Origin of the sequence: Nocardioides alcanivorans (assembly GCF_021555175.1) — a bacterium.
Taxonomy (GTDB): Bacteria; Actinomycetota; Actinomycetes; order Propionibacteriales; family Nocardioidaceae; genus Nocardioides; species Nocardioides alcanivorans.
Genome location: NZ_JAKGRW010000002.1, coordinates 171539 through 228536, shown reverse-complemented (window position 1 = coordinate 228536; position 56998 = coordinate 171539). Strand labels below are relative to the sequence as shown.

The window sequence follows — 56998 nt, the reverse complement described above, 5'->3', positions numbered from 1 at the left end:
CGCTCGGAGCCGAGCATCAACCTGCACACACTCAAGCTCCAGGGGTCACTCGCCGAGATTCGCGGCCCAGACCTGGCCTTCACGGAGAACGAGGCCGAAGCACTGTTTGCCCAGGTGACGAGCCGCGTCGCCCCGTCCGATGTGTCCCGCTTGGTGATCCGGACCGAGGGCTGGGCCGTTGGGCTACGCCTGGCGGCCATCTCCGTGAGGGCAACACCAGACCCCGCCAGCTTCATCTCGGCCTTCGAGGGCGACCAGCGTGCCGTCGCGGACTACCTCTTCACGGAGGTGATCAACTATCTGCCCCCAGACGTCTTCGACTTCCTGCTCTCCACCTGTGTCCCGAAACAGTTGTCGGTGGAGCTGGCTGCGCACCTCTCGGGCAGGAAGGACGCCGGTGAGCTCCTGAACCTGTTGTGCCGGGCCAACGCTCTCGTGGTTCAGACGCAGGACGCCTCATGGCATCGCTATCACAGCATGCTGCGCAGCTTCTTGATGGCGACCTTGGAGGACAACGATGCCCAGGCGACCCGTCGGCAGCATGTTCGGGCGGCGCTGTGGTTCGACGAGCACGGCGACCCTGCCTCCGCCCTGGAACACGCCGCGCTCGGCGGTGATGACGACCTGCTCCACGAACTGGTGCGGGACAACGGCCTGCACATGATCCTCCAGGGACAGGGCGGCAAGGTCCACCCGCTCGTCGGTCCTGCCTCTCGGAAGACGGATCTGCGAGTTGCGACCATCGCCGCCCTCGACGCGCTCGACGTCTCCGACCTGGATGCCGCCGACGGCTTCCTCCGGCTGCTGTCGGCCAACTCGCACTTTCCCACAGACAGCAGGTTCACGGCGATGCGTGCAGCAGCCGTCGTGCAGCGGGCGATCCTCGGTGGTGACGTCCCACGCGCTCTCGCCGAGAGCGCGATCCTCGAGTTGCCCGCCACCGGTGATCCCGACGTCGACCTCCTCGTCCTCAGTTGCCGTCCGCCCTCGCGGATGCGCAGTGGCGACTATCGGGGGCGATCCGCGACCTCGAGCAAGCCCTCGGTCTCGCCCGCGCCGGGCGTTACGACCAGTGGGTGCTGGAGACCTTGGCACAACTGTCTGGTCTGCACGGTGCAGCGTGCGAGTGGGCGGACTCGCTCTACTGGGCGCAGCGGGCCATCGACTTCGCCGACCGGCGTGGTTGGGCCGACTCCCCCGACTCGCCTACGCCTATCTGCTCGCCGCATGGACCGCGTTCCAGACCGGCGACGTCCCCGCGCAGGCCGCTTATGCCGAGCGTGGGATGCAAGCCCTGGGTGGGGTGAACAACGTAGAGGTCGAGACCGGTGTGCGCAGCATGTATGCACTCGCCTCCTTCGAGCGGGCGTCAGGGTCCGACCGCGTGCACGCCGTTTCGGACTTCCATCAGATCTGGCAGGACACGGATGCCGCCGAAGAGGTGTCGCCGGCGCTCATCAGCCAGGCAACTCCGCAGGAGGTCCGCATCTGTCTGCTCACCGGGCACACCTGGTGGGCCGAGGAGGCTGCGGACCGCGTCCAGCGTCAACTGCCCGACAGCTCGGAGGCAGCCACGGTGTGGGCCCAGATCCTGGCTGCTCGCGGAAGCACCCGTGAGGCACTCAAGATCCTGCGTCCTGCCCTGGATGGAGAACTCAGCTCCCATGCGCCGACCACCGAGGTCACGGCCCACGTCCTTGCAGCAACGCTGGAGGCAAGTCTCGACAACCCGCATCGGGCCTTCAACGCCCTCGAGACCGCGTTGGAGTGGGCGGCTCCGAACGCATTCCGCCGCGCCTTCCTCGATGCCTGGGAGGATCTCGAGCCCATCCTGCGAGCCAACCGGGGGCGTTTCGGGGCCGCTGAGGAGTTCGTTTCGGACCTGTTCGGATCCCAGCACCATCAGGGGCGACGGCCCCGCGCGGTCCTCAACAACACCCTCACGGAGAAGGAGTTCGCCGTGCTGCGCGATCTCCCGGCGATGTTGACCCTGAGCGAGATTGCCGAGGCCCGCGGCGTCAGTGAGAACACCGTGAAGACACACGTGCGGTCGATCTACCAGAAGCTGGGCGCGAACAGTCGGGCAGCGGCGGTGCGGGAAGCGCGTGAGCGCGGCATCATCTGACCTCCCCTTCACCGGTTTCGGGGGAAGCGCTTCGTTGATCGCCTGAGCACGCTGGTTCCGTCCCGGTCCGCCAAGTGCAGGAGCGCCATGTCAGGTCTGATCCTCATCCTGGTGGGTGCCTTGCTGTGCTTCGCGGGCTCCAAGTCCGTCCGGTTGGCCGTCCTCACCGCGGGCTTCGGAACCGGCTGGCTGCTCGCCGAACTCTTCGATGCCTCGACCACGGTTGCACTGGTCATCGCCCTGGCAGCGGCGTTCGCCACCTTGGTGACGGCCTTGCTCGTGTCCAAGTCGCTCTTCTTCGTCGCCGGCGTGGTCGTGGGAAGCGTGGTGGGCGCGAAGATCTTCGTGATCATCGCCGACCAACCCCGTGACTGGCTCGCTGCGATCGTGGTCGTGCCCGCGGTGGCGCTGCTCTGCGGCTGGCTCACCGCACGCTGGGAGAAGACCTTCCTCCGCTGGGGCACGGCTGCGGCAGGAGCTGCGCTGATCCTTTCCGGCGTGGGCCGGACCGGGGTCGACGGGACCGACCACCTGTGGCGGCCCGAGTCCACCGTGGGTGCCGTCCTCCTGGCGGGGCTGTGGATCGCTGTCACCGTGGTGGGCCAGAGAGTCCAAGCGGGCGACGCCAAGGGAGCCGAGGACCAGAAGAAGCCAGCTCACTGATGCATGCCGGGTCGACCGCAGGACAAGGCGCTCGGGCGCCGGAGAGGGAACTTCATGTCACAGACCACCGAATCCACCCCGGGGACGCAGCACGTCCACCCACAGCGCCGCACGCTCCTGCTCGGCGCCCGCGTCCTGGGCTACGGCGTGTATCTCTACCTCGTCGTGACCGAGATCGTGCTCACCCTTGGCTTCTTCCTATTGCTCTTCGGAGCCAATCCAGGGCCGCCCTTCGTCCAGTGGGCATACCGATCTCTGGATCGGGCGATGGAACCGTTCCGCGGAATCTTCACCTCCATCGAACTCGGGCAGACCGGAAATCAGGTCGAGGCCGTTCTGGACACCTCGATCATCTTCGCGATGATCGTCTACGGCATCATCGCCTGGTCGGTTCACGCCGGAATCGACTGGCTGGCTGATCGGATCGCGCACCTCGACCGGCTGGACGAGCAGGCACGACGCGACCGAGCTCAAGCACAGGCAACCCAGCAAGCACAGGCTCAGTGGGCTCAAGCGTCCCAGGCAACGCCCGAACAGACACGGCAGTACCCGCCGGCTGACCCCGATCGCGCCTGAGCGCGCGTCGGGCTCAACCTCGAACGGCCTCTTCGACCGTCGGCTTCACGTGGCCGTCGGCCTCGAGTCCGGCGAACCAGGGCGAACGACGTGCCACGTCGAGAAGCTCCGGTGCAAGAGCGGCGACGACGAGTTCGACGCCGTCGCTATCCAAGTCCGCGTGCAACGCCTCAAGCGTGTCCAGGAGCGGGACCGTCACCCGCCGAACGGCAACGCAGTCCAACACAACGGTTCGGAGCCCCGGCTCGCTGAGCGCACGCGCCAGCACGTCGTCCTGGGTCGGGCGGGCGTTCCCGGCATACACGGTCCCCTGGAGTCGGAGCGCCATCACTTCGTTCCCGACGTCGTTCCCTTCCCAGGGCTGGGCTTGGCTGCGGCTGACCTCACGAAGCACCAACACCAGCGTGAGGCCGACGCCGACGGCCACCGCGGTGATCAGCCCTGCGGTGAGGCCGGCCGCAGCGGTGATGACTGCCACCCAGAACTCAGCCCGATCGATCCGAAGCAGGGTCGTGAATTCGTCGGGACGGATCAGCCCGACGACCGCGACCAGCACCATCGACGCGAGGACAGCAGCGGGAAGGTCAGCCAGGACGGGACCGAGGAAGAGCGCAACGAGCACGGCAAGCGCCGCCGTGGTGATGCCGGCCAACTGGGACGCCGCGCCGGCCCTCTGGTTGACAGCGCTCTGGGAGAGTCCGCCCGCAGGCGGAAGGCTCTGGGAGAACCCGCCCGCGAGTGCTGCGATGCCATTGGCGAGGAGTTCGCGCTGCGGATCGATGGGCGGGTCGGCACGCCGCCTCTGGGCCCGGGCCACGATCACCGTCTCCATGAACGCCATCACAGCGATGGCCAGCGCCCCCGGCAGCAGGGTCAGCACATCCGACCACAGGGGAACCGACGGCGTCGGCAGGCCCGTGGGCACCCGGCCGACCAGGTCGAGTCCGTGCTCTTCGATCGGGGTGCACGCGACCACCAGGATCGCCACGGTCACGACGACCAGCGGGCCAGGTATCCGTGGCAGGAACCTGCGCAGAAGCAGGAGGGAGGCCACCGCGGTGACGGAGATCGCGACAGTGCCGACGTCGGCGCTCTCCACCTTCCGCGCCACATCTGCGACGGTCCGGAAGAAGCCCGCATCAGCCGCCCCGCTGGACACTCCGAGGAGCGCCGGGAGCTGGGTGGCCACGACGGTGAGCCCCACCCCCGTCTTCACCCCGGTCATCGTCGCCGGACTGACCTGTTCCACGACGGAACCGAGACGGAACAGCCGCATCAGGAGGAGGCATGTGCCCACGAGAACCGTCAGCGTGAAGACCGCCCGCAGCAACTGCGCGTCCGTCCGGTCAGGCAGTGAGCCGACCGTGGTCGCCGTCAGGATCGCGATCGTCGAGGTGGTGGACATGCTCAACGTCCGTGAGCCGCCCATCAGCGCATACACGAGCATGGGGAGCATGCACGTGTAGAGGCCGATCTCGACGGGCAGCCCGGCGATCGTGGCGTAGGCCATGGCCTGGGGGATGACGACGGCACCGGTCACGAGTCCGGCGAGGAGATCGCGCCACACCGACGCCGGCGCCTGAGGCCACAGGCTGGGCCCCAGCCATCGGCCCGGACTCACGGACTCGGATCGCTCATGCGCTGCTGCGCCCGCATCCTCAGGGCCTCGGCAGACGCGAGGATCCCGACGGCGATCAACCACAGGCACAGCACACCGACCATGACCTTCAACGACAGCTCAGGATTGACCAGGAGGAAGCCTCCCATGAGGGAGCTGATCAGGGCCATCGCCAACCCCAGGCCACGGTGGGCAGCCTTGGGGGCGGCAGCAATCCTGACGATGTCCACGATCCCCGAGATCAGCCACCAAGCACCGAGGATGATGCTGAGCGCGAGCAGGGTCTGCAACGGGGCGCGCAGGCACAGGAGCCCAACGATCATGGCGAGGGCACCTGTCAGGGCAAGCAGCACTCGGTCACCACTGGGCAGCCTGCCGGGTGCAATCGCCAGCACGACGCGCATCACCGCGGTGAGGATCAGCTGAATCGCGATGATGACGCCGCACACACGTAACGTCTCACCCGGCCAAACTGCCAGGACGACTCCGAGCCCCAAGGTCACCAGACCGTAGGTGAGGACGAGCCCCCAGTGATCGGCGAAACGCATCCACCGAACGGCGCTCTCCCACTGCGTATCCTCGCCGACAGCATCCGACATGCCCGCAGCCTCCTAGCGCTCGACAGTGACACAGCCATGCTGAGGCCGGCCAGTGGCTTGGACATCGCCCGAATCAGGTGGTCCGCATCGGCCGTTCAGAGCAGGTCCATCGTCCTGGCCACGGCGAGGGCATCACTACGTCTGGAGACCGCGAGCTTGCCGTAGAGGCTGGAGACATGGGTCTTCACCGTGTTCTCGGAGACGAAGAGGTTGGCGGCGATGTCGGAGTAGGTCGCGCCACGAGCCAACTGGTTGAGGACGTCGCGCTCACGTGGGCTGAGCGAGGGCTGCACCAGCAGCGCAGTGCCTGCGGACCGCTCTCGTGGCGTGGCCGTCGTCGGCGCGTAGTGGGCTGATGCGTCCGGGCTGCCCGCGATGGCCGAGGTGAGTTCGTCGAGCCACCCGTTTCGCCTGCCGCGCTGAGCGAGCCGCCTCAGGAGGAAACCGACCGGGCTTCCCTGCCGGATCCAGCCGCGGAAGGGGACGGCGCTGCCGCGAACCTCCGTCGCCCGCACCGCCTCGGCCAGTCGATCCAGAGCAGCATCGTGTTTTCCGTCGGCGTCCAGGAGCTGGGCCTGGCAGACGAGTCCGAAGACTCGGACCGAAGGGTGAACCGGATCCTCTGCGTCCGCAGCGAGGCCGAATGCCTCGGTCGCTCCTACGCGGTCCCCGGCGAGGTCGCTGGACAGCCCACGCGCCAGCGACGCCTCTGCCTCGCGATGCCGCGTGAGGAGGCGCATCTCGACGTGTCGAAGAGTGTCTCGGTCCGAGGCCAGAGCCGCTAGTAGGGCGTGCTCGACCATGACCTCCGCGAAGAGGTGATCGGGAAGACTTGCTTCCGGCAGTGGCCCGGCGAGCGGTGTCGTCAGGACCCGCTCCGCGTCTGCTGGCGATCCGTTCACGAGCGCGATGCGAGCGCTGGCCAGCCAGGCCCAGAATCGACCACACGGATCCGAAGCCGGCAACTCAGGCACCGTCGTTCGCGAGCCGGAAGCACGCATCGGTGGAGTGAGACCGGCCATCTCGCTCAACATCAGCACCAACGACGCCCGGGCATCCACGAAGTGCGGCTGCGTCCCCGACGTGGCGTCGAGCAGTCGCAGTGCCTCTGTCGCCACCTGGTGCGCGGCCCGTTCCCGTCCGGCCATCAGTTGGGTGAGCGCGAGATGAGAAGTCGCTGACGCCGCGGCAGCCAGGTGACCGCGTTGTCGACTCCACTCGACGGCCCTGGACAGATGGGCGCTGGCACCGGACAGGTCGCCGGTCCAGTTCTGGGTGCTGCCCAACTCGATGAGCAACTGCGGGACAGCGGCGTCATGAACATGGTCGGCCGCACCGAGGACGTGGCTCCCACGGTCGATGGCGGCGCTCGATGACTCGAGACCGAGACGCGCCCTCATCAAACGCACGCAGGCACGGGCGAGCGAGCCCACTTGCGGTGCTGAATCCTCGTCTTCGTGATCCATGAGGTCCATCCACACCAGGGCACCCTCGAAGTCGTCGTCGAGCCAGCGCTCGAGGGCGACCGGGAACCAGGTCGCCGGGCGATCCTGGACCAGCTCAGGATGCTGGCGGACGAAGGTCGCGATCTGCGGCCCTTCTCCACGCATCACCATCGCGACTCCCTCGACCGCCAACAACTCCGCTGCCTGCTCGGCCTCGTTGACCGCGACGAGTCTCTCGAACGCACGTGCCCCGTCGCCGCGGGCGATGTCGATGCGAACCGCTCTCGCCACAGTCGCCCGAGCGCGCGCCACGTCGACTCCACCGCGGAGGAGCCGGCGTCGCACCACTTCCTTCAACAACGGGTGGATCCGGAACCGGGTCGCCCCCTCGCTCTCGGCGTCGTCGACGGTCTCGTTCGTGCGCATGACGAGCAGGCCGGTGATCTCCAGCCGCGCCAGGATCTCCCCGGCCGCCGAGTCGTGCGAGAGGTGGGCGGCAGTGGCCACGCTCACCGTCTCCTCGGCCGCGAGGCAGAGGAGAAGATGACGCTCCTCCGGATGCAAGGTCGAGAACACCTCACTGACCACTTGGTCCGCAACCCGCCCGTCAGCACGCGCATAACGCCGTACGGCCATGGCGTTCGGCGGCGCGGCGGCCAGGACGCGGGTGGTGAGTACGGCGGGAGCGCACCAACCCTGTGCGTAGGAGCTCACTGCCTCGACCACCTCCGGAGTCGCGGTCGGGAGGTGGGCGATCACCAACGCCTTCGTCTCCTCCTCGTCCATCCGCAGTACGTCCCCCGGAGGCTCGTGTAGTGGCCGAGCAGCTCTGGGACCAGTCGCGTCAGCGGCAGGTCCCACCTGCTGATCAGGAGCAACCTGAGGGTCTCGGGGGCGTTGTTGAGCCGATCGTCGAGGTGACGGAGCGCCTCTGCCGAGAGCAGGTGCGCGTCATCCACCACGACGTACGGGGGGACTCCTCCCGCGTCGGGCGCGGCCGTTGCCTCGACGAACTCCCGCGCGCCGCCCGAGGAGGCAGCGTCGACCCAGTGGTGCCGCGTAGGTTCCCGCTGGCCGAGCCAGCCGGCCACACCCAGCGTCTTGCCAGCACCGGAAGGGGCCACGACGACCGTGACGGCCTGCTCCGCGGTCCGTTCCAGTTGATTCCAGAGCCGGGGCCGCGGCACATAGGTCCGTGGCAGGCGCGGAGTCCCCGAGAAGGTCGTGCCGATCCTCACGGCGATCGCCGCCCTTGACCATTCCGCCTCCCGGCGAACGGGCGACGCCGTCGAGTGAGCCGATCGGGCCTGGTTGCCCTCGGGACCGAGGGCCGAGGGGAAACGCACGTGCAGGTGGCGCTCATCTGAAGCCTCCGTGTGTTTTGACCGTACAACGGAGGCTAGGGAGCAGGACGCCCCCTCGCCTCACCCGTGGCAGGTGAGGCGGGCTACTGGCAAGTAGCCACCGGGGGTCTGGCCCACGTCACCGGTCCTTCACACCGGTGCCCGTCCTCACTCCTCGGCGAACACGTGACGCAGCGCGGCCTCCTGGTCGTCGCTGAGGTTGGTGAAGATCAGGTCCTCCGGCTCGTGTCCGGCGAACGCGTCCCGAACCTTGTCGACCACCGCATCGGAGGACATCACGAAGAGCGCGGAGGTCCCAGGCGTGATCTGGTCGCGGACCTTGTTGATGAAGGAGTCGTCGATGCCGACGTCGGTGAGCGATCCAGCGAGGGCACCTGTCGCCGCACCGAGTGCAGCACCGAGGAGCGGGACGAAGAAGATCAGGCCGAACAGCATGCCCCAGAAGGTGCCTCCGAGGGCGCCGGCGCCCGTCATGGAGCTGAGCTGGCGCGTCTTGGGCTTCTTCTTGCCTTCCTCCCACGACACCCGTGCGGCGTCGTGGACGGTGATCAGCCCCTGCTTGGCGAGCTGCTCCAACTTCTCGGAAGCATCAGCGGCGCCTCCTGCCGTGCCGAACTTCCAAACCGTCAAGGTTGCCTGTGCCATGGTGCGCTCCTCTAGTCATTGGGATGAGTCCGAAGGAAACCGTCATCAGACTTCCCCGTCCGGAGTGCCGCTGGCCTCCCCGTTCCCGGTGAACCCTGCTCGAGGGACGCCAGCGCCCGCTCGATGCTCGAGAAGATCCGGATCCCATCTGTCTCGCCTGCCTCCGCCAGGACATCCCGCACTTGGCCGATGTTTCCTGCCAGGACCAGATCCGCGCCCATGCGCTGAAGATCGACGCTGAGTTGATCGAGCATGCCTGCCGCCGTCACGTCCACGGAGGGCGTCGTCGCACCGTCCATGACCACTAGCCGCAGGTCCGGCACCGAGGCGGCCATCTCTCGAATTGCGGAGCGCACGTAGTCCGCGTTCGCATAGACGAGGGGCGCCTCCACCCGGACCACGAGCACCTGCGGGGGCATCTCCTCCTCGCTGTGCCTGGCACTGTCCACCCACACCCGTTGGCCGACGGTGCCGACGGGAACCAGCCGCGCCGTGTGGGGGCGAGATGTCCTGGCGATCAGAAGCACCAAGGAGACCGCGATGCCAATGGCGAGGCCGGGCAACGTCTCGAAGACAAGGACGCCGAGGAGCGCCGCGAGCGCTCCCACGAAGTCGGAGCGCGCCGTGACCGGGTACAGCGTCGCCAAACGACCGGTCTGCACACGCCACAGCCGGCGAAGCGACGGAAGATCCACGAGTTCGATCACCGCTGCGATCACGATGGCGCCGAGGGTTGCTTCCGGCAGCTTCTCGAAGAGGCCGGTGAGGAAGAGGATCGTGACCAGGGTCAGGGCCGCGGCCACCACCGTGGAGAGCTGCGAACGTGCCCCGGCGGAACCATTGACGGCGGTCTTCGACAGGCTGCCGTTGACGACCATTCCAGAAGTCAGCCCGGCGCCGATGTTCGCGGCACCGAGTCCCATCAGCTCCCGATTCGCGTCGATGTCGTAACCAGAGCGGGCGGCATAGGTCTTTGCGGCACCGAGACCTTCGGCGAAGCCGACCAGCATCACCCCGACCGAAGCTCCGAGGAGCGCGACGAACTCCGACCCTCCGACCCCGGGGAGCCCGAGATCAGGCAGACCAGAGTCGATGTTGCCGACGATCTCAAGGCCACGGTCGTCCAGGTCGAGCAGTACCACTGCACCGATGCTCACCAAGGCCACCACCAGGGATCCGGGAACCAGGGGCAGGAAGCGACGCACCACCAGGAGCGCGGCAAGGCTGAGGCCTCCCACCGTGATGGCGAGCGGCTCGGTCTGGCCCAGGTGCTGGACCAGATCCCAAGCCTTCTCGAAGAAGTTGCCCGAGCCCTTCTCGACGCCGAAGAGATTCGGAAGCTGGCCGATCATGATCGTCAATGCCAGGCCGATGATGAAGCCCTTCAGGACCGGCTCGCTGATGAACGACGCAAGGAAGCCCAGCCTCAGCGCCCCTGCCGCGAGCGCCACCAGGCCGGTGGCCAGCGCAAGTGCGGTGGAGAGCGCGACGTAGGTCCCGACGTCCGCCGAAGGCGCGACGGTCGCGATGACACCGGCCGACAGTGCGGCAGTTGCCGACATCGGTGCGACGACCAGGTGCTTGGAGGAGCCGATCAGTGCGTAGCAAACCAATGCGGGCACAGCCGCGTAGAGCCCGACAACCGGCGGCACCCCGGCAATCGTCGCGTAGGCGAGCGACTCAGGCACCAGAACCGCCCACACGGTCAAGCCGGCGACGACATCCGGCCGGATCCAGGCGGTCCGGAATCCCGCGAAGGAGGGCGCGAGTATGCGCGACACGGGCATCAGCTCCCTGCAAGGTCGACCCGGACAGGTCTCGCCGTCACGCTAGGCAAACCACGCCCGGCCGTGGTCCCCCGTAAGGGGTGAGGTTGACCGTCTCCCCTCGTCCTACGCTCGGCTCAGCTCGCGCGGGCGGCACCCCGCGGCCGGTCGGGAGGAGCACCAGCATGGGTGATGTCGTCGGTTCGCTGCTGCCCGTCGCCCTCGGCGTGGCCATCTCACCGCTTCCCATCATCGCTGTCATCTTGATGCTGCTGACACCGCGCGGACGAGCGGCGTCCGTGGCCTTCCTCCTGGGTTGGGGTGTCGGCATTGCCCTGCTGGTGCTGGCCGTCGCACTGCTGGTGGACCCGGTCGACAGCTCAACCAGCTCTGACCCGACCACGCTCGCCTCCACCTTGAAACTTCTGCTCGGTGTCGTGGCTCTGTGCCTGGCGCTGGCGCAGTGGCGTCGGCGGCCACGACCGGGAGCCGACGCCACCTTGCCGAAGTGGATGGCGGCAATCGACACCATGACCGCGGGAAAGGCATGCGGCCTCGGCGTGGCGCTTGTCGTGGCGAACCCGAAGAACCTGACCCTCTGCCTCACGGCGGGCGTCATCATCGGGTCAGGCGGCCTGACCTCGGGCCAGTCGTTCGCGGCTGTCGGTGCCTTCGTCGTCATCAGCTCATGCTCGGTGGCCGTTCCCACCGTGGGAAACCTGATCGCCGCGGATCGACTGCGTGGCGGCCTCGATGAGCTCCGCATCTGGTTGACCGCACACAACTCGGCAGTGATGACAGTGATCTTGCTGGTCATCGGCGGACACACGATCGGACAGGCTGTGGCTGGCTTCGCGTGACCCCGCACGGCTCCCCGTCACACGCGACTGACCACCTCCACCTCAGTGGGCGGCGAGCACCGCCTGCTCCTGGTCGGCCGCGGGGGCTCCGCCCTTCTGGTTGATCAAGAGTCCCGCGAGCACGGCACCGACCAGCATCACGACACCGGCGGCGGTGAAGGTGGTGCCGTAACCGTCGGCCAGGGCCGTCAGCGGCGCGCTGCCCGAAGCCAGCGAGTCCTCCATCGAGCTGGTGTAGAGCGCCGTGAAGACAGCGATCGCTATCGAGCCACCGATGTGCAGGCAGGAGTTGGCGAAGGCCGAGGCGACACCGGCGTCGTGCGGTTCCACGCCGGCGAGCGCGAGGTTCTGCATGGGCACGAAGATGAGCGACATGCCGCAGCCGAGAATGACCAGGGCAGGCAGGACCTCAGTCCAATAACTGCCGCCGGCCGTGATGCCGCTGAGATAGAAGAGGCCGACCGATCCGATGACCGGACCGGCGACGAGCACCGGGCGGGCACCGAAGTGGCTGAAGGCCTTGGTGGCGAGTGGAGCGGTGCCCATGATGACCACGGTCATGGCCACGTTGGCGAGACCGGCCTTCACCGGGCTCATGCCGAGCACGATCTGGAAGTGGAAGGTCAGATAGAGCATTGCGCCCATCATCACGACGCCGACGACACCTTGGATCATGAAAGCGGCGGCACGGACGCGGTGAAGCACCACACGCAGTGGCAGCAACGGATTGGCGATGCGCGCCTGCGACCAGAAGAAGATCGCCAGGAGCACGGCGCCGACCGCGAGGAACCCGACCGTGTCGGTCTCTCCCCAGCCGTGCTCGGCACGCGCGAACCCGTAGACGAGCGAGCCCAGCCCGAGCACGATGGTGACGGTGCCGAAGACGTCGTACTTGTTGTTGCCCTCCGCGCGTGACTCGTCGAGCAGCAGCCAGCCACCGATCAGGCCGGCGACGACGAAGAAGTCGTTGACCAACAGGCACCAGCGCCAGTCTGCGTACTGGGTGAGGACGCCACCGAGGAGGAGGCCGAACGCAGCACCCGTGCCGGCGATGACGCCGAAGATCGCGAAGGCGACGTTGCGCTCCTTGCCGTGACTGAAGAGCACGGTGACCATCGCGAGAGCGGCGGGGGCAAGCATCGCTGCGAAGAGCCCTTGGAGACCACGGGCGGCGATCAACTCACCGCTGGACTGGGCGAGACCTCCCCACGTCGAGGCGACGCCGAAGCCGAGCATGCCGACCATGAAGGTGCGCTTGCGCCCCCAGTAGTCGGCGACGCGACCGCCGAGCAGCAGCAGGGAGGCGAAGGCCAGGGCGTAGGCGGTGACGAGCCATTGGCGCTGGCTGTCCGCCATGCCGAGATCAGCCTGTGCGGAGGGCAGGGCGATGGCGACGATGGTGGAGTCGAGCACCACCATGAGCTGGGTCAGACCCAGGACGACGAGGGCCCACCAACGGGCGTTGACGCTGGACACACGAGACATGCAGAAACCTCCAGGCTTCCGGGCGAGGGAGACGCTGGAGGTTTTCAGCCTCGGACCGAAGACGTGCAACACGTCTGCCGACCGCCCCCGACTGTGGTCGGGGCAGACCAGCATCCTAGGTGATCACCGCGCTCGAACCCGCACCTGAAGCAGGGTGAGATGTGCCACCTGACCCACTTCCGTCCAGCGGGAGGGCCGCACCATCACCGACTGCTGAAACGACACTCGTCTCATCCACGTCGATCGGAGCATCCCTTGACCCACCTCGCCGTCGTCACCGGAGCCAGCCGCGGCATCGGCCGCGCCATGGCACGTCGCCTGGCTGCGGAGGGAATCGCGGTGGCCGCGGTCTCCCGCACCCTGCACCCCGGTGGTGCCACGCTCGCAGGCTCGCTGGAGGAGACCGTCCAGATCATCAACGACGAGGGCGGACAGGCCCGATCCTTCGTCGCCGACCTCGGCAGGCCCGACCTCGACCGGTTCGCCCTGGTCGCCGAGATCGAGAACGCGTTCGGGCTCGGGGTCGACATCCTCGTCAACAATGCTGCGGCCGAGCGTCATCACGGCGCCTCCTTCCTCGACATCGACCGTGCGGCCTTCCACGACTCGGTCGAGACCAATCTGTGGAACACGTGGGACCTGATGAAGGCCGTCGTACCCAGCATGCGTGAGCGGGGATCCGGTTGGGTCGTGAACCTGTCGTCGCGTATGGCCGGGCCGCGGGTGGGTCCGCCCTATGCTGCCCACCCCTTGCTGGGGTCGGTGCTCTATGGAGCCACGAAGGCTGCCATCGATCGCCTCAGCACCGGTGCGGCGATGGAGCTGTATGACGACGGCATCGCCGTCAACACACTCGCCCCCAACCGGGGCGTGGCCACGGAGAACGCACAGCGTGCAGTCCCCGGCTGGCCATCGGAGCCGGAGGAGACCATGGCCGAGGCCAACCTGCTGTTGTGCACCGGCGACCCCGCCGTCCTCACGGGCAGGGTCGCCTTCAGTCTCGGCCTCATCAAGGAGTTCCGTCGAGCCGTCCGCACCCTCGACGGCCAGGCACTCGTGGCGGGCTGGCAGCCCGACGACATCGATCCGGCATCGCTCCTGCCCGACCACCTGGTCTTCAACGAGGCGCCCCCGGTACCGGCTTCGCTCCTCGAGCGGAGCATGGGGTGAGCCAGCGACGCACTGCTCCGGCGGCGGAGCGGATCCAGCCGCTCACGCGGCTCGTCGAGAGCACCCGCTCCCTGATGTCGGCCGCCGGCACGACCGACGTCGACGTGGCGACACTGCAGGAGGCCACAAACCTGCTCGACCAGGTCACCGAGATGCTCGGACGCCAACGACGCGACCGGGTGCACAGGATCCCGATCACCCCTACCTGGACCGAACGCGCCCAACGGGGCGAGCCAGTCCGGATGGCTTCGCTCAACCCCATGCGGATCCCGATCTCCCTGCACGTCGACGGTCGCCGCGCCACCGCCCGCTTCCTCCCCTCAGCACTGTTCGAGGGACCACCGGACTGCCTGCACGGTGGCTTCGCGGCCGCCCTGATCGATCACCTGCTGGGGATGTTGGTCTCGGCTCAGGGCATTCCCGGACTCACCGCCAGTCTCGAGCTGCGCTTTCGGCGACCGACTGCCCTCGACATCGAGTGCGAGGTCGGCGGTGAGGTGCGGGACGTGAGCGGGCGAAAGTTCCTGGCCGACGCGTGGATCCGCCAGTCGGGCGAGGTCACCGTCGAGGCGACCGGCCTGTTCGTCAGGCCCGACGGCCTGGAGCTGGCAGCGGACGACTGACAGGTGCCCCGGTTCCACTCAGGGCAGGTCGTCGCCGGCGGTCCCAGCGGGGGTGCCGATGCCGACACCCTCGTCGCCGGTGCCGCCACCCGGCGCATCGATCTCGACGGACGTGCTGGCCGCGCCACCGGCGAGGTGCGGCAGGCTCACGGCCAGCGTGCCGCCGTACGGCGCGGAGACGGTGACCACGAGACGCGTGGAGTCTCCGGGACCGACGTTGCAGGTGACCGCGGCGCCGCCCGGCGAGCCGCACGACCAGCCTCCGCCGACCCCGTCGATGACGGCCCCGTCGCCGTCGATCGCCACCTTCGCGATCATCCCCGGGGTGACGTTGGTCAGGCGGAGCACGACAGTGAATCGGCCCGGGGTGTCCGCGGATGCCTCGACAGATCCGACGTTGATCGTCACCGGACCGTGCACCGGGTGGTCAGGGACGTCACCATCGCTCGGGGGGACCGTCGCAGGGGCGGTCGGGCTGCCGTCCGTGGGCCGCGCACTCGGACTGCCCGTCGGGGACGGGGACGGAGTGGTCTCCTCGTCGAGCGGAGCGTTTTCCTCATCGGGCGTGGTCGCGACACTCGTCTGCCAGGGCCCGACCAGTCCGCCCAGCAGCGCCGGGGCGATGCGCCCACCGTTGAGCCCGTCCTGCATCTGGACGAGTCCGGTCACCCCGTCTGTCGGTGACTGCGCAGGGTCCGCTGCGTGGCGCCGGGGGTCGTGCGACTGACCCTGCCAGGCGATCGTCACCGCGAGCACGGAGGCGCCGGTCACGGCCACCGCGGCGGCGAGGCCACGGCGCCAGCGCTGCCGGGGTACGACGCCCCCTGCCGACTGCTGCTCGTCCCCCGTGGACATCTGCCTACCGTTCCGCCACAGCCGGTCAGCCCGTCGTCAGATCAGGTCGGCAGTGGCTCGCTCCGTCACTCTACCCGCCAACGTGCGTCCTGCGGGAAGGAAACTTCCAGCGCCGACGTCAGTGCCGAGACCGGCCCCCGGCGTCAAGGTTGCTTGACATCGACGGGAATGACAAGCATGCTTGTCATGACAAGGGTCCTTGACGCGAGGGAGACGAGATGCGCAACCGGGTTCGCGAGCTCCGCCTCGACCACGGTCTCTCCCAGGCCGCGCTGGCGGATGCGATGGAGGTGTCGCGCCAGACGATCAACTCGATCGAGACCGGGCGCTACCTGCCCTCGCTCCCGCTGGCCCTGACCCTCGCACGCTACTTCGACCAGCACGTGGAGGAGATCTTCGATGTCGACGCATGACAACACCCCCGCAAGGACCCGCCCGATCAGTTGGGCCATCCCCGTCGTCGGCGTCGGTTGCGGTGTCGCCTACCTCGTCGCCGGGATCGTCGGTGACGACCTCGGGTTCGGCATCTTCGGACTGGCACTGATGCTGGTCGCGACCGGCGGCTTCCTGCTGCTACGCCAACGGAGCGAGACCGTGCAGGCGCTCCTCGACCGGCGCGACGAGCGCATCAACCATCTCGACCTGCTCGCCACGACGGCCGCCGGCATGAGCGTGCTGCTCACCGTCCTCGTCGCCTTCGTGGTGGAGATCGCCCGCGGCGAGGACGGAGCGCCGTACTACTGGCTCGGCGCCATCGGCGGCCTCGTGTACGTCGTCACCCTGATCGGGCTGCGCCTGCGGAAGTGACCCTGCCGCGCTGCACAGCGGCTTCGATGGAGTGAACCTGCTCCGATTGAGCCGAACCACAACATGTTCACTCCATCGAACGGCGAGCATGCGAGTACCGCTCCAACGCCTCGCGTCGCTCCTCGCTGTGGTCGAGGATCCGGCGGCAGTAGCCGTGAACGTACCCTTCGGCGTGCCGCCACGGTTCGTGTGCCGCAGCGCCCTCGAGATGGGCGAGCTCCGGCACCCAGCGCCGTACGAAGTCACCTCGGGGGTCGAGCCTCTTGCCCTGGGTCACGGGGTTGAAGACCCGGAAGTACGGCGCCGCGTCCGTGCCGGTCCCCGCGACCCACTGCCAGCCGTGGTTGTTGGAGGCGATGTCGGCATCCAGCAGCTGGATCAGGAAGTGGCGGGCACCCACCTGCCACCTCACGTGCAGGTCCTTCACCAAGAAGCTGGCGGTGACCATCCGGAGCCGGTTGTGCATCCAACCGGTCTGCTGGAGCTGGCGCATCCCCGCGTCCACGAAGGGAAAACCCGTGCGTCCTTCGCACCAGGCCTCGACGAGCTCGTCGACCCCTGGCCCTTCGTCGAAGTCCATGCCCGACAGCTCACGCAGGTCGTGCCACGCCGACGCCGGTCGGTGCCACAGGACATCTGCGTAGAACTCCCGCCAGGCGAGCTCGTTGACGAAGCTGTGCGCGCCCACGCGCTGGGCATCGCCGACGAGGGCGAGATCGCGCAGCAGGGTGCGCGGATGGATCTCGCCGTACTTGAGGTGCGTCGACAGGCCACTGGTGCCGGCGAGGTCGGGACGGTCCCGTCCGTCCGCATAGTCGGCCAGAGAGCTGTCAAGGAAGGTGCGCCACCGCTCGAGCGCGGCCTGCTCCCCCGCGGGTTCCCAGCGACTGGCCGCATCGAGGAGCTCGCGGTCCAGCCGCTCCCCCGTGATCGTGCGGGACCAGCGCAACGCAGCAGGCTGCGTCACCGGAGCAGCGACTGCTTGGTCGCGCCACGCCTTGCCGAACGGCGTGAAGACCTTGTACGGCGTGCCTTGGCCGGTGACGACGGTGCCGGGCCGGACCGCGTAGGGCGTGCCGGAGGAGTGCATTGCCACGCCGTCAAGGCCCAGGCGCTCCGCAACCTCGCGGTCGCGTCGCCGCGCATACGGAGTGAACTCCCCGGTCACGTGGACGCTGCGCGCGCCGGCCTCGCGAGCGACGGCGGCGACCGTCGTACCCGGATCACCTGATCGGATCACGAGAGCGCCACCGGTCGATGCGTCGAGGGACGCGAGCGAAGCCTCCAAGCGACTGCGTCGCGCCTTGCCGAGGTGCGCCAACTGCGGGTCACGCACGAAGAGGGGCAGCACCTCTCCCTCCGCAGCCGCCACCACGAGCGCGGGGTTGTCGTCGAGTCGGAGATCGCGACGCAGCCACCAGATGGAGGTCACCGGGCCGCCGGATTGTCCATGCGTGAGGTGATGGCGGACCAGACCCGCACAGGCAGCAGCCGCGCCACCTTCATCGTCAGGGCCATCCGCCAGGGGAAGACGATCTCGACCCGGTGTGCCGCAAGTCCGTCGGCAATCGCCTCGGCTGCCTCGTCCGCGTCGATGATGAAGGGCATCGAGAACTCGTTGTCGGCCGTCATCTCGGTACGCACGAACCCGGGACACACCGTGGTCACCCGCACACCCCGGCGGGAGAGCGCAGCACGCAATCCCTCCAGCAGGTTGATCTGGGCTGCCTTGGTCGCCCCGTAGGCCTCTGCGCCCGCGAGCCCTCGATAGCCCGCCACCGACGCGACGCCGATGACGTGACCGTCACCGGCCTCGACCATGGGAGGCACGACCGCAGCCAGCAGGTTGTTGAGGCCGAGCAGATTGACCTCGACGTGCCGGGCGAAGCTGTCGGCGTCCCAGTCTCCTGCGTCGAACTGCTCCCAGAAGCCTGCGCACCAGACCACGGCGTCGATGCCGCCGAGTGCTCGCCGCGCTTCGTCCGACGCGGCACGTACGGCGTCGCGATCGGTGGCATCGACGGCAACGACGGCCATCTCGTCCCCAGCCACGGAGCGGAGCGCCTCAGCGTCCCGAGCACTGATCACGACCTGGGCACCACGGCTCAGGAGCTCCTTGGCGAGCGCGGCACCGATGCCGCTGCTCGCGCCCACGATCCAGTAGCGGCGGCCCTCGATGGCGGACGACTTCGTCATCGGACGCCCCCGGCAGCGGGTCGGCTGAACCTGAGTTGGGCGACGTCGAGGTAACCCGCGTCGAAGCCGGCCTCACAGTAGGCGAGGTAGAACTCCCACTTCCGTCGGAAGGTCTCGTCGAACCCGAGTTCGCTGACGGCGGGCCAGGCCTCGTCGAAGGTGTGTCGCCAACGACGCAGCGTCTCGCCGTAGTGGAGACCGAAGGCATGGACCCGATCCATCTTCAGCGAAGTGTGTCGGTCGGTGACCTCGGAGATCGCCCGCAGCGAGGGGATCAGGCCACCCGGGAAGATGTGCTTCTGGATCCATCCATGGGATCTGCGCGTCGTCAGGTAGCGATCGTGAGCCATCACGATGGCCTGGACAGCGGCGATCCCGCCCGGGGCGAGCAACCGGTCGAGGACCGCGAAGTAGGTCGGCCAGTACTCCTCGCCGACGGCTTCGATCATCTCCACGCTGACGACGGCGTCATAGGCGCCGGTGACCTCGCGATAGTCCTGGAGACGGATGTCGACCGACCCCGCCAGCCCGGCCTCCCGAACTCGCTCGGCGGCCAGCTCGGCCTGTTCTCGCGACAGGGTCACGGTCGTCACGTGTGCCCCACGACGGGCTGCCTCGACCGCGAGCGCTCCCCACCCGGTGCCGATCTCGAGCACCCGGCTGCCGGCACGGACATTCGCAAGGTCGAGAACGGCGGCGATCTTCCGCCGCTGCGCCTCGGCGAGATCCTGTGCGGCGAAGGGTCGGGACTCGTCGAACATCGCTGCGCTGTAGCTCATCGTCTCGTCCAGGAACGCGGCGAACAGGTCGTTGCTCAGGTCGTAGTGGGCCTCGATGTTGCGGCGTGAGCCCCACAGCGAGTTGCGTTCGCGGCGCGGGATGGGGCGGTCGACGACGCGCCGCATCCGGGTCAGCGCCGGCGGGATGGCAGTGGTCATCCTCTCGGCGAAGGGGCGGAGCACCGAGGCGAGGTCGGTGCCCTCGGGCGCGCGCCAATCGCCCGCCATGTAGCCCTCGCCGATGCCGATCTTGGGGTTGTCGGCGATGCGGCGGACCAGCGCCTCGGGTCGCACCAGTTCGAGGACCGGCTGCCCGGCGCGGGAGTCCGCGGAGAAGGCGCTCCCGTCGGGCAGGCGTACGTCGACCGGCACGCGGCGTACGACCGCCTTCAGGATCCGGCGCGCCACGGCAGCGCGGACGCTCGGCCGTGGGCGCCACCGGACGGGCGCGGTGGGCGTGGTGAGAGTGGTCATCGAACGGCCTCCTCGGAGTGCGGCTGTCGAGTCCGGACGGGCAGCCGGGCGAACCAGAGCCGGATGCCGTGCCAACGGATCAGGGCACTGACCCGGTGGGTCATGAACAGGTGTCTGGCGGCAGTGCGGGCCACCGTGCGGTTCGACGCGAGCACCGGCGAGCCGGCAGTGACCGCGGTGAGGATGCGCTGACCGTCGCGACGCAACGTGACGCCGACACGGACATGGCCGGGGTCGAGGCGCAGCTCGACTGCATAGTCGCCCTCGGCATCGTTGAACGGGGAGACGTAGAACTCCTTGGCCACCTCGGCGTGACCGGCCTCGTCGGGCTCGATGAGGTAGGCGTGGCGTTCGTCGTACGTGTTGTGGACCTCGAGGACGACCGCGCGGAGCGAGCCGTCGGGACGCAGGCACCAGAAGACGGTGAGGGGATCGAAGACGTGGCCGAGGACGCGTGCGTGGGCAAGCATCACGACGCTGTCCTCCTCGTCGAGCGTGACGCCGCGACGCGCCAACCACCTGCTCAGGTCTCCCCGGATGCCGCCGCCACGTCGGCCGCGGTCGAGGTGGTCGCGTGCATCGAACCGAGCGACATGGCGGACCGGCCAGGCCAGCCGCGGCAGGTCGTCGAGATCGACCAGCCATTGGTAGTGGGCGTGTTCGAAGGAGTGTCGGACCGGACGGTGCCTGACGTGGCCCACCCTGCCCACGACGAGGGCGGGGAGGGCGGGGAGCTCGAGATGCTGCGTCACCAGTTCGCTCCCAGCGCCGCAGCCGCGGCCACGCCGGAGCGGCACCCGTCCTCGTGGAACCCCCAGCCGAGGTGGGCGCCGGCAAAGGCAAGGCGGTCGCCGCCGGCCGTGGCCAGACGCGCCGCGGCCCGCACCGCGTCGGGGGTGAACACGGGATGTGCATAGGTCATCTCGGCGATCACCGTGCTGGGATCGACCCGCGCGGTGTCGTTGAGGGTGACGAGCACGTCGTCGCCCGACGGGAGCCCCTGCAGCCGGTTCATCCAGTAGCTCACGGTGACCCCGCCGGAGCCGCCGGACGAGCCGCCGCACGACGTCCGGTGGTTCCACGAGGCCCGAGCGGCACGACGCACCGGAAGCAGCGAGGAGTCGCGGTGCAGGACCGTGGCGTTGGTGGAGTAACCGATCGAGGCGAGGTCCTGCTTCTCCTCGGGGGTGGCATCGGCCAGCAGCGCGAGCGCCTGGTCGGCGTGGGTGGCAACCACGGCGCGGTCGAAGGTCTGCGTGGTGCCGTCGGCAACGGTGACGTCGACGCCGTCGGCATGACGCACCACTGCCGTCACCGGGGTCGCCCGGCGTACGTCGGGCAGCCGGTCGGCGAGTCGCTCGACGTACGTGCGCGACCCACCCACCACGGTGCGCCACGTCGGCGAGCCGGTGACCGTGAGCATGCCGTGGTGGTCGAGGAACTGGAACAGGTGGAGGGCCGGGTAGGCCATCGCATCGCGTTCGTCGGCGGACCACACACAGGAGACCAGGGGCAAGGCGAAGTGGCGGATGAAGTGCTCCGACCAGCGGCCGGCGGCGAGGAAGTCACCCCAAGTCGTCTCCGGCCCGCCGGAGGCAAGAAGCGCCTTTGCCGCACGGTGGAACCTCGGGACCTCGATCAGCATCCGCACGAACCGGGGGTCGGCCACCCGCCACGGCTGCGCCAGGATCCCGCCGAGCCCCCGGCCGCCGGCGTAGGCGAGGCCACAGGACTCGCAGGTGACGCTCATGCTCATCTCGGTTGGCCGGGTCTCCACCCCCAGCTCTGCGAACAGTCGTAGCAGGTGGGGATAGGTCCGCTCGTTGTGCACGATGAACCCGGAGTCCACCCCGACGACCTGTCCGTTCACCGCCACGTCGTGGGTGTGCGCATGACCGCCGAGTCGTGAGTCCGACTCGAAGACGGTGACCTCGTGGGTCCGCGCCAGGACGTGCGCCGCGGTCAGGCCTGACACGCCAGCGCCGATGACGGCTGCTCGGGGGCGGGGCACTGCGACCTCCTGGGTTCGCTCGGCAGTTCGGGACATTCGGGCCGGCGGCCCGGATCCGAGCAGATCGTCGGACAAGTGGTTCGGAGCCGGGGGTGAATCGGATTGCTGGATCCGAGATTCGAAGGTACGGTCTTTGTACAAGGTTTGTCAAAGGTTAGGACAGAGCCATGGAGATCGTTCGATCCCTCGTCGTCCCCCGCCCCATCCAGGAGGTCTACGACTACCTCCACGACTTCACGAACACCGAGGAGTGGGATCCCGGTACGATCCGCACGACCCTGGAGAGCGGCGACGGCGGAGTGGGTTCGCGCTACCACAACGTCTCCCGTTTCCTGGGCCGCAGGACCGAGTTGACCTACGTGGTCGAGGAGGACGCCGCACCCTGGCAGCTGAGGTTGCGGGGCGAGAACAAGACTGTCGTTGCCCACGACTCCATGACCCTGAACGAGACCGAGACCGGAGGAACCCAGGTGACCTACCGCGCCTCGTTCGACTTCAAGGGCAAGGTCCGACTACTGGCTCCGCTGACGGCCCCGGCCTTCTGGAGGCTGGGCAACCAGGCGGAGAAGTCACTGCGCAAGGCCTTGGGCTGAGCGGCACCGAACAGACCAGGACACGACTCGGCAACACCCATGTACACCATCAAGCACGCAGCGGAGCTGATCGGAGTCAGCGACTCCACCCTGCGCGCTTGGGAACGTCGCCACGGGCTGAACCTCTCCCTCCGGACCCCGGCGGGCTACCGCTTGTACGACGACGAGGCCGTGCGCATGCTTCGCCTCATGCGCGACCTCGTCCGCTCGGGATGGGCCGCACGGGAGGCAGCAGAAGAGGTCAACCGCACCGCGGGCGCAGCGCCGACGGCCAGCACCGACGACAACTTCCTCGACGCGGCCGACGGTCCGGCCCTGGCAGAGGTGGCCAGCACCTTCGACGTCGCGGGGCTCAACCAGGTCCTTGACCGACACTTCGCCTCCGCGTCCTTCGAGACCGTGGTGGACGGGTGGCTGCTGCCTGCACTGCGCGAGCTCGGGACGGCCTGGGAGGACGGGCGGGTCTCCGTCGCCGGGGAGCACATGGTGGCCCACGGCGTGATCCGACGCCTGGCGACGGCGTACGACGCAGCGGGCGACAATCGCTCCAGACCTCGAGTCATCGTCGGACTTCCGCCGGGTTCGCGCCACGATCTGGGTCTCCTCGCGTTCGCCACCGCCGCGCGCAGGGCCGGTCTGGCCACCACCTACTTGGGGGCCGACGTGCCGATCGACGACTGGATCGCGGCCGCCACGATCCCGTCGGTCGGATGCGCGGTGCTCGCGGTCCCCATGGCCGAGGACTCGGAGTCGCTCGCGCACACGGTCTCGGCGATGGTGGAGCAGACTCCCGACCTCCTCGTCGCCGTCGGCGGCTCAGGTCAGGATCTTGCCCCTGAGCATTGCCTTCGGCTGGGCCACGAGATCGGCCCGGCCGCTCGGCTCCTCGCCAGCACGTTGGCGAGCGCCAGCACGCGGCCTTCGGCCGACCCGGCCGTCAGCTGAACCGGCCCCGCTGCTTCGGTGGAGCATTCTTGCGCTGGACTCGCAGAATCACAGCACGGACACTCCACCGAGGCCCTGTTCAGCATCCACAGGTTTGCCTGAGCGAATGACTGTTCATCCGGCACTCGCCAAGATGAGAAGGAGGCCGTCCATCTGCCGTTCGACAAGGGTTCGGAAGAGTTCCTTCTCCCGCGCCGGTTCGTTGTCTGCCGTCCGGATCACCAGCATGTAGCGGTTGTCGTGGGCCTCTGGCTCGACGGCTTGGGCCAGTTCAGCGAAGTGCGGTTGGTGTAGTCGGCATGATCATGCCGATGGACTGGCTGCGTGACGCGCACAGAGCGCGGGCGATACGGCTGGGTCGATAGTCGAGTTCACGGACGGCAGCAAAGACTCGTTGCCGAGGACCCGTTGAGCGAAGGATAATAGTATTATCCTTCGCTCAAGGAGGAGTTCATCATGGCCCGCTGGGAAGACGTTCGCGTGGCGCCCGACTACGCCGGCGCTTCGCGCGCTGAGCGGCAAGGTGGCAGCTACCGCCGCTACCATCCGGACCGCCTGACCGGTGCGACCATCACTCCCAGTGGTTCGGTGCTCGAGCTCGCCGCCGACGTCACCGGCGCGCTCCAGCTGTTCGGTGCGCGGCTCAGGGCCAACCCGTTCCCCGTGTTGTTTTCAACCGCGCTCCGCTCCGAGTCCATCTCGTCCTCTTGGATCGAGGGCATCCGGGCAACCCCGCGCGACGTTGCCTTCGCGCAGTTGCGCGAACACAATCAGGACCTGCACGCCGACGGAGCATCAGCTCACGTGGCAGCGCAGGTCGTGCGCAACGCACAGGCAATGACGGACGCGATCGACCTGCTCGGATCTGGCGCATGGGAGCACGAGCACATCTGGGGCATCCATCACCAGTTGTTGCCGTGGCACCGCGTTGGCTATCGAGAGACGCAGGTGTGGATCGGTGGAACCAGCCCGCTGGATGCCGAGTACGCCGGCCCACCGCACGACGCCGTCCCCGGCTACATGGACGATCTGCTCGAATACATCAACACCTCGGGCGACCTTCCGGTCCTCGCCGCAGCACTCGTGCATGCCCAGTTTGAGTCCATCCACCCGTTCGAGGATGGGAACGGTCGAGTTGGTCGTGCGCTCGTGCACGGAGTCCTCAAACGCGCCGGCCTGGTCGATGGAGGCGTCGTACCGCTGTCCGCAGCCCTGAGGAACGATGGGCGCGGATATGTGGAGGCACTCACCGGTTATCGACACTCAGGCAAGTCACTGAAGACGCGCGCAGCAGCGCTGGACGGCTATCTGTCCCGGTTCCTCGGCTACGTCGCGGACTCGGTGAAGTCGGCGAACCACTTCATCGACGCTGCGCTGGCGTTGGACGCGGGTTGGCGTGAGGCCGTCGCCGGGGCAAGGGCGGACGGCGCCATCCACCGCGCTCTTGATGTCGTCATCGAACATCCGGTGCTCACGACCCGGCTCCTGGCTGAGCATCTCGGGATCACAGCTCGCCGCGCCGAGGACCTGGTGCGTGAGCTGGAAACGATCGGGGTGCTGAGTCGCGGCACCGGCAAGTACCGCCGCGCTGCGATCTACCAGGCTGACGACATCTTGACCCTCCTGGCCTTCGGCGCTGAAGCGGGCCCTGCCAGTCAAGCCCCGGCGTTCACCCCGGCCTCAGGCTCCCTTCGCTTCCGGTGCGGCGCTCCCACGGCCAGCGGCGAGTGCCGCAACCGGGTGCCGGCCCCGGGGTCGAAGTGCTGGAGACACGTCTGAACGCATGGACTCGCGGACAGGACCCGACCGCCAGCTGAACCGGCACCCCAAGACGAACTGACGCCGATGAGGCGGAGTGCCTCATCGGCGTCAGTCGGCGCGCGGCTGGCCGAGTTCCGGGTCAGCGCACCCGGAGCACCACCGCCTTGCTGGTCACCGAACGCTGTCGCGGGTTGGCGACGGTGGTCACCGTCAACCGGTGCTTCCCCTTCGCCAGGCGCGGTAGACGCAGGACCGTCCGGCCCTTCGCGTTCGGCTTCAAGGTCGTGCGCAGCAGCACCTTGCCGCCTGCCCGCACCACGACCTTGCCCCGCACCTTGACGCTGGCGATCGGCAACGTCGTCACCACCGCGAGCTTGGCCCGCGCTGCAACCCGAACCTTCTTCTTGGGCAGCTTCGCGGTGACCTTCGGAATGCCCTTGGTGACTCGCAGGGCGTCGCTGCCAGATGACGTGCTCAACGCCTCGGTCCCCAGGAACTGCGCCCGGAGCACGTAGGCACCCGGGGTGACCCCGGCCGGCACCTTGGTCGCGGCGACCGAGTCGACCACCTTGGCGTTCCAGGTACGACCCGCGACGCTCAGACGCACCGTGCCGTTCACCGAGCTCTGGTCGTCAGCGCTCACCCGCACCCGCACGTTGAGCGGTTGCCCGAAGCCGGTTGCGCCAGCCGCCAGGACCGTCGTACGAGTGGCCACCGCGTCGGTGTCGGTGTCGTCCACCACCTCGCCGAGCTCGACAGTGCCACTGATCGGATCCAGGTCACTCCCGGCCGGGTAGAAGTCGGCGAACGCCGGGGCACCGACCGCGGTCAACGCGGCAGGCACCTCACTGAGGAGGATCTGATCGCCCAACGCACGGATCCGGTCGCCGCCGTTGTCGAGATCGGCCAGCACGACGTCGTCGTAGGTGGTCAGCGTGCCACTGTCCAGCCCTCGCGAGACCACGTCTGCGACCAGGGTCGCTCCGGCACCGTCCACCAGCACTCGCGGATCGCTGATCGTCAGATCGAGTTGCGGACCGTTCCCGCTGTCGTGACCGAAGAACCGTACGGATCCGCCGAGCTCGATGATGCTGGTCCCAGCGGGATCCCAGACACCATCGACCACCGGGAAGGCGAGCGTGCCGTCCTCGTTGGTGCTCACGCCGTCGCTGACCTCGATCGAACCGTGGGCGATCGGCCCAGTGATGTAGTTGCGGAACGATGCCTTGACACCCCAGTCGATGCTGCCCGCGGTGATCTCGCGTCGCTCGACGCTCGGCTCGGCCACCGTGACCGTTGCCCGGCTGCTGGTGACGCTGCCGACCGGGTTGGTCAACCGGGCCCGGAACGAGGTCCCGGACAGGCTCACGTCGACGTCGTCGAGCTGCAGGGTCGCACTGGTCTCACCGGGGACGTCGTGCCAAACCCCACCGATCCGCTGCTGCCACTGGACCGTCGGGGCAGGGCTGCCGTCCGGCATCACCTTGAGTTGGACGTCCTCACCCGGGGCCGCCGCCACGTCGGTCGGCTGCACCATGATCCGCGGTGGAGTCCGCAGTTGCAGGGACACCCGCTCGCTGGCAACCCGACCACCGGTGTTCTCCGCGATCAGGCGGTACTGACGTCCCTGATCGGCTGCGGTGACCGTGCTGGTCAAGGTGGTGCCCTGCGCGCCGTCGGTGACCTCGGTCCATGCCTGGCCGGGCAGTCGCGACTGCCAGGTGACGCTGGGCGCGGGGGTTCCTTCGACGGTCGCCGAGACGGTGATCTGCGCGGACTCGCCGCTCAGGTCGGCGACCGGCGCCTCCGGCTGCTTCGCGAAGGAGGGGCTCTGGGCGACCGCACGGATCACGTTCAACCCGTCGGGGAGGATGCCCCAGATGTCACCGTCGGAGGTCAGCCCGACCACGGGGTTGTTGCCGTACGGCCCGTCGCTCAGACCGCCCCGCGCCACCAGCACACCACGCTCGAGCCGGGTGATGTTCTGGCTGGAGTCGGTGACCCCGACCAGGGTGTCGCTGGCCCAGTCGGCGAAGAGCATCGACTGGTTCCGGTTCAAGTCGAAGTTGACCTTGAACGGGACCGGCTCGGTGGCGGTACCCAGGCGCCGGTTGTCGGAGTAGCCCACATAGGGGATGAAGAGCGCGGAGTCGCCGGACATCACCGCATACACGCCGTTGCGGGTGCCGAGGACGCGATCGGGCTGCCGGTCGCCGACCTGCTCCAGCGGCTCGCCCACGAACCGATCACCGACCTGAGCCAGGCGTTGTACGGGGCGACTGCCGCCCAGTGAGGTCGCGAGCAGCACGGTGCGTCCCGCACCGTCCGGTACGGCGACCATGTTGACCAGGGAGTTCTCCCACGTCGCGCTGCCGGGGCTGCTGATCTGCACGGAGCCGATCCTGCTGGCCGTCCAGGTGCCGTCGACATCGCGCACCTGCCACATGTCGGTGCTGGTGGCGCTCCGGCTGCGCGCGACCAGGTACCGCTCGCCGACCGGGTCCCAGGCCCCCGCACTGCCACTGTCGTGGATCAGGTCGGGGGCATGGCTGTCGGCCACCTCGGTGGCGGTCAGCGTGGTGCCGTCCCACGCGTAGGTGACCAGTCGGCGATCGGCGGCGTTGGTGGTGTACGTGGCAGCGAAGACCGTGTCGGTCCCCGGGTCGATCGCGATCGAGTCCCGCAGGATGTCGCCGGTCACCCCCGGTCCGGCGACCCAGTCGCTGAGGGGCTCCAACGTTTGCGGGTCGAGCACCGCGACCCGGGAGTCGCCCCAGCCGATCAGTTCGCCGGTGCTGAGTCGGCCGACGATGCGCTGGGCGTTCCGCCCGGGCTGCGGGGTCGCGGGGGTGGCCTCGTGCACGGCCTGTCCGGCCACGTCCCAGGTCTCGCCCACCGGCTTGCCGCCTGGCCCGTCGTAGCTGAAGGTGACGGGGTCGACGACCGTGCCCGCCGAGTAGCTGAAGATGCGCTCACCGTCGGCGGTCATGGTCGCGGTGAGGTCGGACCAGGTGGTGACACCGCCGACCACGGTAGGCAGCGCATCCTCGACGTCGAGATCGACCAGGGCGACGTCGTCGTAGGTCACGATGTCGCCACCGGCGATGGGCCGGCTCTCGGCGTCGACCAGGATGCTGGCCCGGTCCTCGGAGATCTCCACCTTCACGTCGCTGAAGGTGAGGTCGAGGTCGCAGGGCCGCGCCAGTGTCTGGCCGGCCTCGGGCACGCCGTGGCAGTGACCGAGGAACTCGACACTTCCGGCGAACTCCACTGTCGTGGTGCGCGTGGCGTCGTCGTAGCTTCCGCGGGCCACGGGGAAGCGGAACGTGCCGTCCTCATTGCGCGTCACACCGCCGGTCAGGGTGGTGCCACCGGCTCCGATGTAGTTGCGCCACGATGCCTTCACCCCCAATCGAGGCCGCTGCCGCTGCTGATCGGGGTTTCGGCCGCCTGGGCAGGCGAGACGCCCACCGACAGGACACCCAAGGAGGTCAAGGTGAGCGCTGACGCCAGCACCGCGGCCACGGGGCCACGACGCCGACGAGAAGATCCGGGCATCTCGGGTGCCCTTTCGTTAGCAGGATAGGTTAGGCAACCCTAATGGCTAACCATTCGGCCCGCATCGGGTGGTTCATGGTTTTTGCGCGATCCGTCCGATTGGGGCCGGGGAATCTCTCCGCCTGCCACAGCCCAGCCCTGAGCAGTGAGGCATCGCACTGCGCACCGGGAATCGCTCCTACGCCTACGAGGACCGCTTCCGCGTCATACCCATCGATCGGCTGCGGACCCCCAATTGCCTCAGCGGTTGCACGACTCCGTGGGCCCGGGCGGCTCCGATGTCTTGCGACATGGGCCATCCGCACGCTTTCGGCCTGGCTCATCCACGACCTCGACGTCCGCATCATCAACGCCATCACCGGCGAACTACTGCGCGAACTCGCCATCGACCCCAACAAGGACTACCAACCACGAACCCCGAAATGAAGAACACCCGAACCCACATTTCCGTGGGTTCGGGTGTCCGCGATGTCCCGAGACATCACATGGCGGTGCTGGAGGGATTTGAACCCTCGGTGGACTTGCACCCACAAACGCTTTCGAGGCGTTCTCCTTAGGCCGCTCGGACACAGCACCGTGGGGAACCTTACCGGAGTGACGGGGCGGCGGAAAATCGGCCTGCCGGGCCGGGCAGGTCAACCGCGGTGCTCGTCGAAGAAGTCGTGCAACAGCGCGCGGCACTCCGCCTCCAGCACGCCTGCGACGACCTCGGGTCGATGGTTGAGGCGACGGTCGCGGACCACGTCCCACAACGAGCCGACGGCACCTGCCTTCTCGTCGAAGGCACCGAAGACGACCCGGTCGAGCCTGGACAGCACGATCGCGCCAGCGCACATCGTGCACGGCTCCAACGTCACCACGAGGGTGCAGCCCGACAGCCGCCACTCCCCACGTGCCGGGCGGCGTCGCGCACCGCCATCACCTCCGCGTGCCCGGTCGGGTCACCGTCGGCCTCGCGCACGTTGTGGCCCCGCCCGATCACGGCACCGCTGGAGTCGAGCACCACCGCCCCGATGGGTACGTCGCCGCTGGCGAGGGCCGCCGTACCCTCCTGCAGCGCCGATCGCATCGCCTCGTCGTAACGCCCCGCCATCCCCACCTCCCTGAGAAGTCGCCGTCCAGTCTCACACGAACGCGGGGCCGGGACAGTAGGGTCTGGGGCATGAAGATCCAGGTCGTCGACCACCCGCTGGTGGCCCACAAGCTCACCACGCTGCGTGACACGAGCACCGACAGTCCGACCTTCCGTCGCCTTGCCGACGAACTGGTCACGTTGCTCGCCTACGAGGCGACCCGTGACGTGCGGGTCGAACCGGTCACCATCACCACCCCCGTCTCACCCACCGAGGGCGTCCGACTGACCACGCCCAAGCCCCTGGTCGTGCCGATCCTGCGGGCCGGGCTGGGCATGCTCGACGGCATGGTTCGGCTGCTGCCGACGGCCGAGGTCGGCTTCCTCGGCATGATCCGCAACGAGGAGACCCTCGAGGCGTCGACCTACGCCGAGCGGCTGCCCGACGACCTCTCCGGCCGCCAGTGCTACGTGCTCGACCCGATGCTTGCCACTGGCGGCACGCTCGCCGCCGCGGTCCGCTTCCTGGTCGACCGAGGCGCCGACCACATCACCGCGATCTGCCTGCTCGTCGCCCCCGAGGGCGTCGCCCGGATCGAGGACGACCTGAAGGACGTCAAGGTCCCCGTCACCGTGGTCACCGCCGCCCTCGACGAGCGCCTCGACGAACGTGGCTACATCGTGCCCGGCCTCGGCGACGCCGGCGACCGGTTGTACGGCGTCGCGCACTGAGAACGTGTTGGGGATGGTTCGGCCCGCGCAGCAGGCCATGACCTTCCCCAACACGTTCTGACACCCCAGCCGGGCCGTCACTGCAGCGGACGGATCGGCTCCCCGTGCAGGTAGCGGAAGGTGAAGGCAGCGGCGACGGTCACGATCGGGTAGGCCACGAAGACGCCGACCAGGCAGGCCAGGACGCCGAGGAGCATCACGCAGAAGACCAACAACGCGAGCAGCAGCAATGCCCCGAAGTTGGCGCTGACCAACGAGAAGCTGGACTTGATCGCCGTGATCGCATCCTGGCCCTTGCCGACGATGAAGTAGTTGGTCATGAAGGTCATGAACAACACCACGATGCCCGGCAGGATGCAGAGCATCAGGCCGATCGTGACCAGGACCCCGACGAGGATCGCCGCCAGGATGACCTGGACGAAGTCGATCCGGTTGAACGCGTTGCCGACACTGACCTCGCGGCCGTCGACCACGTCGAAGGCAACGCGGATCGCCACCGCCGACAGCATCAGGCCGACGATCGACCCGATGACGTTGAAGACCAACACCCCGGGGTTGAAGTCGAACTCGACACCACTGGAGTCCGCCGTGAAGGTGAGGAATCCCTCGGCGCCACTCGTCGCCGTACCGATGCCCTGGATCGCCCCCGGGACCAGGATCGCGAGCAACGAGACCACGAGCAACGGGCCGGCGTGGGCGCGGAACGCCTTCCAGCCGTAGCCGATCGCCTGGGTGGCGTCATAGCTGGCGGACGGCGGCGGTCCTGAGTACTGCGGTTGCCCCCAGCCCCGGGCGGGCCGGGCGGCTGCTGGCCGCCACCGCCTGGTCCGGGCGGCGGCTGGTTGCCCCAGCCCGGCTGCTGCGGATCGTTGGACGGGTACGGCGGAAGATCGCTCATGGCGTCGAGCGTAGGGGCGGCGCCGCTCGAGCAACAGTCCCAGCCGCCCGATCCGGACGTCAGCTGACGAGCGTCAGCAACTGCGTGGCTCGGGTGAGCACCACGTAGAGCGTTGCGCGGCCCGTCGCGGACTCGTCCTCGATCTCCTGGGGTCGTACGACGACGATGCCGTCGAACTCCAACCCCTTGGTCTCGAGGCCGGTCAGCACCACGATCCGGTCCTCACCGCTCGCGGAGTCACCGGGGTTGGCCGCCGACTTCGCATCGTCGGCGAACTCCGACCAGGACGCGAGCCAGGCGTTCACCTCTGCCCGACGGGCCACCGGTACGACGATGCCGACCGTGCCCTGCACCTCCGCGGCGAGCCGGGTGACCTCAGCACGGGTGGCCTCCGAGAGGTCGTCGACCGGGCCGACCACGACCGGCTCGGCGCCGGTCGAGCGCACGGCGCGCGGGAGGTCTGCGTCGAGTCCGACTCGCTTGGCATACGCCTCGGCGTAGGCGTAGATCTCGGAGGAGTTGCGGTAGTTGGTCGACAGGTGGAAGGCGTGCACCTGCTTGCCCTCCAACGCTTCGGCCCGGGCAGCGGCGGCCTCGGCCGGCACCGGCCAGGACGACTGGGCCTCGTCACCGACGATGGTCCACGAGGCTGTGCGACCACGCCTGCCCACCATGCGCCACTGCATCGGTGTGAGGTCCTGTGCCTCGTCGATGAGCACGTGGGCAAAGGGGTCGTCCTCGATCCGATGGGTCGGCGGGCGCCACCCGGGGCCGCTGTTGAACTCGCGGTCGGCGACCGTGGTCAGCTCCTGCAGGTCGCCGCCCCGGTGGTCACCCCACTCGTCCTGACCCTGGTTGCGTTCGGGTATGTCCCCGACCTGGTAGCGGACCTCGTCGAGCAGCGGGACGTCTTCGATGGTGAGCCCGCCGGCCTGCCAGCTCTTGTGGAGCAGCATTTGCTCGTCGCGGCTCAGCACTCCATCACCAACGCGGGCCAGGAAGTCGGCGTCCTTGAGCCATTCGAGCACCATCGACGCATCGATCGGCGGCCACCACTGGACGGCGAACTCGAGGAAGACCTCGTCCTCTAGCATGTCGTCGAGGAAGGCCTCCTTGCCACGATCGCGACCGCGGTCGCTGCGCACCTGACGCCACAGGGCATCGAGCAACGTCGAGGCGACTCGCGGCAGCTGACGGTTGCGCTGGCCCTGGGAGAGCAGCTGGCGGCGGATCTTGCCGAGCAGGGCGCGATCGAGCACGAGCACGTCGTCTCGGTAGAACAGGCGGAACTGGCTGGGGGCACCGGGCACTGCCTGCCGCGCAGCGCGACGGACGACCTCTGCCATCCGACGCGACCCCTTGACATCGGCGACCGCCGGCTCGTCGTGGCGGGTGGCACGGACACCGTTGACGACCTCACCGAGTGCACGCAGCGCCACCGCCGTCTCACCAAGGCTGGGCAGCACCCGCTCGATGTAGCGCATGAAGACACCGGACGGGCCGACGATGAGCACGCCACCGCCTTCATAGCGGCGTCGGTCGTTGTAGAGGAGGTACGCCGCCCGGTGCAGCGCCACGACCGTCTTGCCGGTGCCGGGGCCACCGGAGATCGCCACCACGCCGCGCCCCGGTGCCCGGATGGCCTCGTCCTGCTCGGCCTGGATCGTCGCCACGATGGAGTGCATCGACCGGTCGCGGGCACGGGAGAGCTGCGCCATCAGCGCACCCTCGCCGACGATCGGGAGGTCACCCGACTCCGGTGCCTCCGGGTCGAGCAGTTCGTCCTCGACACCGATCACCGCACGTCCGGAGTTGCGCAGCACCCGGCGTCGTACGACGTCTTGCGGCGTGGCCGCGGTCGCCTGGTAGAAGACAGCGGCTGCGGGGGCCCGCCAGTCGATCAGGAGCGAGTCGTGGTTCTCGTCGCGCAGGCCGATGCGACCGATGTAGCGGGGTTCGGGATCGACGGCCCGACGCAGGTCGAGGCGCCCGAAGACGAGCCCCTCGTGCGCGGCATCGAGCTGCGCCATCCGCTTGGCCGCTTGGAAGACCATCGCGTCGCGTTCGACGAGGCCACCCTCGTGACCCAGCCGACCACGCTCGTGACCTTCGCGGGCGAGCTCCTGCGCAGAGCGTGCCGACACCTCCATCTGGGCATAGACGCGCTCGACGAAAGCCTGCTCGCCTGCGACCTCACGGGCGGCGACGTCGTCGGTCGGGTCAGGCGTGGGCGACTGCTCGGACAAGCGGTCCTCGTTTCCGGGGCGAGAGAGGTGACAAGCACCCAACTTTACCGGCGGCGCCGGCATTCCCGGAGGTCAGGCTCGGGTCTCGGCGCCCTTCTCACGCTCCGCCATCCAGAACGCCGCCAACCCACCGCCGATGGCGCCGAAGAGGTGACCCTGCCAAGAGACGCCGGGGGTGGTCGGCAGCACGCCCCACAGCACTCCGCCATAGATGACGAAGACGACGAGGCCGAGCAGGATCTGCAGCACGTTGCGATTGAAGAAACCGCGCAGGAGCAAGAAGGTGAGCCACCCGAAGATCAGCACGGACGCACCGAGGTGAAGCGTGTTGGCGCCGCCGGTCAGCCAGGTGCCGACTCCACCGATCAGCCAGATGGTGCCGGTCGCGCGGGCCCAGACGGGGCCGCCCGACAGCAGGATCAGGAAGCCCAGCACCAGGGCCGGGATGGTGTTGGCGATGAGGTGACCGAAGCCGGAGTGCAGCAGCGGCGCGAAGAGGATGCCCCACAGACCGTCGGCCTGGAGCGGTTCGATGCCCAGGCGGTCGAGCCGGTTGTTGAGGATCGTGTCGACGATCTCCAGCACCCACAGCACCCCGACGAAGACGCCGATGACCAGGGCAGCATCACTGACACGCGAACCACGCGCTTCCGGCTCGTTGAGCTCAGGCAGGGACATGTCCTGAGCGTAGTTCGTCAGGACAACGATGAGTCCGCTGCCCGAGACCGGTCTGCATCAACATCCACGCACTCACCTGAGGAGACTTCCCATGGCGCGCACCACCCACCAGACACCTGCCGGCAGCAGTGGGACCGAACCCACGAGCCGTCGTACGACCGGGCACGTCGCGGGGCTGGTCATCACCGGCCTCGTCGTCGCGTTCCTCGCCTTCGACGCGATCAGCCACCTGCTGGTGGTGGACGCCGTCAAGGAGTGGAACGACGAGCACGCCGGCCCGGAGAACTTCCCGGTGATCTGCGGTGCGGTGCTCACCGTGGTGCTCCTCATCCACCTCGTGCCGCGTACGGCGGTGCTCGGCGCCGTACTGCTCACCGGTTACCTCGGCGGCGCGATCTGCCTCAACCTGTGGCTCGAGCAGCCCTTCGGCCACAGCGTGATGGCCTTCGCGGTCGCCGCACTCGCCTGGGTCGGGCTGTGGCTGCGTGACCCGCGGGTGCGGTTGCTCCACAGCTGACCTGTGACGACTGCGACGTCACCGCGCAACCCGTGCTACTTCGAGCGGCTCAGGAAGGCGAGCATCGCGTCACGGGCCTCGTCGGACTCGAAGAGACGCGCGGAGAGCTTGGCCAGGTCGGGGCCATGGGTGTCCATGTTGTCGAGCAGCGGCCGGTTGAGCAGCCGCTTGGTCTCGCGCAGGCCCTGGGGACTTCCGGAGGCGAGAGCCCGGCAGACCTCGTCGACCTCGGCGTCGAGGTGACTCTCCGGCACCGCCTTGGTGACCAGCCCCATCTCGGCTGCCTGGGCACCGGTGAACTTCTCCCCGTCAGACAGGCCCACGCGGCAGCGCGGCTGGTCATGCGAGGCAGCACGGTCAGCGAGATCCCCGCCGGGGCGAGGCCGAGCCTCACCTCGGTCAGGGCGTACGTCGCATCGTCGGCGCTGATCGCCACGTCGGAGGCCGCGACGATCCCGATGCCGCCCGCGCGCACCGCCCCGTGCAGGCGGGTGACCACGGGCTTGGGGTGGGCTGCGATCCGGCGCTGCAGCTCCACGATCGCCAGCGCCCCTCCTCCATCGTCCCGCTGGACGCCTCGGACAGGTCGGCGCCGGAGCAGAAGGTGCGGCCCTCGGCCCGGATCACCACGACCCTCACGTCGGCGTCGGCCGCAGCCCGCTCCATCCGCTCCTGGAACTCGGTGAGCAGCTGCCGCGACAGCGCGTTGCGGTTGTGGGGCGAGTCGAAGGTGAGGGTGGCGATGCCGGCGGTGACGGCATACTTCACGAGCTCGGTCATGGACGTCATGGTGCCACGTGCCCGGGGCTGCGCCCGGGCATCACGAGGTCGAGTCGTCGTCCGGGAGCTCCTCTGCACTCGCGGCGCCGCCCTGGGCGTCGGAGTCGTCGTCGACGTCGTCCACGGCGAGCGGGTGGCCGGCCGCGGTCTCGACCACGAGACGGTGCAACGGCTCGGGCGTGCCTTCGGCCAACGCCGCCTGTTCGTTGAGGTAGCGCAGCACCACCGCGATGACTGCGGTCACCGGCACGGCCAGGAACGCACCGACGATGCCGAAGAGCGTCCCGCCCAGCGCCACCGAGAGCAGCACCACCGCAGCGTGGAGATTCATGCTCTTCGACTGCAGCCACGGCGAGAGCACGTTGCCCTCGAGCTGCTGGACCGCGACGATGATCGCGAGCACGATCAGCGCACCCTTCCAACCGACCGCGACCAGCGCGACCAGGACAGCGACACCGCCCGCCACGAAGGCTCCCACGATGGGGACGAAGCCACCGAAGAAGGTGAGCACGGCGAGCGGAACTGCCAGAGGCACCCCGACCAGGATCAAGCCGATGCCGATGAAGACGGCGTCGATCATGCTGACCACGGCCTGGGTCCGGATGAATCCGCTGAGCGTGGTCCAGGACCGGGTGAGCACCTCGGCCAGGTGCGAGCCGACCTTGTCGCCGGCCACGCCACGGACCCAGGGGATGAACTTGCGGCCGTCCTTCAGGAAGAGGAACGTCAGGATCAGCGTGACCACCAGGTTGACCAGGGCCGAGGTCACCGCACCGACGCCGACCAGGACGCCGGAGGCGATGTCGCCGGTCGACTCCATGAGCCGGTCCTGCACGGTTTGCAGCGCCGTGTCCAGCTGCCTCTTGGAGACGATGTCGGATTCCTGCACCCACTCCTGGAGCCGCTGCAGGCCACCCACGGTGTCATCCACGATCTGCCCGGTCTGACCACCCACCGACGGCGCGAGCAGGTAGAACACGAACCCGACCACCCCCATCGAGAGGATCAGCGACCCCGCCGCCGACAGGGCGGGCGGGAACCGGAGCCAGCGCTCCATCAAGCCGGCGAGCGGCGCCAGGACCGTGGTGATGATCAGGGCGAGGGTCACCGGGAGCACGATCGTCCAGGTCCACTTGATGACCAGACCCAGCAACAGGGCTCCCAGCGCGATGCAGACCCAGCGCAGGCTCCAACGGGCCGTCCACTGGATGCCGTCGCCGATGACCTCGGCCCTGCTCCTACCCCGCTCGCCCGCGGGCCTCCCACCCTGCGTCGTTGCCTTCATGCCGACGATCGTCGCACGTCCCCGCACAGGATCACGTCGGGCCACGCGCGCTCCCGCCACGCGACGACCTGCTCCGTCCCGCCGGACCGCTGGGGCCCGCTCAACCCTCCAGTGCGGCGTACTCCTCGTCGCTGAAGAGCCGGGAGCGGATCAGGAAACGCACCCCCTCCGGTGCCTCCAGCGAGAAGCCCGCACCCCTGCCCTTCACGACGTCGACGGTGAGGTGGGTGTGCTTCCAGTACTCGAACTGCGCTGCCGACATCCACATCGGCACCTTGCGCTCCGTGCCGACGTCGAGGTGTCCCAGGAGCACGTCCGAGGCACCCGTGCGGAACTCGCCGTCCGGGTAGCACATCGGCGAACTCCCGTCGCAGCAGCCGCCGGACTGGTGGAACATCACCGGGCCGTGGATGCCGACCAGGCGGCGGATCATCTCCGCCGCCTGGTCGGTGACCGCGACCCGTGCGGGTGGTGCCGTCATGTCGTCTCCGCTTCTGCCGACGTACGCCGGGTGGTTGGGTTGGCCGGGTGCCTCACCGGGTCTCGACAAGCTCGACCACCGGAGCGCTCGACCACCGGAGCGCTCGACCAACGGGTGGGGTCAGAAGAATCCGAGCTTGTCGGGGCTGTAGGAGACCAGGAGGTTCTTGGTCTGCTGGTAGTGGTCGAGCATCATCTTGTGGTTCTCACGCCCGATGCCCGACTGCTTGTAACCGCCGAAGGCGGCGTGGGCCGGGTAGGCGTGGTAGCAGTTGGTCCAGACCCGGCCGGCCTGGATCGCCTTCCCCACGCGGAAGGCCCGGCTCCCGTCACGGGTCCACAGGCCGGCGCCGAGACCGTAGAGGGTGTCGTTGGCCGTCTTGAGGGCATCGGCCTCGTCGTTGAACGAGGTCAGGGAAACGACGGGGCCGAAGATCTCCTCCTGGAAGATCCGCATCGAGTTGTCACCCTCGAAGACCGTCGGCTGCACGTAGTAGCCCTCGGCCAGGTCACCCTCGAGCACGTTGCGCTCACCACCGGTGAGCACCTTCGCGCCCTCCTGCTTGCCGATGTCGAGGTAGGAGAGGATCTTCTCGAGCTGGTCGTTGGAGGCCTGAGCGCCCATCATCGTCCCTTCGTCGAGCGGGTTGCCCTGCTTGATCGCCTCGACCCGCTTGATCGCGTCGGGGACGAAGTCGGAATACATCGACTGCTGCACCAGCGCACGCGAGGGACAGGTGCAGACCTCACCCTGGTTGAGGGCAAACATCGTGAAGCCCTCGAGGGACTTGTCGTAGAAGGCGTCGTTCGCGGAGGCGACGTCGTCGAAGAAGATGTTGGGGCTCTTGCCGCCGAGCTCCAACGTCACCGGGATGATGTTCTCCGACGCGTACTGCATGATCAGCCGGCCCGTCGTCGTCTCACCGGTGAAGGCGATCTTGCGGATTCGCGGTGACGACGCGAGGGGCTTGCCCGCCTCGACGCCGAAGCCGTTGACCACGTTGAGCACGCCCGCCGGGAGCAGGTCGCCGATCAGTTCCACGAGCTTGAGGATCGACCACGGGGTCTGCTCCGCAGGCTTGAGTACGACGGCGTTCCCGGCAGCGAGCGCCGGCGCCAGCTTCCACACGGCCATCAGGATCGGGAAGTTCCACGGGATGATCTGACCGACGACTCCCAGCGGCTCGTGGAAGTGGTAGGCCACGGTGTTCTCGTCGATCTCCGAGATGCCGCCCTCTTGGCCGCGGAGGGCACCGGCGAAGTAGCGGAAGTGGTCGATGGCCAGCGGCATGTCGGCGTTGAGGGTCTCGCGGACGGCCTTGCCGTTGTCCCAGGTCTCGATGACGGCGAGGTCCTCGAGATTCTGCTCCATGCGATCGGCGATCCTGAGCAGGATGTTGGAGCGGTCGGTGGTCGACGTACGGCCCCACGCGTCGGCAGCGGCCCACGCCGCGTCGATCGCCGCGTCGATGTCCTCGGCCGTGCCGCGGGCGATCTCGGTGAAGGGCTTGCCGTTCACCGGGGAGATGTTCTCGAAGTACTGGCCCTTGATCGGGTCGACCCACTGGCCGCCGATGAAGTGTCCGTAGCGGCTCTCGACCTTGATCGCCGATTCCGAGGTGCCGGGCGCTGCGTGAACAGTCATGTGATCTCCAAAGTCCGGTGTGGATCCGAGGGCGCCTCCGTGACGCCGATCACCAAGCTAGGGAGCGTGTCGTTGCAACAACGTTGCGTGGGTCACATCCGCGACGCACACTGACGAGGTGACCAACGACGGGATGCGCGCCCAGGTCGCCGACTCGTGGCACCGGTCGGCGGCAGCCGGTGTGTCCGCCGACGCACCCGAAGCACCGATCACCTTGGACGAGGACCTGCTCCACGACCACCGTGCCGCCCATCCGCTCGCCGCCGTCTTCCCGCTGCTCGACGACGTGCTCGGGCAGGCGGCACGCGACTGCGATGCGGTCATGGCCGTCTCCGACGCGAGCGCCCAGCTGCTGTGGGTCTGCGGACGCCCCGACGTGTTGCGCCAGGCCGAGCGGATCGGCTTCGTCGAGGGCGCCAACTGGGACGAGCGCTTCGCCGGCACCAATGCCCCCGGTATGGCGATCGCCCTCGACCAGCCGGTCAGCGTCATCGGGTCCGAGCACTTCCGACGCTCCGTGCAGCGTTGGAGTTGTGCGGCCTCTCCCATCCACGACCCCGTCACGGGCGCACTGCTGGGCGTGCTCGACGTGACAGGTGCCGAGCAGATCGCCGTGCCCCAGACCCTCGCAATGGTCCGGGCCGCCGCCCGGATGGCCGAGACCGAGCTGGCCCACGCGCACCTCTCCTCGGCACCGGCCAGCGCGGTGGCCGCACCCGACCGGCTCACCGTCAGCCTGGAGGCGTTGGGACGTCAAGAAGCACTCACCCGCATCACCGGGACGTCGGGTCGCGCCGGCGCATTCCGGCTGAGCCCTCGACACAGCGAGATCGTGGTGCTGCTGGCGTCGGCGCCACGAGGCCTGTCGGGCGACGAGCTCAACGTGCTCCTCTACGAGCACGACAACCAGTCCTCGACCCTGCGTGCCGAGATGAAGCGACTGCGCGCCCTGCTCGGCGACGAGTTGCTCGCCTCTCGCCCCTACCGCCTGGCCGCCGACGTCTCGGCCGACTGGCTGGAGGTGGAGGCCAAGCTCAGCGCTGGTGACGTGTCCGGTGCTCTCCGCAGCTACCGCGGCCCGCTGCTGCCACGCTCGACCGCTCCGGGCGTCGTACGGCTGCGTGAGGCGGTGGAGGCCGGACTGCGAGCGGCCGTGCTGCACTCCGGCACGCCCGATCTGATGTCCACCTGGACACGTTCCGCATGGGGTTCCGACGACTACGAGATGTGGTGCGCCCAGCGCGACGCCGTCGGCGCGAACTCGCCGCTGCTGCCGCTGATCTCGGGCCAGTTGGCCCGGCTCGACCGGGAACTGGCCTGAGGCTGGGCCTCCGGGACGGGGTGGGTGGGTCTCGACCCTTCGACAGGCTCGAGACGGCGCAGGCTCGACCTCCGATGGGGGTCAGTGCACGTCGCGCCGGGCGAAGGCGGCCTGGGCGGCCCACCAGAGCAGTCCGGCCAGCGCCAGCAGCACCAGCAGTGGGGGCCAGTCGAGGTCCTGGGCAGGCACCAGGGCGAGGTGCTCGTAGGGCGACAACGCGGTGAGCCAGTCGGGGAAGTCCAGCGGTCGGGCGAAGAGCACCACGACCACGCTGAAGCCGAGCCCGGCCCAGGCCCAGGGCGCCCAGTCGGCCGACAACGCGTGGAGCAGCCGGGCCACTCCCATCCACACCAAGGTGGCGGCGGTCAGCGAGAGCGCCCCCACGAGGAACGGGGCGAAGCGATCCAGGGATCCGGTGACCCCGGCGTACCCGATCGCCATGCCGAGCGCTCCCGCAACGGCGACGGCGAAGGTGCCGGTCACGCTGACCAGACCGTGGGCGGCATACCAACGTCCCCGCGGCAACGGGGTCGCGAGCAGGGGTTCGACGCGGCCGGCCTCCTCCTCGGCACGGGGCCGGAGCGCGGAAGAGATCGCGAAGGCGCACCCCAGCAGGGCCAACATCAACAGCGCGTTGGCATAGAACCCGTCGACCAGCGCCGCCCCAGCGACCTCGAGGAGCTCGCGGGTGGTGTCGGAACCGCCGATCAGGTCAGCAGCGCTGTCTCCGATGGATCCGTAGGCCAGGCCGAAGAGGAAGAGGCCGACCACCCAGCCGACGACCGAGCCGCGTTGCAGCCGCCAGGCCAGTCCGACGGGCCCACCCAGCGACGCCGGGGCCCGGGCTGGGCCGGGCGCGCTGCGAGCAACCCACTCCCGACGTCGCGCCGCTCGAAGAGCAGGTACGACGCCCCGACGGCCAGCGCGGCCACCACCAGCAGGAGCAGCGCGGGAGCGAGACGCTCACCGGAGAAGGCCCGCATGGCCTGGCCCCAGCCGATCGGGGAGAGCCACGAGAGGATGCCGTTGCCGACATCGCCGACAGCACGGAGCACGTAGGAGATGGCGATCACCGACCCTGCGATGCCATACATGCCGCGGGTGCTTTGGGTGAGCTGGGCCGCAACGAGTGCGGTTCCGGTGAAGACCCACCCGGTCAGTCCCACCTGCAGACCGCTGGTGACCGAGCCGGCGGTCGGAAGACCGTAGGACCAGAGGCTGCCCGCGACACAGAGGCCGACCAACACGTTGGCCAGCAGCGCCGTCACGAGCGCAGCGGTCTGCGGAGCCCACCTGCCGATCGCGGTGGCGCGGAGGATCTCGTCGCGGCCGCTCTCCTCCTCGGCCCGGGTGTGGCGCGCGATCAGGTACATGCTCATCAGGCCGGCGCATACCGCCCCGAAGGCGCTGGCCTGCCACGTCACCTGGCCGCCGACCGTGTTGAGGGCCCGCGGTGGTCCGGCCATCGCGATGAAGGCGGCGTTCTTCTCCATCAACGCCGCCGCCTTGTCGAACTCCGCCTGACTCTCGTAGACCCCCTCGATGCCCACGGCCTGCGACCAGTAGAGCAGCGTGATGCCCACGGTCCACGCCAGCACCACCACTTGTCACGCCTGAGGAAGGTGCGCAGCAGCAGACCGGCGCCGGTCATGCTGGATCCCCCTCGGCAGTGGCCGAGCCAGCTGCGGGGAGCTCGTCGCCGTAGTGCCGCAGGAAGAGCTCCTCGAGCGTGGGCGGCTGCGCGGTCAGCGACCTGATCCCCAGCCGGTGCAAGGCTCCGACTGCCGAGTCGAGCTGATCGGTGTCGACCTCGAACACGGCCCGCTTGCCCTCCACGACGAGGTCGTGGACGCCCACGAGACGGTCGAGGCCGTGCGGCGCCTCGGCGACCTCTGCCATCACCGAGGTGCGGGTGAGGTGGCGCAACTCGCTCAGGCTGCCCGACTCGACGCCCACCCCGTTGCGAATGATCGTCACCCGATCGCAGAGCCGTTCCACCTCCGCGAGGATGTGGCTGGAGAGCAGCACACTGTGTCCATCGGAGCGGAACTCGTCGATCGCCTCCTGGAAGGCGGCCTCCTTGATGGGGTCCAATCCGCTCGTCGGCTCGTCGAGGATCAGCAGCTCGACCGGGGACGCCAGCGCCGCGACCAGGGCGACCTTCTGACGGTTGCCCTTGGAGTAGGAGCGCCCCTTCTTCGTCGGGTCGAGCTCGAAGCGCTCAAGAAGGTCCGCACGGCGCTGCTCGTCGATGCCACCGCGGAGTCGACCGAGCAGGTCGATCACCTCACCGCCGGTCATGTTGGGCCACAGGTTCACGTCGCCGGGCACGTAGGCGAGACGCCGGTGCAGCTCCGCCGCCTGCTTCCACGGGTCACCGCCGAGCAGCCGCACGGCGCCGGAGTCGGCACGCAGCAGCCCGAGCAGCACCCGGATCGTCGTGGACTTGCCTGCCCGTTGGGACCAAGGAAGCCGTGCACCTCGCCCTCGGCGACCTGCAGGTCGAGCCCGTCCAGCGCCCGGAACCTCCCGAACGTCTTCACCAGTCCAGCGATCTCGATGACATCGGTCATGACGACGACGCTAACAATCCGGACGCCGGCTCGCTCCGAATCACTCGCATGGACACCCGAGCGAGTGACCGCCCGACATCAGCGCCGCCGTACCGACCGGGGCTCCTGGTGTGGCTGGGGTTCGGGGTGCTCGCCTGCCTGGCCGGCATGGCGATCGGCCACCTCGTCGCAGCGCTGCTCACTCCCGCGTCGTCGCCGGTACTGGCGGTCGGAGCGACCGTCATCGACCAGACGCCGACACCCATGAAGGAATGGGCGATCCGACAGTTCGGCGACAACGACAAGACGATCCTGGTCGGCAGCGTGCTGGCCGTGACGATCCTGCTCGCCGCCGTTGCGGGCGCGCTCGCGCACCGGCGGTTCGCCGTCGGCCTCGCCCTCCTCCTCGCCCTGGTCGGCCTGGCCGGGCTCGCCGCACTCAACCGCCCTCTCGCCGAGCCGTACGACGCCCTCCCGGCGCTGGCGGCGGGTCTCACCGGCGCCGGCGTGCTGCTGGTGCTGCGCCGTCTCGACGGGGCCGCACTGCCGGACGACCCTGAGTCGGCAGCGGACACCCCGCCGGACGATCCGGCCCCAGTGGACGAGTCCCCGCACGACGGAGCACCCCTCCCCGACCCACCTGCTTGGCACCCGATGGCGCGCGGCACCGCCCAGCCCCAGGTTGCCGGCACCTCACGCCGCACCCTGCTCCTGACCGCCGGTGCCGTCGCGGTGCTGGCAGGAGCGGGTGGCTGGATCGGCCGGGTGGTCGAGCAGGCCCGCACCAGCATCGGCAACATCGTGCTGCCCAAGGCCAGCAGCGTGCCGGCACCGTTGCCGACCGGGCTGGAGAAGGCGATCCCTGGGATCTCCGACTTCCGCACCGCGAATGGCGACTTCTATCGCGTCGACATCAACCTCAGCGTCCCGCTGGTCCCGGTGGACGACTGGGACCTTCGCGTCGACGGCGAGGTCGATCAGCCCTTCACCCTCGACTTCGATGAGCTCTGCGCCTTGCCGATGGTCGAGCGTGACATCACCATGACCTGTGTCTCCAACGAGGTCGGCGGCAGATACATCGGCTCCGCCCGGTGGCTCGGCGTACCGCTGGCGACGCTGCTGGAACGAGCGGGCGTGCAGTCCGGTGCCGACCAGATCCTCAGCACGGCAGCTGACGGCTTCACCATCAGCACCCCGCTCGCGGTCGCCCTCGACGGGCGCGATGCGCTGGTCGCGATCGGGATGAACGGCCAGCCGCTCCTCGCTGAGCACGGCTCGCCGGCGCGTCTCATCGTGCCCGGGCTCTACGGCTACGTCAGCGCCACCAAATGGTTGCGCAAGCTGACGATCACCCGCTACGGCAAGGCGACGGCGTACTGGACCGAACGCGACTGGTCCGAGGACGGTCCGATCAAGGTGTCCTCACGGATCGACACGCCGCGCTCCGCGGATCGGGTCGCCGCCGGCCGGGTCGCGATCGGCGGGGTCGCCTGGGCCCAGCACCGCGGCATCGCGGCGGTCGAGGTCTGCATCGACGGTGGCCCGTGGCAGGCCGCCCGGCTGGGCCCGGACGCCGGTGTCGACTACTGGAGCCAGTGGTTCCACCTCTGGGACGCCACCCCGGGTCGGCACACGCTGGCGGTGCGCGCGACGACCGTCGACGGCGAGGTACAGACCGGCGTACGCGCCACTCCGTTCCCGGACGGGTCGAGCGGCATCCAGGAAATCCTCGTAACCGTCGAAAAATAAGGGGTTTGGACCAATCCGGCCCTCGCGCCAGCTCCGAATCACTCCTGACAATCCACCATCGAAAGGCCTCATCATGAAGCGCACCATCCTCAAGCGGGCCGGCGTCGCCGCGGCCGCGATCGCCATGACCGCCTCCTTCGCTGCCTGCGGCTCGGACGACTCCGACGACAACTCGTCGGGAGACGACAACACCAGCCAGGACTCGGGCGTCGACATGACCGATGGCAACGACGACATGGGGGCGACGACGCCGACGGTGACGACATGGACGCCGCGGCCGCCACCTTCGGCGAGGGCTGCAGCCTCATCCCGACCGACGGTGCGGGCTCCTTCAACGGCATGGCCACCGAGCCGGTCGCAACCGCGGCCTCCGCCAACCCGCTGCTCAAGACCCTGGTCTCCGCCGTCGGCGAGGCCGGCCTCGTGGACACCCTCAACTCGGCCGAGGCCCTGACGGTGTTCGCGCCCACCGACGACGCCTTCGCGGAGATCCCGAAGGACGCGATGGCCGGCGTGATGGCCGACAAGGAGATGCTGACGACCGTCCTCACCCACCACGTGGTGGCCGGCAAGCTGGCGCCGGAGGACCTCGCCGGCGAGCACGAGACCCTGGCCGGCGACACGATCAAGGTCACCGGCTCCGGTGAGTCGTTCAAGGTCGCCGACGAGAAGGCGACCGTGCTCTGCGGCAACATCCCGACCGCCAATGCCACGGTCTATGTCATCGACACCGTGTTGATGCCCTGATTCACCACCGTCGAGCGCAAGGATCGAAGACGTGAACCAGGCCCATCCCGACTCCACCGGCGACACATCGCCGGTGGGGCGAGGCACCGCGGACCCACTGGCCGGCATGCTGCACCGGTCGGCTCGTGGGGACGAGGCAGCCTTTGCACAGTTGTACGACGCCACGGCCGCGAGGCTGCACGGCCTGGTGACCCGCGTCGTACGCGATCCGGCGCAGTCCGACGAGGTGACCCAGGAGGCCTACCTCGAGATCTGGCGCACCGCGTCGCGGTTCGACCCGCGGCGCGGCAGCGCGTTGTCGTGGCTGATGACCATCGGCCACCGACGAGCCGTCGACCGGGTACGTTCGGCCGAGTCGTCGAGTCGTCGCGACACGACCTACGCCCGCGCCGACCACCGTGTGGAGCACGACTCCACCGAGGAGGCGGCGCTGGCCGGGCTGGAGAGCAGGAGGGTCCGCGCGGCGCTCACGAGCTTGACGACCGTCCAACGCGAGGCGATCGAACTTGCCTACTTCGGCGGTTACACGCACACCGAGGTGGCCAGCCTGCTCGACCTCCCGGTCGGGACGGCGAAGACACGCATCCGAGACGGCCTGATCCGACTGCGAGACACGATGGGAGTGGCCCAGTGAACGACATCCATGCACTCTCCGGTGCCTACGCGGTCGACGCACTCGACGACGCGGAACGCGTCGCCTTCGAGGCACACCTGGCGGTCTGCGGAGACTGCCGGATCGAGGTGGCTGAGCTTCGCGAAGCCACCGGCCTCCTCCCCGAGCTGACCAGCGCACCTCCGCCGCCGGCCCTGCGCGACGCCGTACTCTCCGAGATCGCCAAGGTTCGCCCGCTGCCGCCCCTGCGTACACCGCCGACCGAGTCGGAACCGTCGGCTGCGGTCGTGCCCATCGAACGGCGCCGACGTCGGCTGCCGCTGCTCGCGGCCGCCGCGGCCGTCGTCGTCCTGCTGGGCGGCGCCGTGGCAGTCATCCAACCGTGGACGGACGAGACCAGCGAGGCACCGAACATGGCGGACCAGGTGATGGCCGCCGACGACGCACAGGAGGTCAGGCTCGACCTGGCCGACGGCGCGACCGCCCGCCTGGTGCGTTCGGTGTCGCAGGGGCGGGCAGTCGTGATCACCCAGGACATGCCGTCCGCTCCCGAGGGCCGCGACTACCAGCTCTGGTTGCAGACACCCGACGGCGAGATGGTCGATGCCGGCCTGATGCCGGACCGTCCCGACCAGACCATGCTCCTCACCGGTGACGCCACCGACGCCGTCGGTGCCGGGATCACCGTGGAACCCGACGGCGGATCTCCCCAGCCGACAAGTGACCCGATCGTCTTCTTCGACCTCGCGGACGGCTGACCCACGCCGAAGTCGCGCAGTTGCGTGCCGAGGTCGCGCAGTTGCGGGCCGAAGTCGCGCTGATTGCGCCCGAGGCTGCGTCAGCCCGTCAGGGCACCGGTCAGCATCGACACGAGGTGGTCCACGAAGCGTGAGTGCGAGAGCCGGACCCGGCGCGACGACTCCACCTCGCGCGCCCGCTCGGCCAGTGCCGCGGCGAAGAAGGTGACGACGGTCGCGACGCGTTCCCTAGCGACGTCGGTGCCGAACTCCGCCTCCAGTGCCTCGACCAGGGCCCGCAGCTGCTGGTCCAGGACAGTGCCGGTCAGCAACTCGACCGTGCGCCCGGTGGCCAACCCGGAGAATCCGGCCAACTGCTCCATGATCCGGAGGAAGTCCCTGCCGCGCTCGTCGTTCAGCAGGTCGGTGGTCGGCTCGACGACCTTGCGGACCAGTTCCAGCACTCCGTCCCCGGGCGCGGGCCCCTTGCGCCGACCCTCCATCGTGCCCAGATGTTCCGCCGCGATCGCGGCGACCAGGCCCTGCCGCGAGCCGAAGTGGTAACCCACGGCCGAGTCATTGGCCTGGCCGGCCTCGCGGACGATCGACGCCAGCCGGGCACCGCCCACGCCGTCGCGGGCGAACTGCCGCTCGGCCGCGCGCACCAGTCGTTGCCTGGTGGGGGTTGCATCTCGGGCCACGGCACTGAACACTAGCGACAGCCAATTTAACGGCTCTTGTTAGAAGGATGTCCCCATGACGGTGGCGTACGACCCGCTGGATCCCGCGTTCCGCGCCGACCCCTACCCGGCCTACGCCGCACTTCGCGAGGAACGGCCGGTGCACCACCATCCAGGGGCACCCGGGATTCCCGAGTTCTGGTCGTTCGCACGGTTCGACGACATCTGGGACGCGGTCCGTGAGCCCGCGACGTACTCGTCGGCACGTGGACTGACCTTCCACCCCGACGAGATCGGGAAGCTGGGGATCCCGCCGACGATCGTGATGCTGGATCCGCCCGTGCAGACCGCCTTGCGCAGCCTCATCGGTCGCGCCTTCACCCCGCGCCGGATCGCGAGCATGGAACAGAAGATCCGCGACTTCGTGCGGGAGCGAATCGCCGACCTGACCGAGCGCGCTGCGGCCGGCGAGGAGGTCGATCTCCACCAGCTGGTGTCGTCCCCCCTTCCGGTCTTCGTGCTGGCCGATCTCCTCGGGGTGCCCGAGAGCGATCGCGCCGCCTTCGCACCGTGGGTCGCAGCGCTCACGCAGGTGCAGAACGACGGCTTCGCCGTCGACCCCGAACAGCTGAGTGGCATGGACGCGGCGGCGCAGATGATGGGCTACTTCTCCGAGCAGATCACCCATCGCCGTACCTGCGAGCACGACGACCTGCTGGGGGCTCTGGTTGCCGCCGAGCTCGACGGGGAGAGGCTCTCCGACTGGGACATCCTGGGCTTCTGCTTCGTGATGGTCGCCGGTGGCAGCGACACGTCGGCGAGCCTGGTCTCGCACGGGATCACCCTGCTCACCGCCGCTCCTGGCCAGCGTCGACTACTGCTCGACGACCCCTCCCTGATTTCCGGTGCCGTGCTCGAGTTCCTGCGCCTCGAGTCGTCGGTGCAGGGACTCGCGCGGAGCACCACCCGCGAGGTACGGATCCACGACACGGTGCTTCCCGAGGGCGCGAAGGTGATGATGCTCTACGCCTCCGCCAACCGCGATCCGCGGGAGTTCGGGGAGACCGCAGCAGAATTGGACGTACGCCGGCGGCCCGACCGGCACCTGGCCTTCAGCAGCGGTCCGCACTTCTGCATCGGAAGCCACGCAGCCCGTCTCCAGGCGACGATCGCGATCGAGGAGCTGCTGGCCGCGCACCCCCACATCAGCGCGGACCCCAGCCGCGGCGTACGGCATGATTCGTTCTTCGTCCGCAGTTGGCACCACCTGCCGGTCGGGGACCTGGAGTCGCGGGTGTGAGACGACTGCCCCCGGGGTAGGCCGAGGACGTGAACCCACGAACCTCCTCGCGGATGGCTCTCGCCGCTGCTGCTCTCCTCCTGCTCGGCGCCTGCAACGGCTCGTCGGACGACGACGCCGGCGACGACGCCACGCCGGACGGCCGCTCAACGTCCGAGACCAGACTGCCCGTCCCGGACGACGCACCCTTCCACCAGCGGGCGATGGCGGCATGCACGGCGTCGGTCAACTCGGCACTGTCGGCCGAGGAGTCCCCCGCCATCGACGTCGTGACGAGCATCCTCGACAAGCAGGAGCCGAGCGCGGAGCAGCTCGCGCAGTGGCACCATGGGTTCGACTCCCGGCTGGACCGGTTGCGGGCCATGCAGGAGATCCTGTCCGCACTGAGCTCCGACAAGCCCGAGGAGCAGGCGGCGTGGGAGGTCGTGATCGACTCCGGTGACCAGCTCATCACCCAGACCGAGACCAGGCGCGACCTGTTGGCAACGGGCGACTGGGCGAAGGTCAGCACGGGGTTCCTGCCCGGTTCGACCGACGCGGATGCCACGGACGGGTCCAGCCCGGAGGGGCCGAGTCCGGCTCCTTGAACGACGCACTCGCGACACTGGGCCTCGGCCGGACGGATTGCATGGATCCCTATTCGCTGCGAGCCGTCGTGGAGGGCTCCGCGGAGTTCGTGACCCAGGTCAGCGAGGCCTGTCTGGCCGTCGGCATCCGTCGTGACGAGAGTGACTTCGAGAACGATCTCACGGTCGGCCTCAACGTCCTCGCCAAGATCAAGACCGGTGACGACCTCACCGACGGGGACCTCGACACCCTCGCTCCGGCCTACGAGCGCATCGTCTCCGAGTGGGAGCAGACCGTGGTCGATCTCGAGGCCGTCGACGCGGCACCACCACTGCAGGACGAGTGGGACGACGTACTCGCCGCGGCCCGGGAGCGCATCGATGTCTACGGCAACCGGCTGGAGGCGGTGCGCTCCGGAGATCTCGACCGGGTCACCGAGGCGATGCAGCCGACCTGGGAGTATCCGGGGATCCCGATCCAGGACGCAGGCGTCCAGCGCCCGGTCTGCATGCTCGTCAGCGGCTGACGCGAAGTGGCGCTGGTTACGCGCCGAGGTAGCGGTTGTTGCGCGCGTTTTCGCTGGTTCGCTGGATATTTCTGCCAGTTCGCGGGACATTCGTGAGGGTTCGCGGGTGAAGGAGTCAGTTGATGCAGATCCAGGGCGCGGTGCTCAACCAGGTCGGCGCTCCCGGCCCCTTTGCCGAAAGTCGCCCCTTGACGATCGACACCCTGGAGCTGGGTGAGCCAGGTCCGACCGAGCTCTTGGTGCGCATCGAGGCCGCCGGCCTGTGCCACTCCGACCTGTCGGTGCTCAACGGCGACCGACCCCGACCGGTGCCGATGCTGCTCGGCCATGAGGCTGCGGGGATCGTCGAACGTGTCGGCACCGCGGTGTCCGACGTCGAGGTCGGCCAGCGGGTCGTCGCCACCTTCCTGCCGCGCTGCGAGGAGTGCGAGGCGTGCGGTCGTGGCGGGATCACGCCGTGCACCCCGGGCAGCGCTGCCAACAACCTCGGCGAGCTCATTGCCGGCGGCACTCGCCTGACGCGTCGTGGCGAGCGGGTGCTGCATCATTTGGGCGTCTCCGGGTTCGCCACCCACACCGTGATGGATCGCCGCTCGGTGGTGCCGGTCGGGGCCGACGTACCTGCCGACGTCGCAGCGCTGCTGGGTTGCGCGGTGCTGACCGGCGGCGGGGCAGTGCTCAACGCGGGTCGCCCACGTGCGGGCGAGACGGTGGTCGTCGTCGGACTCGGTGGTGTCGGGATGGCCGCCGTACTGACCGCGCTGTCGGTGCCCGACGTCACCGTGGTGGCGGTCGACCCGGTCGACTCGAAGCTGGGTCTCGCCACCGACTTGGGTGCGCACCGGGCGTTGACCCCTGCCCAGGCACAGGCCGAGGGTGTGAAGGGCCGGGTGGTGGTCGAGGCCGCCGGCAGCGCACGTGCCCTGGAAGGTGCGATCGGCCTCACGGGCGCGGGTGGCACCACCGTCACCGTGGGTCTGCCGCATCCCGACGCGCGCATCAGCGTGTCTCCCCTGGGATTCGTTGCCGAGGGCCGCTCGCTGGTGGGGAGCTATCTGGGTTCTGCCGTGCCGGCTCGCGACGTGCCTGCGTTCGAGCAGTTGTGGCGCGAGGGGCGGCTTCCGGTGGAACGGCTCATCTCCGACCGGATCGCGTTGGGCGACGTCAACGAAGCGATGGACCACCTCGCCGCTGGCACCGCCCTGCGCCAAGTCATCGTCAACTGAGCGGTCAGAGCGACGCCGCCATCCGACGTACGGCCTCCGTCAGTACCTCGGGCGAGGTCGCGTGGTTGATCCGCGCCCACTGCCTGCCTCGTAGGGGGTCATAACGCCAGCCCTGCGCCAAGGCGACGCGGCCCTTGTCGAGGAAGGTCTGCGTCGGGTCGTCCAGTCCGAGTGCGCTGCAGTCGAGCCACGAGAGGTACGTCGCCGCTGACGGTGCGATGCGCACCTGCGGGAGTTCCTCGGCCAGGAGGTCTGCGAGCAGGGCGCGGCGGTCGGTGAGTTCACCGAGCACCTGGTCGAGCCATCCCTCGCCCTCGGAATAGGCGGCGGTCTGGGCGAGCACGGCCAGGTGGTTGGCGCCGTGGGTGACGACCTCGTGCAGTTCCGCCAGCACCGTGACCTCGGGGCCACCGACCGTGAGGGCGACCTTGAGCCCAGCAAGGTTCCAGGCCTTGGAGCCGGAGACGATCGCGATGCCACGCGCAGCCTGCGGCACCTGCAGGTAGGGGTGAAAGCGGCAGGTTCGTGCACCAGCGGTGCATGGATCTCGTCGCTGATCACTTGGATGTCGTGGCGATCTGCCAGCTCCGCGAGCTCTCCCAGCTCTTCCGGCGTGTGCACCGTGCCGGTGGGGTTCTGCGGATTGCACAGCAGATAGGCCGAACCTGGCCCGGCCTCGACGAACGCGCGCTCGAGCGCTTCCGGGTCGAGTCGATGCTCGGTGTCGAGCGGAGCCATGACCGCCCGTTTGCGCACCGACTCGACGAATCCGAAGAAGCTCTCATAGCAAGGCGGGCTGACCACGACGGCCTCGCCCGGCAGCAGGTGCAGGATCTCGGCGATGCCACCCATCACGTCGGGCACGAGCCCGAAGCTCTCGGAGTGGGTGATCCAGCCCCAGCGACGGGCGGCGAAGTCGCGAAAGGCCTCGATGAGCGGGGGCGCCCAGCCATAACCGGTGTCGCCGCTGCTGATCGCGCGGGTGACCGCCTCGACGACGGCCGGACATGGCCGCGCATCCATCTCGGCGACCCAGACCGGCAAGACGTCGGGATCGTGGAGACGCCACTTCACACTGGTACGGGTGGCCCGGAGCGTGGGGAGGTCGTCGCCGAGGATGCGCATGCCTCCATCATGACTGGCACCTGTGCGCGACCACCGATGGCGCGTTGGTCAGGGTGCGGGGCGCTCCACCGTGGCGGCGAGCCCGGCGGGAGCGCGCAAGCAATAGGAGTCGACGAGCAGCTCCCCGACCTCGTCCCAGTCGGTCTGCTCGTCGAGCACCATCCCGATCACGTCGTTGCCCCAGCCCGACTTGAAGTAGGGGTGGCCCAGGTGTTGGAAGGCGGCCACCTCGTCCGGCTCGCCGCGCAGGGTGATCCGGATGAGGTCGTCCTCACCGCCGAAGATGTGCGCGAACGTCGACCCGGACACCTGCCAACGCACCCCGACCCAGGCCTTCTCCTCATCGACGCGCGGCAGTGCAGCGACGAGCTCGCGGACCCGCTCCACCATCCACGTCGACACCTCTGCCCGCTGCTTCCGTCTTGCCACAGGACCAGCCTGCCACGACCTCCCGACACGGCGCAGACCTCGCGCGGAACCCGGGCAACCTCGCGCACAACCCGGGCGACCTCGCGGGTCAGTAGGACTTGGGGAGACCCAGGGAGTGCATGGCGACGAAGTTGAGGATCATCTCGCGCGAGACGGGGGCGATCCGGCCGAGGCGGGCGGCGACGAGCATGTTGGCCAGCCCGTACTCGACCGTGAGGCCGTTGCCGCCGTGGGTGTGCACCGCGACGTCGGTGGCGTTGCAGGCCACCTCGCCGCCGGCGTACTTCGCCATGTTGGCGTATTCACCCGCGGTCATGTCGTCGCCGGCGTCGTAGAGCGCTGCGGCCTTCTGCCACAGCAACCGCGCCTGCTCGAGCTCGATCTTGATCTTCGCCAGCGGGTGCGCGATGCCCTGGTGGGCACCGATGGGCTGGTCCTTCCAGACAGAGCGGACCTTCGCGTACTCGACCGCCTTGTCGAGGGCATAGATCGCCATGCCGCAGGAGAAGGCACCGCCCATGATCCGCTCGGGGTTGAGGCCGGCGAAGAGCTGCCAGAGGCCGCCGTCCTCGTCGCCGACGAGCGCATCCGCCGGCAGCCGTACCTGGTCGAGGAACAGCGTGAACTGCTTCTCCGGTGCCTGCCACGACATCGGGATCACCTGCTTGCTGAATCCCTCGGAGTCGGTGGGCAACACGAAGAGGGCCGGCTTGAGCTTGCCGGTCTTCTCGTCGGCGGTGCGCGCGACGACGAGCACCGACTGCGCCTCGTCGACCCCGGAGATGAAGGTCTTCTGTCCGCTGAGCACCCACTCGTCACCGTCACGGGTGGCGGTGGTGGTGATCTGGTGCGAGTTGGATCCGGCATCGGCCTCCGTGATGCCGAACGCCATCAGATGGGTGCCGTCGGCGATGGAGGGCAGCCAGCGCTTCTTCTGCTCCTCGGTGCCGCAGCGGGTGATGATCGAGCCGCAGATCGCCGGTGAGACCACCATCATCAGCAGCGGCGCGCCAGCGGCAGCGGTCTCCTCGAGCACCGCGGCCAGGTCGGCCATCCCGCCGCCACCGCCGCCGTACTCCTCGGGGAGGTTGACGCCAAGGAAGCCGTTGCGGCCCATCTCGAGCCACATCTCTGTCATCTTGCCGCCGCTCGCTGCCTGCTTGGCGACGTAGTCGTGGCCATACTTGCCGGCCAGCTTGCGCACCGCCTCGCGCAGCGCCACCCGCTCCTCGGGCTCGGTGAACATCGTCGTCATCTCATTCCCCTTCTTCGGAACCTGCGTTGACCAGGGCCAGCACCGCACCCGCTTCGACCTGCTCGCCCTCCGCGACCGGGAGCTCGCCCACGACGCCGGCGTACGGCGCCACGATGGTGTGCTGCATCTTCATCGCCTCCATGACGACGAGGGTCTGCCCCGCCGTCACGACATCACCAACGGCCGCATGGACACCGACGATCGATCCAGGCATCGGCGCCAGCAGCGACCCCTCGGCGACCTGGTCGGCCGGGTCCACGAAGCGCGGCAGGATGCGCAGGGTGGCGCCGCCACGCGGGCCGTCGACCAGCACCGCGTCGGCCAGGACCCGGGTGCGGTAGCGACGGCGGACTCCGCCGACGTCGAGCAGCACCGCCTCCGGAGACACCTCGAGCACCTGCACTCCGCTGTCGGCGTCAGCAGGCCGGAAACCCTCACGACCGCCATACCAGGCAACCTCCACTTCGTCGCCTGCCAGCCCGAATCGCGTGACCTGTGGCTGCGCGACGACGGTGCGGAAGCCAGCCGGGATCCGGCTCTGCACCACGGCGTTGCGCTGCCGGTGCGAGGCCAGCGCGACCGCCGCGACCAGCCCCACCTGCGAATCGGCAGCGGCGCCGGTCAAGACCTCCGGGTGGTCGGCATAGAAGCCGGTGGAGAGCTTCCCGGCAAGGAAGTCGTCGTGCCGCAACGAGGCAACCAGCTGGTCACGGTTGGTGACCAGTCCGTGCAACGACGAGCGCTCCAGCGCCCCGGCGAGCGACCGTGCTGCCTGTTCACGCGTCGGCGCCCAGGCGATCACCTTGGCCAGCATCGCGTCATAGAAGGTGGAGACGTCGTCACCTGCGACGAATCCGGTGTCGAGCCGGATCCCGTGTGCAGCAAGGAAGAACTCCGCATCGTGCGGCACCGTGAAGTCCAGGAGCCGACCGGTCTGCGGTGCGTAGTCGGCAGCCGGGTCCTCCGCATAGAGCCGCACCTCGATGGCGTGTCCCCGCGGCTCACCCACCGGCGCCACCGGACGCCCCTCGGCAACCGCGATCTGCATCTCCACCAGGTCGACCCCGAAGACCTGCTCCGTGACCGGGTGCTCCACCTGGAGGCGGGTGTTCATCTCGAGGAAGTAGAGCCTGTCCGCGTCGGTGTCATAGAGGAACTCGACCGTCCCCGCGCCGCGGTAGTCGATTGCCTCGACGGCCTTGCGCGCCGCTTCGTGCAGCGCCTTGCGGGTGTCGTCGGTGAGCCCCGGGGCGGGCGCCTCCTCGATGACCTTCTGGTGCCGTCGCTGCAGCGAGCAGTCGCGCTCCCCCAGCACGACCGCGCCGTCGGCGGTGCCCATGACCTGGACCTCGACATGGCGGCCGTTCTCGACGTAGGTCTCGACGAAGACCGTCGGGTCACCGAAGGCGGAGGCAGCCTCGGCCGATGCGGCAGCCACCGACGTGGCCACCTGGTCGAGGTCGTGCACGACCCGCATCCCGCGGCCGCCACCGCCCGCAGCGGCCTTCACGATCACCGGCAGGTCGAACGTGGTCAAGGCATCCGGCTCCAGCTGACCGAACTGGGGGACGCCGGCCGCGTGCATGAGCTCCTTGGCCCGCAGCTTGTCTCCCATCACCTCGATCGACTCGGGCGCGGGACCGATCCACACCAGGCCGGCATCGACGACCGCCCTCGCGAAGTCGGCGTTCTCCGACAGGAAGCCGTAGCCGGGGTGGATCGCATCGGCACCGGAGCGCCGGGCTGCGTCGAGGATGAGGTCGGCACGCAGATAGGTCTCCGCCGGACTGTTGCCGGGCAGGCACACGGCCTCGTCGGCATCGAGCACGAAGGGCATGTCGGCGTCGACGTCGGAGTGCACGGCCACCGTGGCGATGCCCAGCCGGCGGGCGGTGCGGAAGACGCGCCGGGCGATCTCGCCTCGGTTGGCGACCAGGATCTTGGTGATCATGGGAGTTCCTTCAGTGGTTGTTGCGGGGTCTCGACAAGCTCGACCAACGGATGGCGAGCGACCAACGGATGGCGAGCGACCAACGGATGCGACAGGCTCGACCTCCGGATGCGACAAGCTCGCCCAACGGATGCGAAAAGCTCGACCAACGGATGCGGCAGGCCGGCCGGCGGCTACAGCCGGAAGACGCCGAAGTTCATGGCGCCCTCCACCCGCTGGTTGTGGATGACCGAGAGGCAGATGCCCAGCACGGTGCGGGTGTCGCGAGGGTCGATCACGCCGTCGTCATAGACCATCCCCGACAGCACGTAGGGCAGCGACTGCTCCTCGATCTGCGTCTCGACCATCTCCTTGATCGCCTTGAACCCGTCGGCGTCGAAGACCTGGCCCTTCTTCTCCGCGGACTCCCGCGCCACGATCTCGAGCACACCGGCCAGCTGGGCAGGTCCCATCACCGACGACTTCGCCGACGGCCAAGTGAAGAGGAAGCGCGGGTCGTAGGCGCGGCCGTTCATGCCGTAGTTCCCCGCGCCGTACGACGCCCCCATGATCACCGTCAGGTGCGGCACCTGCGAGTTGGAGACGGCGTTGATCATCTGGGCACCGTGCTTGATGATGCCGCCCTGCTCGTAGTCCTTTCCGACCATGTAGCCCGTGGTGTTGTGCAGGAAGAGCAGCGGTGTGTCCTTCTGGTTCGCCAGCTGGATGAACTGCGCGGCCTTCTGGGCCTCCTCACTCATCAGCACACCACGGGCATTGGCGAGAATGCCGATCGGGTGCCCGTGCAGCCGCGCCCAGCCGACGCACAACGCCGAGCCGTAGAGCGGCTTGAACTCGTCGAAGGCGACCTCGTTGCCACCACCGGTGGTCGAGCCTGCGCCGTCCTGAGCCTGTCGAAGGGTCGAGACCCCGTCGACGATCCGCAGGATCGCCTCGCGCGGGTCGAACGGCTCCTTCAGGTCCTGGGGG

General features: G+C 68.8%; 53 protein-coding genes, 1 tRNA gene and 5 pseudogenes (2 of these 59 cut by a window edge). 23 read left to right on the top strand and 36 right to left on the bottom strand.

What is annotated here, in order from left to right; translation table 11 throughout:
• Positions 1-465, top strand: a pseudogene (locus tag L1066_RS29250) (winged helix-turn-helix domain-containing protein) (its annotated part extends 579 nt beyond the left edge of the window); the annotation flags it as partial.
• Here L1066_RS29250 and L1066_RS01225 read toward each other — a convergent pair.
• A complete protein-coding gene (locus tag L1066_RS01225; RefSeq protein WP_235734547.1) occupies positions 457-693 on the bottom strand; it encodes a hypothetical protein in 237 nt (78 codons plus the stop codon). The pseudogene L1066_RS29250 and the gene L1066_RS01225 sit on opposite strands and share 9 nt — an antisense overlap.
• A gap of 490 nt (positions 694-1183) precedes the next feature.
• Between L1066_RS01225 and L1066_RS01220 the strand changes: the two genes are divergently transcribed.
• The 3 genes from L1066_RS01220 to L1066_RS01210 all read left to right on the top strand — a co-directional run bounded on the left by L1066_RS01220 (position 1184) and on the right by L1066_RS01210 (position 3364).
• A complete protein-coding gene (locus L1066_RS01220) occupies positions 1184-2125 on the top strand; it encodes a helix-turn-helix transcriptional regulator (RefSeq protein WP_235734546.1) in 942 nt (313 codons plus the stop codon).
• An 87-nt stretch (positions 2126-2212) separates the two neighbouring features.
• Complete coding sequence (locus L1066_RS01215; protein WP_235734545.1) at positions 2213-2788, top strand: TM7S3/TM198-like domain-containing protein; 576 nt, start codon at positions 2213-2215, stop codon at positions 2786-2788.
• Between the two features lie 147 nt (positions 2789-2935).
• Positions 2936-3364, top strand: a complete 429-nt coding sequence (locus L1066_RS01210) for a YggT family protein (RefSeq protein ID WP_235734544.1) — start codon at positions 2936-2938, stop codon at positions 3362-3364.
• A 13-nt stretch (positions 3365-3377) separates the two neighbouring features.
• Here L1066_RS01210 and L1066_RS01205 read toward each other — a convergent pair whose 3' ends face one another.
• From L1066_RS01205 to L1066_RS01180, 6 genes are all read right to left on the bottom strand, one after another.
• Positions 3378-4931 (bottom strand): SulP family inorganic anion transporter, encoded by a 1554-nt coding sequence (locus L1066_RS01205; RefSeq protein ID WP_235734543.1) that lies wholly within the window; start codon positions 4929-4931, stop codon positions 3378-3380.
• Positions 4932-4981: 50 nt separating this feature from the next.
• The gene (locus L1066_RS01200) at positions 4982-5530 is read right to left on the bottom strand and encodes an HdeD family acid-resistance protein (protein WP_235734542.1); all 549 of its coding nucleotides are present in this window, start codon (positions 5528-5530) and stop codon (positions 4982-4984) included.
• 146 nt (positions 5531-5676) lie between these two features.
• Entirely contained in the window at positions 5677-7812 is a 2136-nt protein-coding gene (locus L1066_RS01195; RefSeq protein ID WP_235734541.1) for a helix-turn-helix transcriptional regulator, read from the bottom strand.
• Positions 7782-8264, bottom strand: coding sequence for an ATP-binding protein (locus L1066_RS01190; RefSeq protein ID WP_235734540.1), 483 nt, complete (start codon positions 8262-8264; stop codon positions 7782-7784). The genes L1066_RS01195 and L1066_RS01190 overlap by 31 nt, the downstream gene beginning before the upstream one ends.
• A gap of 273 nt (positions 8265-8537) precedes the next feature.
• Positions 8538-9035 (bottom strand): DUF1269 domain-containing protein, encoded by a 498-nt coding sequence (locus tag L1066_RS01185; protein ID WP_235734539.1) that lies wholly within the window; start codon positions 9033-9035, stop codon positions 8538-8540.
• An 11-nt stretch (positions 9036-9046) separates the two neighbouring features.
• Positions 9047-10816 carry a SulP family inorganic anion transporter gene (locus L1066_RS01180; protein ID WP_235734538.1) on the bottom strand — a complete coding sequence of 590 codons (1770 nt, stop codon included), beginning with the start codon at positions 10814-10816 and terminating at the stop codon, positions 9047-9049.
• A 170-nt stretch (positions 10817-10986) separates the two neighbouring features.
• Between L1066_RS01180 and L1066_RS01175 the strand changes: the two genes are divergently transcribed.
• Positions 10987-11661 carry a GAP family protein gene (locus L1066_RS01175; RefSeq protein WP_235734537.1) on the top strand — a complete coding sequence of 225 codons (675 nt, stop codon included), beginning with the start codon at positions 10987-10989 and terminating at the stop codon, positions 11659-11661.
• A gap of 42 nt (positions 11662-11703) precedes the next feature.
• Here the strand turns inward: L1066_RS01175 and L1066_RS01170 are convergent, their stop codons facing one another.
• Positions 11704-13146 carry an MFS transporter gene (locus L1066_RS01170; RefSeq protein ID WP_235734536.1) on the bottom strand — a complete coding sequence of 481 codons (1443 nt, stop codon included), beginning with the start codon at positions 13144-13146 and terminating at the stop codon, positions 11704-11706.
• 255 nt (positions 13147-13401) lie between these two features.
• Here L1066_RS01170 and L1066_RS01165 point away from each other — a divergent pair, with 255 nt between their 5' ends.
• Positions 13402-14316: an SDR family NAD(P)-dependent oxidoreductase gene (locus tag L1066_RS01165; RefSeq protein ID WP_235734535.1), complete on the top strand. Its 915-nt coding sequence runs from the start codon at positions 13402-13404 to the stop codon at positions 14314-14316.
• Entirely contained in the window at positions 14313-14939 is a 627-nt protein-coding gene (locus tag L1066_RS27370) for a PaaI family thioesterase (RefSeq protein ID WP_235734534.1), read from the top strand. Before L1066_RS01165 ends, L1066_RS27370 begins: the two co-directional genes overlap by 4 nt.
• 18 nt (positions 14940-14957) lie before the next feature.
• Here L1066_RS27370 and L1066_RS01155 read toward each other — a convergent pair whose 3' ends face one another.
• The gene (locus L1066_RS01155) at positions 14958-15794 is read right to left on the bottom strand and encodes a hypothetical protein (protein WP_235734533.1); all 837 of its coding nucleotides are present in this window, start codon (positions 15792-15794) and stop codon (positions 14958-14960) included.
• A 218-nt stretch (positions 15795-16012) separates the two neighbouring features.
• Here L1066_RS01155 and L1066_RS01150 point away from each other — a divergent pair, with 218 nt between their 5' ends.
• Together L1066_RS01150 and L1066_RS01145 are read left to right on the top strand one after the other, a co-directional pair.
• Complete coding sequence (locus L1066_RS01150) at positions 16013-16207, top strand: helix-turn-helix transcriptional regulator (RefSeq protein ID WP_235734532.1); 195 nt, start codon at positions 16013-16015, stop codon at positions 16205-16207.
• A complete protein-coding gene (locus L1066_RS01145; protein ID WP_235734531.1) occupies positions 16194-16601 on the top strand; it encodes a hypothetical protein in 408 nt (135 codons plus the stop codon). Before L1066_RS01150 ends, L1066_RS01145 begins: the two co-directional genes overlap by 14 nt.
• Positions 16602-16668: 67 nt before the next feature.
• Here the strand turns inward: L1066_RS01145 and L1066_RS01140 are convergent, their stop codons facing one another.
• The 5 genes from L1066_RS01140 to L1066_RS01120 are packed head-to-tail and all read right to left on the bottom strand — an operon-like array spanning position 16669 to position 22061.
• Positions 16669-18033, bottom strand: a complete 1365-nt coding sequence (locus tag L1066_RS01140; RefSeq protein WP_235734530.1) for a cryptochrome/photolyase family protein — start codon at positions 18031-18033, stop codon at positions 16669-16671.
• Positions 18030-18797, bottom strand: coding sequence for an SDR family NAD(P)-dependent oxidoreductase (locus L1066_RS01135; protein ID WP_235734529.1), 768 nt, complete (start codon positions 18795-18797; stop codon positions 18030-18032). The genes L1066_RS01140 and L1066_RS01135 overlap by 4 nt, the downstream gene beginning before the upstream one ends.
• Positions 18794-20050, bottom strand: a complete 1257-nt coding sequence (locus tag L1066_RS01130) for an SAM-dependent methyltransferase (RefSeq protein WP_235734528.1) — start codon at positions 20048-20050, stop codon at positions 18794-18796. Before L1066_RS01130 ends, L1066_RS01135 begins: the two co-directional genes overlap by 4 nt.
• Complete coding sequence (locus tag L1066_RS01125) at positions 20047-20802, bottom strand: DUF1365 domain-containing protein (RefSeq protein WP_235734527.1); 756 nt, start codon at positions 20800-20802, stop codon at positions 20047-20049. The genes L1066_RS01130 and L1066_RS01125 overlap by 4 nt, the downstream gene beginning before the upstream one ends.
• Positions 20799-22061 (bottom strand): NAD(P)/FAD-dependent oxidoreductase, encoded by a 1263-nt coding sequence (locus L1066_RS01120; protein WP_235734526.1) that lies wholly within the window; start codon positions 22059-22061, stop codon positions 20799-20801. Before L1066_RS01120 ends, L1066_RS01125 begins: the two co-directional genes overlap by 4 nt.
• A gap of 167 nt (positions 22062-22228) precedes the next feature.
• On the opposite strand from L1066_RS01120, the gene L1066_RS01115 reads away from it, so the two are divergent.
• The 3 genes from L1066_RS01115 to L1066_RS01105 all read left to right on the top strand — a co-directional run bounded on the left by L1066_RS01115 (position 22229) and on the right by L1066_RS01105 (position 25378).
• Complete coding sequence (locus tag L1066_RS01115) at positions 22229-22654, top strand: SRPBCC family protein (protein ID WP_235734525.1); 426 nt, start codon at positions 22229-22231, stop codon at positions 22652-22654.
• A gap of 39 nt (positions 22655-22693) precedes the next feature.
• On the top strand, positions 22694-23599 hold the full coding sequence (locus L1066_RS01110; protein WP_235734524.1) for a MerR family transcriptional regulator: 906 nt from the start codon (positions 22694-22696) through the stop codon (positions 23597-23599).
• Positions 23600-24055: 456 nt separating this feature from the next.
• Positions 24056-25378, top strand: coding sequence for a Fic family protein (locus L1066_RS01105; protein ID WP_235734523.1), 1323 nt, complete (start codon positions 24056-24058; stop codon positions 25376-25378).
• Positions 25379-25499: 121 nt separating this feature from the next.
• Here the strand turns inward: L1066_RS01105 and L1066_RS01100 are convergent, their stop codons facing one another.
• The 4 genes and pseudogenes from L1066_RS01100 to L1066_RS01085 all read right to left on the bottom strand — a co-directional run bounded on the left by L1066_RS01100 (position 25500) and on the right by L1066_RS01085 (position 29987).
• The gene (locus L1066_RS01100) at positions 25500-28766 is read right to left on the bottom strand and encodes an HtaA domain-containing protein (protein WP_235734522.1); all 3267 of its coding nucleotides are present in this window, start codon (positions 28764-28766) and stop codon (positions 25500-25502) included.
• Entirely contained in the window at positions 28763-28918 is a 156-nt protein-coding gene (locus L1066_RS01095; protein ID WP_235734521.1) for a hypothetical protein, read from the bottom strand. The genes L1066_RS01100 and L1066_RS01095 overlap by 4 nt, the downstream gene beginning before the upstream one ends.
• Positions 28919-29404: 486 nt before the next feature.
• A tRNA-Ser gene (locus tag L1066_RS01090) sits at positions 29405-29494 on the bottom strand.
• Positions 29495-29553: 59 nt separating this feature from the next.
• A pseudogene (locus tag L1066_RS01085) lies at positions 29554-29987 on the bottom strand (nucleoside deaminase).
• Positions 29988-30080: 93 nt separating this feature from the next.
• Here L1066_RS01085 and upp point away from each other — a divergent pair.
• A complete protein-coding gene (upp, locus tag L1066_RS01080; protein WP_235734520.1) occupies positions 30081-30722 on the top strand; it encodes a uracil phosphoribosyltransferase in 642 nt (213 codons plus the stop codon).
• 77 nt (positions 30723-30799) lie between these two features.
• Here upp and L1066_RS01075 read toward each other — a convergent pair whose 3' ends face one another.
• From L1066_RS01075 to L1066_RS01065, 3 genes are all read right to left on the bottom strand, one after another.
• Positions 30800-31654 carry a hypothetical protein gene (locus L1066_RS01075; protein WP_235734519.1) on the bottom strand — a complete coding sequence of 285 codons (855 nt, stop codon included), beginning with the start codon at positions 31652-31654 and terminating at the stop codon, positions 30800-30802.
• 25 nt (positions 31655-31679) lie between these two features.
• Positions 31680-33866: a HelD family protein gene (locus tag L1066_RS01070; protein WP_235734518.1), complete on the bottom strand. Its 2187-nt coding sequence runs from the start codon at positions 33864-33866 to the stop codon at positions 31680-31682.
• 72 nt (positions 33867-33938) lie between these two features.
• Positions 33939-34544 carry a rhomboid family intramembrane serine protease gene (locus L1066_RS01065; RefSeq protein ID WP_235734517.1) on the bottom strand — a complete coding sequence of 202 codons (606 nt, stop codon included), beginning with the start codon at positions 34542-34544 and terminating at the stop codon, positions 33939-33941.
• 91 nt (positions 34545-34635) lie between these two features.
• Between L1066_RS01065 and L1066_RS01060 the strand changes: the two genes are divergently transcribed.
• Positions 34636-35061, top strand: coding sequence for a DoxX family protein (locus L1066_RS01060; protein ID WP_235734516.1), 426 nt, complete (start codon positions 34636-34638; stop codon positions 35059-35061).
• Between the two features lie 35 nt (positions 35062-35096).
• Here the strand turns inward: L1066_RS01060 and L1066_RS26305 are convergent.
• The 5 genes and pseudogenes from L1066_RS26305 to exaC form a co-directional block, all read right to left on the bottom strand.
• A pseudogene (locus tag L1066_RS26305) lies at positions 35097-35560 on the bottom strand (enoyl-CoA hydratase-related protein).
• Positions 35461-35841, bottom strand: coding sequence for an enoyl-CoA hydratase-related protein (locus L1066_RS26300; protein WP_283095226.1), 381 nt, complete (start codon positions 35839-35841; stop codon positions 35461-35463). The pseudogene L1066_RS26305 and the gene L1066_RS26300 overlap by 100 nt, the downstream one beginning before the upstream one ends.
• Before the next feature lie 40 nt (positions 35842-35881).
• Positions 35882-37126, bottom strand: a complete 1245-nt coding sequence (locus tag L1066_RS01050) for an AI-2E family transporter (protein WP_235734515.1) — start codon at positions 37124-37126, stop codon at positions 35882-35884.
• Between the two features lie 100 nt (positions 37127-37226).
• Complete coding sequence (locus tag L1066_RS01045; RefSeq protein ID WP_235734514.1) at positions 37227-37607, bottom strand: DUF779 domain-containing protein; 381 nt, start codon at positions 37605-37607, stop codon at positions 37227-37229.
• A 120-nt stretch (positions 37608-37727) separates the two neighbouring features.
• Positions 37728-39251, bottom strand: coding sequence for an acetaldehyde dehydrogenase ExaC (exaC, locus tag L1066_RS01040; RefSeq protein WP_235734513.1), 1524 nt, complete (start codon positions 39249-39251; stop codon positions 37728-37730).
• 118 nt (positions 39252-39369) lie between these two features.
• Here exaC and L1066_RS01035 point away from each other — a divergent pair, with 118 nt between their 5' ends.
• A complete protein-coding gene (locus L1066_RS01035) occupies positions 39370-40572 on the top strand; it encodes a helix-turn-helix domain-containing protein (protein WP_235734512.1) in 1203 nt (400 codons plus the stop codon).
• Positions 40573-40653: 81 nt separating this feature from the next.
• Here L1066_RS01035 and L1066_RS01030 read toward each other — a convergent pair whose 3' ends face one another.
• The 3 genes and pseudogenes from L1066_RS01030 to L1066_RS01020 form a co-directional block, all read right to left on the bottom strand.
• A complete protein-coding gene (locus L1066_RS01030; protein WP_235734511.1) occupies positions 40654-41343 on the bottom strand; it encodes an efflux permease Rv1217c-related protein in 690 nt (229 codons plus the stop codon).
• Entirely contained in the window at positions 41280-42176 is an 897-nt protein-coding gene (locus L1066_RS01025) for a hypothetical protein (protein ID WP_235734510.1), read from the bottom strand. Before L1066_RS01025 ends, L1066_RS01030 begins: the two co-directional genes overlap by 64 nt.
• A 43-nt stretch (positions 42177-42219) precedes the next feature.
• Positions 42220-43145, bottom strand: a pseudogene (locus tag L1066_RS01020) (ABC transporter ATP-binding protein).
• Between L1066_RS01020 and L1066_RS01015 the strand changes: the two are divergent.
• The 4 genes from L1066_RS01015 (at position 43047) to L1066_RS01000 (ending at position 46991) form a co-directional block, all read left to right on the top strand.
• Positions 43047-44873, top strand: a complete 1827-nt coding sequence (locus tag L1066_RS01015) for a molybdopterin-dependent oxidoreductase (protein ID WP_235734509.1) — start codon at positions 43047-43049, stop codon at positions 44871-44873. The pseudogene L1066_RS01020 and the gene L1066_RS01015 overlap by 99 nt on opposite strands.
• A gap of 264 nt (positions 44874-45137) precedes the next feature.
• The gene (locus tag L1066_RS01010; RefSeq protein ID WP_235734508.1) at positions 45138-45620 is read left to right on the top strand and encodes a fasciclin domain-containing protein; all 483 of its coding nucleotides are present in this window, start codon (positions 45138-45140) and stop codon (positions 45618-45620) included.
• Positions 45621-45651: 31 nt separating this feature from the next.
• Positions 45652-46254 carry an ECF RNA polymerase sigma factor SigK gene (gene sigK, locus L1066_RS01005; RefSeq protein WP_235734507.1) on the top strand — a complete coding sequence of 201 codons (603 nt, stop codon included), beginning with the start codon at positions 45652-45654 and terminating at the stop codon, positions 46252-46254.
• Positions 46251-46991 (top strand): anti-sigma factor, encoded by a 741-nt coding sequence (locus L1066_RS01000; protein WP_235734506.1) that lies wholly within the window; start codon positions 46251-46253, stop codon positions 46989-46991. The genes sigK and L1066_RS01000 overlap by 4 nt, the downstream gene beginning before the upstream one ends.
• Positions 46992-47071: 80 nt before the next feature.
• Here L1066_RS01000 and L1066_RS00995 read toward each other — a convergent pair whose 3' ends face one another.
• Positions 47072-47671, bottom strand: coding sequence for a TetR/AcrR family transcriptional regulator (locus L1066_RS00995; RefSeq protein WP_235734505.1), 600 nt, complete (start codon positions 47669-47671; stop codon positions 47072-47074).
• A 55-nt stretch (positions 47672-47726) separates the two neighbouring features.
• Between L1066_RS00995 and L1066_RS00990 the strand changes: the two genes are divergently transcribed.
• The 4 genes from L1066_RS00990 to L1066_RS00975 all read left to right on the top strand — a co-directional run bounded on the left by L1066_RS00990 (position 47727) and on the right by L1066_RS00975 (position 51269).
• Positions 47727-48950, top strand: coding sequence for a cytochrome P450 (locus L1066_RS00990; protein ID WP_235734504.1), 1224 nt, complete (start codon positions 47727-47729; stop codon positions 48948-48950).
• Between the two features lie 29 nt (positions 48951-48979).
• Positions 48980-49537, top strand: coding sequence for a hypothetical protein (locus L1066_RS00985; protein WP_235734503.1), 558 nt, complete (start codon positions 48980-48982; stop codon positions 49535-49537).
• A 41-nt stretch (positions 49538-49578) separates the two neighbouring features.
• Positions 49579-50043 carry a hypothetical protein gene (locus L1066_RS00980; protein WP_235734502.1) on the top strand — a complete coding sequence of 155 codons (465 nt, stop codon included), beginning with the start codon at positions 49579-49581 and terminating at the stop codon, positions 50041-50043.
• Between the two features lie 122 nt (positions 50044-50165).
• Positions 50166-51269, top strand: a complete 1104-nt coding sequence (locus L1066_RS00975; RefSeq protein ID WP_235734501.1) for an alcohol dehydrogenase catalytic domain-containing protein — start codon at positions 50166-50168, stop codon at positions 51267-51269.
• A gap of 4 nt (positions 51270-51273) precedes the next feature.
• Here the strand turns inward: L1066_RS00975 and L1066_RS00970 are convergent, their stop codons facing one another.
• The 6 genes and pseudogenes from L1066_RS00970 to L1066_RS00950 all read right to left on the bottom strand — a co-directional run.
• Entirely contained in the window at positions 51274-51765 is a 492-nt protein-coding gene (locus L1066_RS00970; RefSeq protein ID WP_235734500.1) for an aminotransferase class I/II-fold pyridoxal phosphate-dependent enzyme, read from the bottom strand.
• 44 nt (positions 51766-51809) lie between these two features.
• A pseudogene (locus tag L1066_RS28285) lies at positions 51810-52121 on the bottom strand (aminotransferase class I/II-fold pyridoxal phosphate-dependent enzyme); the annotation flags it as partial.
• A 321-nt stretch (positions 52122-52442) separates the two neighbouring features.
• Positions 52443-52823 (bottom strand): MmcQ/YjbR family DNA-binding protein, encoded by a 381-nt coding sequence (locus L1066_RS00965; protein ID WP_235734499.1) that lies wholly within the window; start codon positions 52821-52823, stop codon positions 52443-52445.
• Between the two features lie 88 nt (positions 52824-52911).
• Complete coding sequence (locus tag L1066_RS00960; RefSeq protein WP_235734498.1) at positions 52912-54078, bottom strand: acyl-CoA dehydrogenase family protein; 1167 nt, start codon at positions 54076-54078, stop codon at positions 52912-52914.
• 1 nt (position 54079) lies between these two features.
• The gene (locus tag L1066_RS00955; protein ID WP_235734497.1) at positions 54080-56029 is read right to left on the bottom strand and encodes an acetyl/propionyl/methylcrotonyl-CoA carboxylase subunit alpha; all 1950 of its coding nucleotides are present in this window, start codon (positions 56027-56029) and stop codon (positions 54080-54082) included.
• 173 nt (positions 56030-56202) lie between these two features.
• Positions 56203-56998 carry the 3' end of an acyl-CoA carboxylase subunit beta gene (locus L1066_RS00950; protein ID WP_235734583.1) on the bottom strand. It continues 797 nt past the right edge of the window, so 796 of the gene's 1593 nt are visible here — the last part of the coding sequence; the start codon falls outside the window, past its right edge; it ends in the stop codon at positions 56203-56205.

Excerpts from the sequence above, each read along its gene's own strand:
- L1066_RS01170 (WP_235734536.1), bottom strand. The coding sequence starts at position 13,146 with ATGTCTCGTGTGTCCAGCGTCAACGCCCGTTGGTGGGCCCTCGTCGTC.
- L1066_RS01185 (WP_235734539.1), bottom strand. The coding sequence starts at position 9,035 with ATGGCACAGGCAACCTTGACGGTTTGGAAGTTCGGCACGGCAGGAGGC.
- exaC (WP_235734513.1), bottom strand. The coding sequence starts at position 39,251 with ATGACTGTTCACGCAGCGCCCGGCACCTCGGAATCGGCGATCAAGGTC.
- L1066_RS01195 (WP_235734541.1), bottom strand. The coding sequence starts at position 7,812 with ATGGACGAGGAGGAGACGAAGGCGTTGGTGATCGCCCACCTCCCGACC.
- L1066_RS01110 (WP_235734524.1), top strand. The coding sequence starts at position 22,694 with ATGTACACCATCAAGCACGCAGCGGAGCTGATCGGAGTCAGCGACTCC.
- L1066_RS00960 (WP_235734498.1), bottom strand. The coding sequence starts at position 54,078 with ATGACGACGATGTTCACCGAGCCCGAGGAGCGGGTGGCGCTGCGCGAG.
- L1066_RS01135 (WP_235734529.1), bottom strand. The coding sequence starts at position 18,797 with ATGACGAAGTCGTCCGCCATCGAGGGCCGCCGCTACTGGATCGTGGGC.
- upp (WP_235734520.1), top strand. The coding sequence starts at position 30,081 with ATGAAGATCCAGGTCGTCGACCACCCGCTGGTGGCCCACAAGCTCACC.
- L1066_RS01130 (WP_235734528.1), bottom strand. The coding sequence starts at position 20,050 with ATGACCACTCTCACCACGCCCACCGCGCCCGTCCGGTGGCGCCCACGG.
- L1066_RS01045 (WP_235734514.1), bottom strand. The coding sequence starts at position 37,607 with ATGACGGCACCACCCGCACGGGTCGCGGTCACCGACCAGGCGGCGGAG.
- L1066_RS00980 (WP_235734502.1), top strand. The coding sequence starts at position 49,579 with ATGGATCCCTATTCGCTGCGAGCCGTCGTGGAGGGCTCCGCGGAGTTC.
- L1066_RS01215 (WP_235734545.1), top strand. The coding sequence starts at position 2,213 with ATGTCAGGTCTGATCCTCATCCTGGTGGGTGCCTTGCTGTGCTTCGCG.
- L1066_RS01095 (WP_235734521.1), bottom strand. The coding sequence starts at position 28,918 with ATGCCCGGATCTTCTCGTCGGCGTCGTGGCCCCGTGGCCGCGGTGCTG.
- L1066_RS01155 (WP_235734533.1), bottom strand. The coding sequence starts at position 15,794 with ATGTCCACGGGGGACGAGCAGCAGTCGGCAGGGGGCGTCGTACCCCGG.
- L1066_RS01145 (WP_235734531.1), top strand. The coding sequence starts at position 16,194 with ATGTCGACGCATGACAACACCCCCGCAAGGACCCGCCCGATCAGTTGG.
- L1066_RS01060 (WP_235734516.1), top strand. The coding sequence starts at position 34,636 with ATGGCGCGCACCACCCACCAGACACCTGCCGGCAGCAGTGGGACCGAA.
- L1066_RS01150 (WP_235734532.1), top strand. The coding sequence starts at position 16,013 with ATGCGCAACCGGGTTCGCGAGCTCCGCCTCGACCACGGTCTCTCCCAG.
- L1066_RS26300 (WP_283095226.1), bottom strand. The coding sequence starts at position 35,841 with ATGACCGAGCTCGTGAAGTATGCCGTCACCGCCGGCATCGCCACCCTC.
- L1066_RS01200 (WP_235734542.1), bottom strand. The coding sequence starts at position 5,530 with ATGCGTTTCGCCGATCACTGGGGGCTCGTCCTCACCTACGGTCTGGTG.
- L1066_RS00975 (WP_235734501.1), top strand. The coding sequence starts at position 50,166 with ATGCAGATCCAGGGCGCGGTGCTCAACCAGGTCGGCGCTCCCGGCCCC.
- L1066_RS01065 (WP_235734517.1), bottom strand. The coding sequence starts at position 34,544 with ATGTCCCTGCCTGAGCTCAACGAGCCGGAAGCGCGTGGTTCGCGTGTC.
- L1066_RS01010 (WP_235734508.1), top strand. The coding sequence starts at position 45,138 with ATGGACGCCGCGGCCGCCACCTTCGGCGAGGGCTGCAGCCTCATCCCG.
- L1066_RS01105 (WP_235734523.1), top strand. The coding sequence starts at position 24,056 with ATGGCCCGCTGGGAAGACGTTCGCGTGGCGCCCGACTACGCCGGCGCT.
- L1066_RS01115 (WP_235734525.1), top strand. The coding sequence starts at position 22,229 with ATGGAGATCGTTCGATCCCTCGTCGTCCCCCGCCCCATCCAGGAGGTC.
- L1066_RS01050 (WP_235734515.1), bottom strand. The coding sequence starts at position 37,126 with ATGAAGGCAACGACGCAGGGTGGGAGGCCCGCGGGCGAGCGGGGTAGG.
- L1066_RS00990 (WP_235734504.1), top strand. The coding sequence starts at position 47,727 with ATGACGGTGGCGTACGACCCGCTGGATCCCGCGTTCCGCGCCGACCCC.
- L1066_RS00955 (WP_235734497.1), bottom strand. The coding sequence starts at position 56,029 with ATGATCACCAAGATCCTGGTCGCCAACCGAGGCGAGATCGCCCGGCGC.
- L1066_RS01175 (WP_235734537.1), top strand. The coding sequence starts at position 10,987 with ATGGGTGATGTCGTCGGTTCGCTGCTGCCCGTCGCCCTCGGCGTGGCC.